General features: G+C 63.9%; 52 protein-coding genes and 1 tRNA gene. 22 read left to right on the forward strand and 31 right to left on the reverse strand.

What is annotated here, in order from left to right; translation table 11 throughout:
* Positions 1-180: 180 nt before the first annotated feature.
* Positions 181-257: transfer RNA gene (locus PCJ49_RS19455), tRNA-Met, on the forward strand.
* 283 nt (positions 258-540) lie between these two features.
* Here PCJ49_RS19455 and PCJ49_RS19460 read toward each other — a convergent pair.
* The gene (locus PCJ49_RS19460) at positions 541-1,779 is read right to left on the reverse strand and encodes a class I SAM-dependent rRNA methyltransferase (RefSeq protein ID WP_089290624.1); all 1,239 of its coding nucleotides are present in this window, start codon (positions 1,777-1,779) and stop codon (positions 541-543) included.
* A 63-nt stretch (positions 1,780-1,842) separates the two neighbouring features.
* Complete coding sequence (locus tag PCJ49_RS19465; protein ID WP_269912398.1) at positions 1,843-2,298, reverse strand: hypothetical protein; 456 nt, start codon at positions 2,296-2,298, stop codon at positions 1,843-1,845.
* Positions 2,299-2,693: 395 nt separating this feature from the next.
* Between PCJ49_RS19465 and PCJ49_RS19470 the strand changes: the two genes are divergently transcribed.
* Positions 2,694-3,359 (forward strand): helix-turn-helix domain-containing protein, encoded by a 666-nt coding sequence (locus tag PCJ49_RS19470; protein WP_269912570.1) that lies wholly within the window; start codon positions 2,694-2,696, stop codon positions 3,357-3,359.
* A gap of 15 nt (positions 3,360-3,374) precedes the next feature.
* On the forward strand, positions 3,375-3,803 hold the full coding sequence (locus tag PCJ49_RS19475; protein WP_269912399.1) for a flagellar basal body rod C-terminal domain-containing protein: 429 nt from the start codon (positions 3,375-3,377) through the stop codon (positions 3,801-3,803).
* A 12-nt stretch (positions 3,804-3,815) separates the two neighbouring features.
* Here the strand turns inward: PCJ49_RS19475 and PCJ49_RS19480 are convergent, their stop codons facing one another.
* From PCJ49_RS19480 to PCJ49_RS19490, 3 genes are all read right to left on the reverse strand, one after another.
* On the reverse strand, positions 3,816-5,510 hold the full coding sequence (locus PCJ49_RS19480) for an iron ABC transporter permease (protein ID WP_269912400.1): 1,695 nt from the start codon (positions 5,508-5,510) through the stop codon (positions 3,816-3,818).
* An 82-nt stretch (positions 5,511-5,592) separates the two neighbouring features.
* The gene (locus tag PCJ49_RS19485) at positions 5,593-6,186 is read right to left on the reverse strand and encodes a CoA pyrophosphatase (protein WP_269912401.1); all 594 of its coding nucleotides are present in this window, start codon (positions 6,184-6,186) and stop codon (positions 5,593-5,595) included.
* A gap of 26 nt (positions 6,187-6,212) precedes the next feature.
* Entirely contained in the window at positions 6,213-6,800 is a 588-nt protein-coding gene (locus PCJ49_RS19490) for a DUF1285 domain-containing protein (RefSeq protein WP_269912402.1), read from the reverse strand.
* 149 nt (positions 6,801-6,949) lie between these two features.
* On the opposite strand from PCJ49_RS19490, the gene PCJ49_RS19495 reads away from it, so the two are divergent.
* The 4 genes from PCJ49_RS19495 to PCJ49_RS19510 are packed head-to-tail and all read left to right on the forward strand — an operon-like array spanning position 6,950 to position 13,755.
* Positions 6,950-7,966 carry a MoxR family ATPase gene (locus PCJ49_RS19495; protein WP_269912403.1) on the forward strand — a complete coding sequence of 339 codons (1,017 nt, stop codon included), beginning with the start codon at positions 6,950-6,952 and terminating at the stop codon, positions 7,964-7,966.
* An 11-nt stretch (positions 7,967-7,977) separates the two neighbouring features.
* A complete protein-coding gene (locus PCJ49_RS19500; protein ID WP_269912404.1) occupies positions 7,978-8,892 on the forward strand; it encodes a DUF58 domain-containing protein in 915 nt (304 codons plus the stop codon).
* A gap of 4 nt (positions 8,893-8,896) precedes the next feature.
* Entirely contained in the window at positions 8,897-11,665 is a 2,769-nt protein-coding gene (locus PCJ49_RS19505; RefSeq protein WP_269912405.1) for a DUF4159 domain-containing protein, read from the forward strand.
* Entirely contained in the window at positions 11,662-13,755 is a 2,094-nt protein-coding gene (locus PCJ49_RS19510; protein WP_269912406.1) for a hypothetical protein, read from the forward strand. The genes PCJ49_RS19505 and PCJ49_RS19510 overlap by 4 nt, the downstream gene beginning before the upstream one ends.
* A 74-nt stretch (positions 13,756-13,829) precedes the next feature.
* Here PCJ49_RS19510 and hppD read toward each other — a convergent pair whose 3' ends face one another.
* Positions 13,830-14,948, reverse strand: coding sequence for a 4-hydroxyphenylpyruvate dioxygenase (gene hppD / locus PCJ49_RS19515; protein WP_269912407.1), 1,119 nt, complete (start codon positions 14,946-14,948; stop codon positions 13,830-13,832).
* 140 nt (positions 14,949-15,088) lie between these two features.
* On the opposite strand from hppD, the gene PCJ49_RS19520 reads away from it, so the two are divergent.
* Positions 15,089-15,571, forward strand: coding sequence for an Lrp/AsnC family transcriptional regulator (locus PCJ49_RS19520; protein WP_089290253.1), 483 nt, complete (start codon positions 15,089-15,091; stop codon positions 15,569-15,571).
* Between the two features lie 204 nt (positions 15,572-15,775).
* Here the strand turns inward: PCJ49_RS19520 and PCJ49_RS19525 are convergent, their stop codons facing one another.
* On the reverse strand, positions 15,776-16,993 hold the full coding sequence (locus PCJ49_RS19525) for an argininosuccinate synthase (protein WP_269912408.1): 1,218 nt from the start codon (positions 16,991-16,993) through the stop codon (positions 15,776-15,778).
* A gap of 196 nt (positions 16,994-17,189) precedes the next feature.
* Between PCJ49_RS19525 and PCJ49_RS19530 the strand changes: the two genes are divergently transcribed.
* Both PCJ49_RS19530 and PCJ49_RS19535 read left to right on the forward strand, forming a co-directional pair.
* Positions 17,190-17,477 carry a hypothetical protein gene (locus PCJ49_RS19530; protein WP_269912409.1) on the forward strand — a complete coding sequence of 96 codons (288 nt, stop codon included), beginning with the start codon at positions 17,190-17,192 and terminating at the stop codon, positions 17,475-17,477.
* Between the two features lie 97 nt (positions 17,478-17,574).
* Positions 17,575-18,600, forward strand: a complete 1,026-nt coding sequence (locus PCJ49_RS19535) for a DUF4118 domain-containing protein (RefSeq protein WP_269912410.1) — start codon at positions 17,575-17,577, stop codon at positions 18,598-18,600.
* A 4-nt stretch (positions 18,601-18,604) separates the two neighbouring features.
* On the opposite strand, the gene PCJ49_RS19540 is transcribed toward PCJ49_RS19535, so the two are convergent.
* From PCJ49_RS19540 to PCJ49_RS19565, 6 genes are all read right to left on the reverse strand, one after another.
* Positions 18,605-19,372, reverse strand: a complete 768-nt coding sequence (locus PCJ49_RS19540) for a glycerophosphodiester phosphodiesterase (protein ID WP_269912411.1) — start codon at positions 19,370-19,372, stop codon at positions 18,605-18,607.
* A 5-nt stretch (positions 19,373-19,377) separates the two neighbouring features.
* Complete coding sequence (locus tag PCJ49_RS19545; RefSeq protein WP_269912412.1) at positions 19,378-19,620, reverse strand: hypothetical protein; 243 nt, start codon at positions 19,618-19,620, stop codon at positions 19,378-19,380.
* A gap of 3 nt (positions 19,621-19,623) precedes the next feature.
* Complete coding sequence (locus PCJ49_RS19550; protein WP_269912413.1) at positions 19,624-19,908, reverse strand: hypothetical protein; 285 nt, start codon at positions 19,906-19,908, stop codon at positions 19,624-19,626.
* A gap of 140 nt (positions 19,909-20,048) precedes the next feature.
* Positions 20,049-21,350, reverse strand: a complete 1,302-nt coding sequence (locus PCJ49_RS19555; protein WP_269912414.1) for a hypothetical protein — start codon at positions 21,348-21,350, stop codon at positions 20,049-20,051.
* 363 nt (positions 21,351-21,713) lie between these two features.
* Complete coding sequence (gene phhA, locus PCJ49_RS19560; RefSeq protein WP_089288824.1) at positions 21,714-22,595, reverse strand: phenylalanine 4-monooxygenase; 882 nt, start codon at positions 22,593-22,595, stop codon at positions 21,714-21,716.
* Positions 22,596-22,793: 198 nt separating this feature from the next.
* Positions 22,794-24,653, reverse strand: a complete 1,860-nt coding sequence (locus tag PCJ49_RS19565; protein WP_269912415.1) for a DUF885 domain-containing protein — start codon at positions 24,651-24,653, stop codon at positions 22,794-22,796.
* Between the two features lie 557 nt (positions 24,654-25,210).
* On the opposite strand from PCJ49_RS19565, the gene PCJ49_RS19570 reads away from it, so the two are divergent.
* Positions 25,211-25,840 carry an outer membrane beta-barrel protein gene (locus tag PCJ49_RS19570; protein ID WP_269912416.1) on the forward strand — a complete coding sequence of 210 codons (630 nt, stop codon included), beginning with the start codon at positions 25,211-25,213 and terminating at the stop codon, positions 25,838-25,840.
* Between the two features lie 159 nt (positions 25,841-25,999).
* On the opposite strand, the gene PCJ49_RS19575 is transcribed toward PCJ49_RS19570, so the two are convergent.
* Positions 26,000-27,490 (reverse strand): acetyl-CoA hydrolase/transferase family protein, encoded by a 1,491-nt coding sequence (locus tag PCJ49_RS19575; protein ID WP_269912417.1) that lies wholly within the window; start codon positions 27,488-27,490, stop codon positions 26,000-26,002.
* A 597-nt stretch (positions 27,491-28,087) separates the two neighbouring features.
* On the opposite strand from PCJ49_RS19575, the gene PCJ49_RS19580 reads away from it, so the two are divergent.
* The 3 genes from PCJ49_RS19580 to PCJ49_RS19590 all read left to right on the forward strand — a co-directional run bounded on the left by PCJ49_RS19580 (position 28,088) and on the right by PCJ49_RS19590 (position 33,118).
* Positions 28,088-29,674, forward strand: coding sequence for a peptide ABC transporter substrate-binding protein (locus PCJ49_RS19580; protein ID WP_269912418.1), 1,587 nt, complete (start codon positions 28,088-28,090; stop codon positions 29,672-29,674).
* Between the two features lie 134 nt (positions 29,675-29,808).
* Entirely contained in the window at positions 29,809-31,413 is a 1,605-nt protein-coding gene (locus tag PCJ49_RS19585) for a peptide ABC transporter substrate-binding protein (RefSeq protein WP_269912419.1), read from the forward strand.
* A 91-nt stretch (positions 31,414-31,504) separates the two neighbouring features.
* Positions 31,505-33,118: a peptide ABC transporter substrate-binding protein gene (locus PCJ49_RS19590; protein ID WP_269912420.1), complete on the forward strand. Its 1,614-nt coding sequence runs from the start codon at positions 31,505-31,507 to the stop codon at positions 33,116-33,118.
* 187 nt (positions 33,119-33,305) lie between these two features.
* On the opposite strand, the gene PCJ49_RS19595 is transcribed toward PCJ49_RS19590, so the two are convergent.
* Positions 33,306-33,701: a rhodanese-like domain-containing protein gene (locus tag PCJ49_RS19595; RefSeq protein ID WP_089288603.1), complete on the reverse strand. Its 396-nt coding sequence runs from the start codon at positions 33,699-33,701 to the stop codon at positions 33,306-33,308.
* A gap of 215 nt (positions 33,702-33,916) precedes the next feature.
* Here PCJ49_RS19595 and PCJ49_RS19600 point away from each other — a divergent pair, with 215 nt between their 5' ends.
* Positions 33,917-34,324, forward strand: coding sequence for a DUF2442 domain-containing protein (locus PCJ49_RS19600; protein WP_153202559.1), 408 nt, complete (start codon positions 33,917-33,919; stop codon positions 34,322-34,324).
* Between the two features lie 74 nt (positions 34,325-34,398).
* Positions 34,399-35,382: a transcriptional regulator FtrA gene (gene ftrA / locus PCJ49_RS19605; protein ID WP_269912421.1), complete on the forward strand. Its 984-nt coding sequence runs from the start codon at positions 34,399-34,401 to the stop codon at positions 35,380-35,382.
* A gap of 24 nt (positions 35,383-35,406) precedes the next feature.
* On the opposite strand, the gene PCJ49_RS19610 is transcribed toward ftrA, so the two are convergent.
* Positions 35,407-35,892 (reverse strand): Lrp/AsnC family transcriptional regulator, encoded by a 486-nt coding sequence (locus PCJ49_RS19610; RefSeq protein ID WP_269912422.1) that lies wholly within the window; start codon positions 35,890-35,892, stop codon positions 35,407-35,409.
* A 137-nt stretch (positions 35,893-36,029) separates the two neighbouring features.
* Here PCJ49_RS19610 and PCJ49_RS19615 point away from each other — a divergent pair, with 137 nt between their 5' ends.
* The 3 genes from PCJ49_RS19615 (at position 36,030) to polA (ending at position 39,849) form a co-directional block, all read left to right on the forward strand.
* Positions 36,030-36,383 carry a hypothetical protein gene (locus PCJ49_RS19615; RefSeq protein ID WP_269912423.1) on the forward strand — a complete coding sequence of 118 codons (354 nt, stop codon included), beginning with the start codon at positions 36,030-36,032 and terminating at the stop codon, positions 36,381-36,383.
* Positions 36,384-36,388: 5 nt separating this feature from the next.
* Complete coding sequence (locus PCJ49_RS19620) at positions 36,389-36,721, forward strand: hypothetical protein (RefSeq protein ID WP_269912424.1); 333 nt, start codon at positions 36,389-36,391, stop codon at positions 36,719-36,721.
* Between the two features lie 200 nt (positions 36,722-36,921).
* Entirely contained in the window at positions 36,922-39,849 is a 2,928-nt protein-coding gene (gene polA / locus PCJ49_RS19625; RefSeq protein ID WP_269912425.1) for a DNA polymerase I, read from the forward strand.
* Between the two features lie 16 nt (positions 39,850-39,865).
* Here polA and PCJ49_RS19630 read toward each other — a convergent pair whose 3' ends face one another.
* The 8 genes from PCJ49_RS19630 to sucC all read right to left on the reverse strand — a co-directional run bounded on the left by PCJ49_RS19630 (position 39,866) and on the right by sucC (position 48,284).
* Entirely contained in the window at positions 39,866-40,726 is an 861-nt protein-coding gene (locus PCJ49_RS19630; protein ID WP_269912426.1) for a restriction endonuclease, read from the reverse strand.
* 307 nt (positions 40,727-41,033) lie between these two features.
* Positions 41,034-42,728 carry a 30S ribosomal protein S1 gene (gene rpsA / locus PCJ49_RS19635; protein ID WP_269912427.1) on the reverse strand — a complete coding sequence of 565 codons (1,695 nt, stop codon included), beginning with the start codon at positions 42,726-42,728 and terminating at the stop codon, positions 41,034-41,036.
* Between the two features lie 396 nt (positions 42,729-43,124).
* Positions 43,125-43,796, reverse strand: a complete 672-nt coding sequence (locus PCJ49_RS19640; protein WP_269912428.1) for a class I SAM-dependent methyltransferase — start codon at positions 43,794-43,796, stop codon at positions 43,125-43,127.
* 6 nt (positions 43,797-43,802) lie between these two features.
* Entirely contained in the window at positions 43,803-44,507 is a 705-nt protein-coding gene (locus PCJ49_RS19645) for a hypothetical protein (protein WP_269912429.1), read from the reverse strand.
* Between the two features lie 230 nt (positions 44,508-44,737).
* Positions 44,738-45,394, reverse strand: coding sequence for a (d)CMP kinase (cmk, locus tag PCJ49_RS19650; RefSeq protein ID WP_269912430.1), 657 nt, complete (start codon positions 45,392-45,394; stop codon positions 44,738-44,740).
* Positions 45,395-45,570: 176 nt separating this feature from the next.
* Positions 45,571-46,038: a DUF2059 domain-containing protein gene (locus PCJ49_RS19655; RefSeq protein WP_269912431.1), complete on the reverse strand. Its 468-nt coding sequence runs from the start codon at positions 46,036-46,038 to the stop codon at positions 45,571-45,573.
* A gap of 175 nt (positions 46,039-46,213) precedes the next feature.
* On the reverse strand, positions 46,214-47,086 hold the full coding sequence (gene sucD / locus PCJ49_RS19660) for a succinate--CoA ligase subunit alpha (protein ID WP_089288609.1): 873 nt from the start codon (positions 47,084-47,086) through the stop codon (positions 46,214-46,216).
* Position 47,087: 1 nt separating this feature from the next.
* Positions 47,088-48,284 (reverse strand): ADP-forming succinate--CoA ligase subunit beta, encoded by a 1,197-nt coding sequence (gene sucC / locus PCJ49_RS19665; RefSeq protein ID WP_269912432.1) that lies wholly within the window; start codon positions 48,282-48,284, stop codon positions 47,088-47,090.
* A 394-nt stretch (positions 48,285-48,678) separates the two neighbouring features.
* Between sucC and PCJ49_RS19670 the strand changes: the two genes are divergently transcribed.
* Complete coding sequence (locus PCJ49_RS19670) at positions 48,679-49,293, forward strand: YceI family protein (protein ID WP_269912433.1); 615 nt, start codon at positions 48,679-48,681, stop codon at positions 49,291-49,293.
* Between the two features lie 124 nt (positions 49,294-49,417).
* Here the strand turns inward: PCJ49_RS19670 and PCJ49_RS19675 are convergent, their stop codons facing one another.
* The 6 genes from PCJ49_RS19675 to PCJ49_RS19700 form a co-directional block, all read right to left on the reverse strand.
* The gene (locus PCJ49_RS19675; RefSeq protein WP_269912434.1) at positions 49,418-50,050 is read right to left on the reverse strand and encodes a histidine phosphatase family protein; all 633 of its coding nucleotides are present in this window, start codon (positions 50,048-50,050) and stop codon (positions 49,418-49,420) included.
* Positions 50,047-50,946 (reverse strand): oxygen-dependent coproporphyrinogen oxidase, encoded by a 900-nt coding sequence (gene hemF / locus PCJ49_RS19680; RefSeq protein ID WP_269912435.1) that lies wholly within the window; start codon positions 50,944-50,946, stop codon positions 50,047-50,049. Before hemF ends, PCJ49_RS19675 begins: the two co-directional genes overlap by 4 nt.
* Before the next feature lie 39 nt (positions 50,947-50,985).
* Complete coding sequence (locus PCJ49_RS19685) at positions 50,986-51,456, reverse strand: TrmH family RNA methyltransferase (protein ID WP_269912436.1); 471 nt, start codon at positions 51,454-51,456, stop codon at positions 50,986-50,988.
* Positions 51,457-51,496: 40 nt separating this feature from the next.
* Positions 51,497-51,736 carry a hypothetical protein gene (locus PCJ49_RS19690; RefSeq protein WP_269912437.1) on the reverse strand — a complete coding sequence of 80 codons (240 nt, stop codon included), beginning with the start codon at positions 51,734-51,736 and terminating at the stop codon, positions 51,497-51,499.
* Positions 51,737-52,080: 344 nt separating this feature from the next.
* On the reverse strand, positions 52,081-52,326 hold the full coding sequence (locus tag PCJ49_RS19695) for a hypothetical protein (protein ID WP_269912438.1): 246 nt from the start codon (positions 52,324-52,326) through the stop codon (positions 52,081-52,083).
* A gap of 165 nt (positions 52,327-52,491) precedes the next feature.
* Positions 52,492-53,295 carry a hypothetical protein gene (locus tag PCJ49_RS19700; protein WP_269912439.1) on the reverse strand — a complete coding sequence of 268 codons (804 nt, stop codon included), beginning with the start codon at positions 53,293-53,295 and terminating at the stop codon, positions 52,492-52,494.
* Positions 53,296-53,346: 51 nt separating this feature from the next.
* Here PCJ49_RS19700 and PCJ49_RS19705 point away from each other — a divergent pair, with 51 nt between their 5' ends.
* On the forward strand, positions 53,347-54,246 hold the full coding sequence (locus tag PCJ49_RS19705; protein WP_269912440.1) for an SDR family oxidoreductase: 900 nt from the start codon (positions 53,347-53,349) through the stop codon (positions 54,244-54,246).
* Positions 54,247-54,273: 27 nt separating this feature from the next.
* On the opposite strand, the gene PCJ49_RS19710 is transcribed toward PCJ49_RS19705, so the two are convergent.
* The gene (locus tag PCJ49_RS19710; protein ID WP_269912441.1) at positions 54,274-55,068 is read right to left on the reverse strand and encodes a helix-turn-helix transcriptional regulator; all 795 of its coding nucleotides are present in this window, start codon (positions 55,066-55,068) and stop codon (positions 54,274-54,276) included.
* Between the two features lie 96 nt (positions 55,069-55,164).
* Between PCJ49_RS19710 and PCJ49_RS19715 the strand changes: the two genes are divergently transcribed.
* Complete coding sequence (locus PCJ49_RS19715) at positions 55,165-55,935, forward strand: class I SAM-dependent methyltransferase (protein ID WP_269912442.1); 771 nt, start codon at positions 55,165-55,167, stop codon at positions 55,933-55,935.
* The last annotated feature ends 31 nt before the right edge of the window (positions 55,936-55,966 follow it).

The following is a 55,966-nucleotide window of genomic DNA, read 5'->3' on the forward strand; positions in this document are numbered from 1 at the left end:
ATCCCATCCCGAACTCGGCCGTGAAACCCCTCTGCGCCAATGGTACTTTGTCTTAAGGCACGGGAGAGTAGGTCACCGCCAGGTCCGCTCGTAACAGGTAACAACACTTCACGAAATCCAAAACCGAACGCCGCCCCATAAAGGCGGCGTTACCGTTTGGGGGAAAACAACCCCCTCTGACGCGGGGTGGAGCAGCCCGGTAGCTCGTCAGGCTCATAACCTGAAGGTCACAGGTTCAAATCCTGTCCCCGCATCCATAAACCCCTGAAGGACAATGTCTTTCAGGGGTTTTTGCTGTCCGCTTCAAATGACCTGCTCCCTGGAAATGTGCCCGGTGTAAAGTAGAGTCCTTCCCATGCGAGGAGGGCTGTCAGATGAAGAAGAGCCGTTTCAGCGCAGAGCAGATCATCGGGATCCTGCGGGAGCAGGAGGCTGGGCATAAGACGGCGGAGATTTTTGCGTATATGACTCAGCCATGCCCTGCGTGAATTCCCGAGACGGGCCCCGTCCGCGGGGCCTGTCTCCCTGCCCCTTCAGCGCTTAATCCAGCGCGAAGACCATGGCCTTCAGATACTGGGTTTCCGGCAGCAGCGGATGCACCGGATGGTCGGGACCGGCGCCGGCAAAGCGCAGGATGCGGCCCTGGCGGCCGGCCTCGCCCAGGCCGCGCGCCACCTCCTGGTGGAACAAGGGCGGTTCCATGTTGTGGGAGCAGGATGCCACCAGCAACATGCCGCCCGGTGCCACCAGCCGCGCGGCGGCCTTGGTCATGCGGCGATAGGCGCGGCTGCCCACGGCCAGATCCTTGCGGGATTTCACAAAGGCCGGCGGGTCGGCGATCACCACCTCGAACGTACGGCCCTCCGTCACCCACTGATCCATCAGGTTGAAGGCATCGCCCTTGGCCGTGTCCACCCGGTCGGCCACGCCATTGGCCTCTGCCGCCTTGGCCGCGATGGACAGCGACAGGGCCGAGCGGTCGACCAGGGTGACATGGGACGCACCGCGCTTGGCCGCCAGCACGCCGAACCCGCCGGCATAGGTATAGAAATCGACGACCGACTTGCCCTTGCACAGGTTGGCGATGAAGGCGCGGTTGTCGCGCTGGTCAAAGAACCAGCCGGTCTTCTGGCCTTCCGACAGGTCGGCGAAGAAGGTGGCGCCGTTTTCTTCCAGCGGGATCAGCCCCTCGATGCTGCCCTTGGCGACGCGCACCTCCTCCGGCAGACCTTCATAGGTGCGGGCGGCACTGTCATTGCGCAGCACGATGGCGCGCGGGTTCAGCACCTCGTCCAGGGCTGCCAGGATCATCGGGATGCGGCGATCCATGGCCACCGTATTGGCCTGCACCACCACCACATCGCCATAGCGGTCGATGATCAGCGCCGGCAGCCCGTCGCTTTCGGCATGGATCAGGCGATAGAAGGGCCGGTCGAACAGCCGGTCACGGATTTCCACGGCGCGGCGGATGCGGTTCACGAAGAAGCCGGTATCAACCACCGTGGCGGCATCGCGCGACAGAAAGCGTGAGGCGATCAGCGTATGCGGGTTGAAGGTGGCAATGCCCAGCGTCGTACCGCCGGCATCGGTGACACGCACGATGGAACCGGCCGGCAGCGCCTTGGTCGCCTTGTCCATATCCACTTCGTTGGAATAGACCCAGGGATGGCCATGCTGGGCGCGCTTGTGCCGGCCCGCCTGCAGGCGGATCACCGGCAGGGCGGCAGGTTTGGCAACAGGGGTGGTGTCGGGGGCCGTCGCGGCAGCATTCTCAGTCATGGGGCGGAAAATACAATGCCGCCCCAGTCCCGCCAAGGGCGGCACCCGTTCAGGCATTGCGCGTCAGACCAGCACGCGGCACAGGCGCAGATCTTCCCGATGATGGCCATGGCTGATGGCGCGTTCCAGGGCACGTGAGGGGGCCGCCGGCCCATCGGCCTGCGGCAGGTGCAGATGCACGGCCCCGCAAGCCCGGTCCAGCGCCTCCCGGTCCATGTCGGCCAGCAGCAGGTCGATCGCCACTTCCGGTTCGAACAGGTCCATCGCCAGGAACATGTCCACCTGCAGCACGGTGCCGTGCTTGGGACTCGGCATCGCCTGGAAGGCATAAAGCCCGTGGATATAGCCATGATCCACCTGGGCCACGCGGATGCCGCCATCGGTCGCCGCGATCATGCGTGCGGCATAATCGCGCCATTCCTCCCGGCTGATGCCGGATTTCCCCGCCTGGATCAGCGGATAGACCTGATCGATGCGGCGCCGGTCCAGGGGCGTAACGGTGAAACGGTCGGACATCATGGGGGTCGAATTCTTCGTCTGGAGGAACGGGACAGCCACCGCCCCTGACGTAACCTGATGCCAGACCCGACCTGAAAAAGCTTTGATCCAGGTCAAGGCAGGGCCATGATACGTAAGTATATCTGTTCACGGCTGAACGGTTGTGGAATCGTTTCAATTGGTGGCAATATGGTCCACCAGACCACGGCGGTTGAACAGCAGGCCGCGGCCCGGATTGGAAGCGTTATCATCGCTGACCCGGGGCTGCGCAGCCTGCGTTGTTCATTGGGTTGCCGGGGTATATCAGGATGGGGGGTGGCTTTATGGAACCAGCGACGGGTGCGCACGCGGCATTGGCCCTAATCCCTGCCAACAATGCGGCAGGTACGGATATCAACCCCTGTAGCGCCTGCCCGGTGCGCTCGCTTTCCGTCTGCTCCGCGCTGGAGCAGGAGGAATTGCGGCGCCTGGCCGAAATCCTGGTTAATATGAAGGTTGAACCCGGCCACACCATGTTCTCGGAAGGGGACAAGGCCGACATGCTGTTCAACGTCACGTCGGGCACGATGAAGCTGTACAAGCTGCTGCCCGACGGGCGGCGGCAGATCACCGGTTTCCTGCTGGCCGGGGATTTCATGGGCCTGTCGGTCAATGACACCTATGCCTATTCGGCCGAAGCGGTGACCCAGGCCACGCTTTGCCGCTTCCCGCGCCGCCGGCTGGAGGCGCTGCTGGAAGATTATCCCAAGATGCAGCGCCGCCTGTTCGCCATGGCCTCGAACGAGCTGGCTGCCGCGCAGGATCAGATGCTGCTGCTGGGCCGCAAGAATGCCAAGGAGCGAATCGCCTCCTTCCTGCTGCTGCTCTCCCAGCGCGCGGTGCGGCGTGGCTTCAAGGACAATCCGGTGCATGTACCGATGAGCCGTTCGGATATAGCCGACTATCTCGGCTTGACGACGGAAACCGTCAGCCGCACCTTTACCCAATTGAAGACCAGCCGCGTCATCGCCCTGATGGAAGGCGGCAAGGTCAAGATCAATGACCGCGACGCGTTGCAGGATCTGGCCGACGGCGCGGCCTGATCGGGAGCAGGGGCAATGGCTGGCATCAATGGACTTGGCAGCAGTTTGACCAGCGCGCTTTCCGGCGCGCTGGCGCAGACGCAGCGCCTGTCCAATTCGGCCGGCAATGTCGCCAATGCCCGCAGCACCGGGGCCATTCCCGGTGCCGATGGCACGGTGCCGGCGGGCAAGAATGCGGCCTATGCCCCCAGCGCCACCGATACGGTGGCGGCCGATGGCGGTGGCACGCGGGCCGTGTCCCGCCCCGTCACCCCCGCCTATATCCCGGAATATCAGCCGGACAGCCCGCAGGCCGACGGCAATGGCTTGGTCGCCGCGCCCAATGTGGACCCGGTGACCGAAACCACCAGTCAGATCAGCGCCCTGTCCGCCTATAAGGCCAATCTGGCCGTCATCCGCACCCAGGATGATATGCAGCGCGAAGCCATCAACACGCTGGCGTGATGCCCGCCTGTCTTACGATGGTTCACTGCTGGAGCCGGGCCGGCTTTTGGTGATGGCGCGCGACAGCAGCACCACCGGGATGATGCCGACCAGCACGATGATCAGGGCGGCGGTGCTGGCCTCCCCCAGCCGTTCATCACTGGCCAGCGTATAGACGCGCACGGCCAGCGTGTCGAAATTGAACGGCCGCACGATCATGGTGGCTGGCAATTCCTTCATCACATCGACAAAGACCAGCAGGCCCGCCGTCAGCAGGCTGCCCTTCATGATGGGCATATGCACGCGGGCCAGCGTGCCGCCCGGCGTGCGGCCCAGCACGCGGGCGGCCTGATCCAGGCTGGGGCGGATCTTGCCCAGGCTGGCCTCCACCGTGTTGAAGGACACGGCCAGGAAGCGCACCAGATAGGCATAGATCAGCGCCGTCACCGTGCCGGAGAGCAGCAGCCCGGTGGACAGGCCGAACTGGGCGCGCATGAAGCCATCCAGCGCATTATCCAGTCGTGCCGCCGGGATCAGGATGCCGACCGCGATCACCGATCCGGGCACGGCATAGCCCATGGCGGCCACCCGTGCCGCCCCCTTCAGCCAGGGCGTGGGCTGCAGCCGCAGCCCATAGGCCATCAGGCTGGCCAGACCCACCGCCAGCAAGGCGGTGATGCCGGCCAGCGTAAAGGAATTGCCCGCCAGATTCATGAAACTGGGGCCGAACAGGGAATCCCCCTCTGTCACCGCCATCCGGGTCAGCACCATCAGCGGAATGATGAAACCCAGTGCCAACGGCAGCAGGCAGGCCAGCAGCGCCAGGCCCCCGCGCAGACCGCGCAGCCGGTAACTGGGCAGGGCCCGGTACCGCCCGGTGGAATGGAAATAGCGTGCCCGGCCCCGGCTGTAGCGTTCCATCACCACCAGCGCCATGACGAACAGCATCAGCACAGAGGCCAGCTGGGCTGCGGCCACCGGTTCGCCCAGGGCGAACCAAGTGCGGTAGATGCCGGTGGTGAAGGTATCGACGGCGAAATATTGCATGGTGCCGAAATCGGCCAGCACTTCCATCATCGACAAGGCAAGGCCAGCGGCGATGGCGGGGCGGGCCAGCGGCAGCGCGACACGGGCAAAGCTGCGCCACGGCCCCGCCCCCAGCGTGCGCGCCACCTCCAGCACACAGACCGACTGTTCCAGAAAAGCGGCACGGGCCAGCAGATAGACATAGGGGTACAGCACAAAGGACAGCACCGCCACCGCCCCGCCCAGGGAACGGATATTGGGGAACCAGTAATCATGCCGGGTCCAGCCGAACAGATCGCGCAGGGCCGTCTGCACCGGGCCGATGAACTGCAGCAGGTCGGTATAGACATAGGCCATAACATAGGCCGGCATGGCCATGGGCAGCAGTAGCGCCCATTCCAGCCAGCGCTGGCCGGGAAAACGGCACATGGTGACCAGCCAGGCCGTGCCCACCCCGATCACCAGCACCCCACCGGCCGTGCCCAGCGCCAGGGTCAGCGTGTTAGCCAGATAGGTTCCCAGCACCGTGCCGGCCAGATGTTCCCACACGCCATGGCTGGGCAGGAAGACGCGGCTGCCGACAATCAGCACCGGCAGGGCCACCAGCAGGGCGATCAGGCTCAGCGTGACGGCCCAGCCGGATGGCAGGCGTAGCAGGGGCAGACGGGCGGCGGCGGGACGGGGCAGGGATTGGTCGCTCATGCCCCCCTTGTCCCACTCTTGCGAACCGGTCGCAATGGCTTTTGGGGGGACGATCTCGCTTTGCGTCCGTTCGGTCGCCCCCTTACCCCTCCACCGCCTCCGCCAGCACCTCACACAGGTTCACCAGCATCCCCGCCGTGGCCCCCCAGATATAGCGCTCGCCATAGGGGAAGGCCCAGAAATGGCGGATGGTGCCCTTGAACTCCCGCCCCTCCCGCTTGCGGTTGGCCGGGTTCAGGATGAAGGAGAGCGGCACCTCGAACACCGTATCCACCTCATAGGGATCGGGGTTCAGGATGAAGGGCGGGCGTACCAGCCCCACCACCGGCACCACGCGATAACCGGTGCGGGTGATATAGGTGTCCAGATTGCCCAGCAGCTCAATATGGTGGCGGGGCAGGCCGATCTCCTCCTCCGTCTCCCGCAGGGCGGTGGCCTGGGGATCTTCATCCTCCGGCTCCACCCCGCCGCCGGGAAAGCTGATCTGGCCGGCATGGCTGGCCAGATGGGCGGTGCGCTGGGTGAACAGGATGGTAAAACCATCCGGCCGGTCGACCAGCGGCACCAGCACGGCAGCCTCGCGCAGTTCCCCCGGAATCAACAGGCCGGGATTGCCATCGCCATCGCCGCGCACATCAATCAGGCGTGATGGTTGATGCCGGCGGCGCTGGAACACCGACCGGATGTCATTTTCGCCGATGCTCAGCCCTCCGGCATCGGCCCCAGTGGAAAGAACTCCCCCTTGCTCCATAACCCGATTTCGACCCCGCGCTCTGTCTCAACCGTTTCGGCCCGTTCGACCAGCTCATAGAAGACCGCACGGTTGATGCGTGCTTCCAAGGGCGTCGTCTCAGGCCCACGGATCAGGATATAGGGGTTCGGCTCCCCTGTCGCGGGGTCCGTTGACACCCGGATGGGATGATCCTTTCCGGCAGTCACCTCCTCATCCAGATTGGTGCGGAAAACCAGTGTCTGATCACGGCCCTGGCCGGTGGCCTCCACCGCCACTGCGACAAAGGGCGCATCCTCCACCAGGATGCGCCCGCGCTCCGCCGGGGTGATCAGCCAGAAATCACCGGCCTCATCCCGCCGCAGCACGGTGGAAAACAGTTTCACCATCGCTGGGCGGCCGATGGGGCTGCCGTGATAGTACCAGGTGCCGTCACGGGCGATGCGGATATCATAGGCCTCATCTTCCGCACTGGGGCCCTTGCGGGCACCAGCCAGCAGGCCGGCGGCCTGATCGGCAGAAACGGGGGACTTTGCCTTATTCTGCTTGCTTTCCGGCATGGCGGCATCAAACCATGTGGTAGAGGATGGGCAGGCGATGGCCTGCCCTATTGATAACATAGTCGTGACGGCTTGGTTCTGGTACCCACTGCACTTAAGTGGATTAAAGGGCCGCCGGCCTGCCGCCCCATTTCCGGTTTCAAGGGAAGATGATGGTAGACACCCTGGATTTCAGCCGTTCGACCGACCCCCAGACCCTGTTGCGGGAGGTGGAGGCGCTGGGCGTGAAGCTGGCGGCGGCGCGGGACGCCATCGGCCGGGTGATCTATGGCCAGCAGCAGGCGATTGACCTGTCGCTGGTCACGCTGCTGGCCGGCGGGCACCTGCTGTTGATCGGCGTGCCGGGCCTGGCCAAGACACGGCTGGTGGAAACGCTGGGCACGGTGATGGGGCTGGATGAACGCCGCATCCAATGCACGCCCGACCTGATGCCGGCCGATATTCTGGGCTCCGAAGTGCTGGAGGAAGGGCAGGATGGCCGGCGTTCCTTCCGCTTCATCCCCGGCCCGGTCTTCAGCCAGTTGCTGATGGCCGATGAAATCAACCGCGCCAGCCCGCGCACCCAGTCGGCCCTGCTGCAGGCGATGCAGGAAGGGCGCGTCTCCGTGGCTGGGCATTACCACCCGCTGCCCCGCCCCTTCCATGTGCTGGCCACCCAGAACCCGCTGGAACAGGAAGGGACATACCCGCTGCCCGAGGCGCAGCTGGACCGGTTCCTGATTCAGGTGGATGTGGATTACCCGGACCGTGAGGCCGAACGCCGCATGATGATCGCCACCACCGGTGCCGATACCGCCACTGCCCCCACCGTGCTGACCCCGACGGACCTGATGGCGGCGCAGGCCCTGGTGCGCCGCATCCCGGTGGGCGACAGCGTGGTCGATGGCATTCTGGACATGGTGCGCAATGCCCGCCCGGCGGATAGCAGCCTGGCCGCCGTGCGCCAGCATGTGGCCTGGGGCCCTGGCCCCCGCGCCTCGCAATCCCTGATGCTGGCCGCCCGCGCCCGTGCCTTGCTGGAGGGGCGGCTGACGCCCTCGCTGGATGATGTGGTGGAACTGGCGGGGCCGGTGCTGCGCCACCGCATGGCGCTGAATTTCTCCGCCCGTGCCGACGGGGTGACGCTGGACGATGTGATCGGCCAGCTTTGCGCGCCTCTGCGCTGACGGTGGTTTCCATGGCCCCCCGCCTGCCCCATGATCCCAGCGCCCAGGCGCTGCGTGCGCAACACCGGGCCGAGGATCTGGCGCTGGCCCTGCCGCCCCTGCTGGTGGCCGCCGAACGGGTGGCAGCCAGCGTGGCCCAGGGGGCGCATGGCCGCCGCCGCGTCGGCACGGGTGAGACCTTCTGGCAATTCCGCCGCTATCAGCCGGGCGATGCGCTGACGCGGGTGGATTGGCGGCAATCCGCCAAGACCGCCCATATTTTCGTGCGGGAGAATGAGTGGGAGGCGGCGCAGACCGTCTGGCTGTGGCGCGATGACAGCCCGTCCATGCATTGGCGTTCCACCAAGGCCCTGCCCACCAAGCGGGAACGGGCCGACCTGCTGGCGCTCGCCCTGTCGGTGCTGCTGGTGCGCGGCGGGGAACGGGTTTCGCTGGCCGGCAGCGATGTGCCGGCCTCTGCTGCGCGCAGCATCACGCCCCGGCTGGCCTTGTGGCTGACGGGGCAGAGCGCGTACCATCAGGGCAGCGGCCTGCCGCCCGATGAACCTTTGCCGCGCCATGCCCGCGCCGTGCTGATCGGCGATCTGCTGGCCCCGCTGGACCCGGTGCGGGCAGCCGTTTCGCGGCTGGCCGGGCGGGGTGTGCGTGGCCATCTGGTGCAGGTGCTGGACCCGGCGGAAGAAACCCTGCCCTTTGACGGGCGGGTGGAATTCCGCGGCCTGGAAGGCGAAGGTCGCCTGCTGGTGCCCAATGTGCAGGCCGTGCGCGAGGCCTATCGCGAAAAGCTGGCGGCCCAGCGCGACGGGCTGGCCGCCATTGCCCGGGCCGCCGGCTGGACGCTGACCCTGCACCGTACCGACAAGCCGCCGCAGACGGCCCTGTTGTCGCTCTGGTCGTCGCTGTCGGCGGCGACGGGGCTGGATTGAACCCATGCTGAGTTTCGGAACGCTCGCCTTTGCCGCCCCCTGGCTGCTGGTTCTGCTGGCGGGCTTGCCGCTGCTGTACTGGCTGCTGCGCGTCACCCCGCCCAACCCGCGGTCGGTCAGCTTCCCGGCCCTGCGCCTGCTGCTGGACCTGTCCGCGCGGGAGGAAACGCCGGCGCGCACACCGCTCTGGCTGCTGATCCTGCGGCTGGTGCTGGCGGCGCTGGTGATCCTGGCGCTGGCCCGCCCGCTGCTGAACCCTGCCGCTGATCTGCCGGGCGGCGGGCCATTATTGCTGGTGGTGGATGATGGCTGGGCGGCGGCGCGCGACTGGCCGGCGCGGCAACAGGGCATGGAACGATTGCTGGCCCAGGCCGACCGCCAGGGCCGCAGCGTGGCGATCCTGACCACCGCCCAAGCCGCCAATGGCGATGCCCCTGCCCTGCGCGGGCCGATGGCGGTGGGCGATGCCCGCGCGCTGGCCCAATCGCTGCGGCCCAGCCCCTGGGCCACCGACCGCGCGGCCGCCACCAAGGCGCTGGATGCATTCCGCCCCGATGGGTCGCCCTATATCGCTTATCTCAGCGATGGCATTGCCGCATCGGGTAATGATACGGCCACGGCGGGGCTGATCGCCCGGCTGCGCCAGTTTGGTGCCATGTCGGTGCTGGCGGATGGGGCCGAACGCCCGGCCCTGCTGCTGCGCCCGCCGCAGGATGATGGCACCGGGCTGGTGGTGACGGTGGAACGCTCCCAGGCCGACCTGCCGCAACCGGCCCTGCTGCGCGCGCTGGGCGAGGATGGGCGTCTGCTGGGCAGCTTTGATATCGTGCTGGCAGCAGGCGAACTGCGCCGCCAAGTGAAGCTGGATCTGCCCACCGAACTGCGCAACCAGCTTTCCAGCCTGCGGCTGGAGGGCCAGGAAACGGCGGGGGCCGTGGTGCTGCTGGATGAACGCTGGCGCCGCCGCCCGGTGGGGCTGGTGTCGGGCAATGCGGCGGGGGAAACGCCGCTGCTCTCCGATCTCTATTATCTGGACAAGGCGCTGTCTCCCTTTGCGGAGGTGCGGCGCGGCGATATTGGCAAGCTGCTGGACCGCGATCTGGCGGTGTTGATCCTGGCCGATGTCGGTAACCTGTCAGAGGCCGAATCGGCCCGGCTGGACGCCTGGATGCAGCAAGGCGGCGTGCTGCTGCGCTTTGCCGGCCCACGTCTGGCGCAAAATGCCGACCGGCTGGTGCCCGTCTTCCTGCGCGCTGGCGACCGCGCCCTTGGGGGGGCCCTGTCGTGGGAGGAGCCGGCGCGGCTGGCCCCCTTTGCGGAAGACAGCCCCTTTGCCGGCCTGCCCGTGCCCGATGATGTGACGGTGAAGCGCCAGGTGCTGGCCGAGCCCTCCGTCGATCTGGCCGGGCGCACCTGGGCTCGGCTGGCCGATGGCACGCCGCTGGTGACGGGGGAACGCAAGGGCCGGGGGGCGCTGGTGCTGGTGCATACCAGTGCCGGGCCGGAATGGTCCAATCTGGCGCTGTCCGGTCTTTATGTCGATATGCTGCGCCGGCTGGTGGCACTGTCGGCCGGGGTGGCCGGTGGGGAACAGGTGGGCACCCTGCCGCCGCGGCAGATGCTGGATGGTTTCGGCCATCTGACCCCGCCGCCGGCCACCGCCTTCCCCATTGCTGCCAAGGCGCTGGCGGCGGCGCCTGCGGGTGGCTTGCCCGGCCCGGCCCATCCGCCCGGTTTTTATGGCACCGCCGATGCCCGGCAGGTGTTGAACCTGTCGCCCGCCGTGCCGGCGCTGACCGCCATCGACCCGCTGCTGGCGGGGCTGCCGCGCACGCTGTACGCTGGCGGGGGTGAGAGAGATTTGATGCCGACCCTGCTGACCCTGGCGCTGATCCTGGGCCTGATCGACCTGCTGGCCGGCCTGTGGCTGCGCGGGCTGCTGCGGCCCCCGTCCAGCCTGCGCCGCGCCGCCCCGCTGGCCTTGCTGCTGCTGGGCGTGTCGCTGGCGCTGCCGGTGCCGCCGGCGGATGCCCAGCCGTCCGTTCGTCCCGCCAGCACCCCGGATGAAAAGGCGGTACAGGCCGCCAATGCCAATTGGCTGGCCTATGTCCGCACCGGTGACAATCTGGTGGATAATACCAGCCGCGCCGGGCTGGAAGGGCTGGCCCGCGCGCTGGATGAGCGCACGGCGATTGAGGTGGCGGGGGCCATGCCGCTCGACCTGGAAACGGATGAGCTGGCCTTCTACACCCTGATCTATTGGCCGCTGACCGACGGGCAGACCAGCCTGTCCGACCCGGTGCGGGAAAAGCTGAACCGTTATATGCGCCAGGGCGGCATGGTGCTGGTGGATACGCGCGCCGGCAATGGTGGCAATGGCGCCGGGCCGGGTGGCCCGGCGCTGGAAGCCCTGCTGAAGGGGCTGGATATCCCGCCGCTGGCCCCGGTGGGGCCGGAGCATGTGCTGACCCGCGCCTTTTATTTGCTGAATGATTTTCCGGGCCGCTATGCCGGTGGGGAACTCTGGGCGGAGGCGCAGGAAGACCAGATGAATGACGGGGTGTCCGGCATCATCATCGGTGCCAATGACTGGGCATCGGCCTGGGCGGTGGATGAAGGCGGGCGACCGCTGAACGCCATGGCCTCGGGTTCCGAACGGCAGCGGGAAATGGCCATCCGCACCGGCATCAATTTCGTGATGTATGCCATGACCGGCAATTACAAGGCCGATCAGGTGCATGTGCCGGCGATCCTGGAAAGGCTGGGGCAATGAACGGCACCGCCATCGCGCTTGATCCGCTGATCCCGCTGGGCCTGCTGCTGGCCCTGGCCACCATCGCCCTGATCCTGTCCGCCTATGCGCTGTGGCGGCGGGCGCGGGGGGCCTGGTTGCGGCTGGGCGGTTTCGCCATCATCCTGCTGGCCCTGCTGAACCCCGCCTGGGTGGAGGAAAAGCGGGAGCCGATCAAGGATGTCGCCGTCATCGTGCTGGACCAGTCGCCCAGCCAGAAGATCGGCGACCGCATGGCGCGCGGGGAAAAGGCCCTGGCAGACTTACAGCAGCGCCTGGAACGCTATAGCGACCTGGATGTGCGCGTGGTGCGCAGCCAGTCCGCCGATGGGCCGGACGGGGCCGCCGTGGATGAAACCAGGCTGATGGAGGCGATGACCCGCGCCGTGGCCGATGTGCCGCGCCGCCGCATCGCCGGGGCCGTGCTGATCACCGACGGGCAGGTGCATGATGTGGCCACATCCCTGCCGGGGCTGGCCGGCTTCGGCCCCGTGCATACGCTGCTGACGGGGCAGAAGGATGAAGGCGACCGCCGCCTGACCATCGTGCAGGCCCCCAGCTTCGGCATTGTCGGCAAGGATGTTTCCGTCACCATCCGGGTGGATGATCTGCCGGGCGGCGGTGACGGGGCGGCCACCGTGCAGTTGCGCCGCGATGGGCAGCCGACAGAGGAACTGACCGTGCCGGTGGGGCAGGAGGTGTCGCTGACCCTGCCGCTGTCGCATGGCGGGGTGAATGTCTTTGAACTGACGGTGGCGGCGGGGCCGCAGGAACTGACCCTGGCCAATAACAAGGCGGCCATCGTGGTGAACGGCGTGCGCGACCGGCTGCGCGTGCTGCTGGTCTCCGGTGAGCCCCATGCCGGGGAGCGCACCTGGCGTAACCTGCTGAAGGCCGATCCCTCGGTCGATCTGGTGCATTTCACCATTCTGCGCCCGCCGGAAAAGAATGATGGCACCCCCATCCGCGAATTGTCGCTGATCGCCTTCCCGATCCGCGAGCTGTTTGAGATGAAGCTGTCGGAATTCGACCTGATCATCTTCGACCGCTATAAAAAGCGCGGTGTGATCAACAACATGTATCTGGCGAATATCGCCGAATATGTGGAAAAGGGCGGGGCCTTCCTGGAAGCCAGCGGCCCGACCTTTGCGACACCATTGTCGCTCTATCGTTCGCCGCTGGGCACCGTGCTGCCGGGGGAACCGACGGGGCAGGTGATTGAAAAACCCTTCACGCCCAGCGTCACCGACCTGGGCCGCCGCCATCCGGTGACGGCCGGGCTGACCGATGCGGCGGACGGGGTGGGGCAGTGGGGCCGCTGGTTCCGCCAGATCGACGTGACCGCCGACCGGGGGTCGACGGTGATGGCCGGGGCCGATGGCCGCCCGCTGCTGATCCTGGACCGGGTGGGGCAGGGGCGGGTGGCGCAGCTGGCGTCGGATCAGATCTGGCTCTGGTCACGCGGTTATGAAGGCGGCGGGCCCCAGGCCGAGTTGCTGCGCCGGCTGGCCCATTGGCTGATGAAAGAGCCGGAGCTGGAAGAAAACGACCTGCGCACCGCCGTGGATGGCAGCCGTATCACCATCACCCGCCGTTCGCTGGAACCGGACACGCGACCGGTGCGCGTCACCTCGCCTTCCGATGTGGAGCGAGAGGTTGAGATGCGCGAGACCGGTGACGGGCTGGCCAGTGGCAGCCTGGCCGCCACGGAACCCGGCATCTGGCGGGTGACGGATGGGGAGCGCACGGCGCTGGCCGTGGTTGGCACCCTGAATCCACCCGAACTGGCCGATATGCGCAGCACCACGGAAAAGCTGGCCCCGGTGGCCAAGGCCACGGGCGGCGGTTTCTTCTGGCTGGCGCCTGATGGCGGGGCGGGAGAAATCCCCAGCGTGCGCCGCACCCGGCCCGACCGCGATCAGGCCGGATCGGGCTGGCTGGGCCTGCGCGCCAATGGGGATTATACGGTGACCGGCGTCACCCAGGTGCCGCTGCTGCCCGGCCTGCTGGTGCTGGCCGGCGTGCTGGGCCTGCTGCTGGCGGCGTGGCGGCGCGAAGGGCGGGGCGGCTAAGCCGCTTGTCCGATGGTTAAAGCAAAGGCCCGGTGGCTGGCTGCCACCGGGCCTTTTGCGTTCAACCGACCTGCTTATTCCGCCTTCAGCACACCGCGTTCCAACTGGTCGCGTTCGATGCTCTCAAACAGGGCGCGGAAATTGCCCTCACCAAAGCCGTCATCGCCCTTGCGCTGGATGATCTCAAAGAAGATCGGGCCGATCACCGTGGCGGTGAAGATCTGCAACAGCAGCCCGCCACCCGGCGCGCCATCCAGCAGGATGCCGCGCTGGCGCAATTCTTCCGTCGGCTGGCCATGGCCGGGCAGTCGTTCTGCCAGCATGTCGTAATAGGCGGCCGGCGGCGGGGTCATGAACGTGATGCCGTTCGCCTTCAGCGCATCATAGGTCTTGATGATATCGTCGGTGGCCAGGGCGATATGCTGGATGCCTTCGCCCTTATATTCACGCAGATATTCCTCGATCTGGTCGACGCGGCCTTCCACGCCGGCACTTTCATTGATCGGGATGCGGATCTTGCCGCAGGGTGCGGTCAGCGCCCGGCTTTTCAGGCCGGTCAGCTTGCCTTCGATGTCGAAATAGCGAATCTGCTGGAAATTGAAGAGCTTGTTGTAGAAATCGAACCAATGGTCCATGCGGCCGCGATGGACATTGTGGGTCAGGTGGTCCACCAGCGTCAGGCCACAGCCGGTGGGGTGCTGTTCGGCCCCCTCTACCGGCACGAAGTCGATATCATAGATCGATGCCGGGCTTTGATACCGGTCCACCAGATAGATCAGGCTGCCGCCGATGCCTTCGATAGCGGGGATGTTCAGCTCCATCGGGCCGATGGCGCCCTTCACCTCCCGCGCGCCCAGTTCCAGGGCGCGGCGATGGGCGAAGGCGGCATCCTTGACCCGGAAAGCCATGGCGCAGGCGCTGGGCCCATGGGCGCGGGCAAATTGCTGGGCCAGGCTTTCCGGCTCCCCATTGACGATGAAATTGATATCGCCCTGGCGGAACAGGCTGACCTTCTTGGACCGGTGGGTGGCCACCTTGGTGAAGCCCAGCGTAACGAACAGCGCCTCCAGCGCCGCGACATCGGGGGCGGTATATTCCACAAACTCAAACCCGTCGGTGCCCATGGGGTTGTCCCACAGGTTACCCACCAGCTTGCCATTCTCCACCCGCGCATTCATGCCGCCATCCACCATCGCCGCCTCCCCTATCTGGTTCGCTCCTGGAATTGTTTCAGATGATACGATAAGTCGCGGGGCATGTCCTTGCGAAGTGTGGGCGGAAAGGCGCATTCTGCGGTGACAAATTGCGCGAAAACTTTCAAATGGGGCGGAAGATGAAGGAAAGCGGATTAGACGCGGCAGATATTCGCATACTTGCTGCGTTGCAGCGCAATGGCCGGCTTTCCAATGTCGATCTGGCCGAACAGGTGGGCCTGTCCCCCAGCCCCTGCCTGCGCCGGGTGCGCGATCTGGAGGAAAAGGGCTTCATCCAGGGCTATACCGCCATCCTGGACCGGCGGAAGCTGGGCATGGGGGTGGTGGCCTTTGTGGAGGTGAAGATCGACCAGAATGCCGAAGGGGACGCCGATTTCCGGCGCGGCATCCTGCTGCTGCCGGAGGTGGTGTCCTGCTTCGTGATGACGGGGACGATGGATTACCTGCTGCAGGTGGTGGTGGAGGATCTGGACGCGTTCGCCGATCTCTCCATGCGCAAGCTTTTGTCGATCAAGGGGGTGAAGGAGGTGAAATCCAGCTTCGTGCTGGACGTGGTGAAGCATTCCACCAACCTGCCCCTGCCGCGCCCCGGTGTGGGGTGAAAGCTGGGTTAAGGGTATTAACTATCAATAGGTTAAATTGATCGCGGTATCGCCGCATGTTGCGGCAAATGCCTTCCGTTGACACCAAAGCGACGCAAGCAAAAATCACCCAAAACAAAACCGCCCGCCTCCGGTGATGGAAGGCGGGCGGTTCCATGACAAGTGAACAGCCCCCCGCCAGCCGGCGGGGGGTAAGTCAACAGATCACAGATCCTTGGCGATCTTGTTCAGGCGCAGGCGCAGCGCGTTCAGCTTGATGAAGCCTTCGGCGTCCTTCTGGTTATAGACGCTGTCGGCCTCAAACGTCACATAATCCAGCCGGTACAGGCTGTTGGGGCTCTGGCGGCCGACAACGCGGGCGCTGCCCTTGAACAGCTTCAGCCGGACCACGCCATTGACGCGTTCCTGCGTCTTGTCGATCAGGGCCTGCAGGGCTTCGCGTTCCGGGCTGAACCAGAAGCCGTTATAGATCAGCTTGGCATAGCGGGGCATCACCTCGTCCTTCAGGTGCATGGCCTCGCGGTCCAGGGTGATGCTTTCCATGCCGCGATGGGCGATGGACAGCAGGGTGCCGCCCGGCGTCTCATACACGCCACGGGACTTCATGCCGACAAAGCGGTTTTCCACCAGATCCAGGCGGCCGATGCCATGCTTGCCGGCCAGACGGTTCAGTTCCGTCAACAGGTTGGCCGGCGACAGCTTCACGCCATTCACGGCGACGGCATCGCCCTTCACATATTCGATCTCGACATATTCCGCTTCATCCGGGGCCTTTTCCGGGGCCACGGTGCGGGTGAACATGTCCTCGTCCGGTTCCACCCACGGGTTTTCCAGCGCCTTGCCTTCATAGGAAATGTGCAGCAGGTTGGCGTCGGTGGAATAGGGGGCCTCGCCGCGCTTGTCCTTGGCGATGGGAATCTGGTGCTTTTCGGCAAATTCCAGCAGCTGGGTGCGGCTGTTCAGATCCCATTCGCGCCAGGGCGCGATCACGGTCACATCCGGCTTCAGGGCGTAATAGCCCAGCTCAAACCGGACCTGATCATTGCCCTTGCCGGTGGCGCCGTGGGACACGGCATCGGCACCGACCTGATTGGCGATTTCAATCTGGCGCTTGGCGATCAGCGGGCGGGCGATGGAGGTGCCCAGCAGATAGGTGCCTTCATACAGCGTGTTGGCCCGGAACATCGGGAACACGAAATCCCGCACGAATTCTTCGCGCAGATCGTCGATGAAGATGTTTTCCGGCTTCACGCCCAGCAGCTCGGCCTTCTTGCGGGCAGGCTCCAGCTCCTCCCCCTGGCCGAGATCGGCGGTGAAGGTGACCACCTCGCAACGGTAGGTCTCCTGCAGCCATTTCAGGATCACCGAGGTATCGAGGCCGCCGGAATAGGCGAGCACGACTTTCTTCACGCCGCTCTTCATGGGAAATATCCGCCACGGTTTTATGTTGAACCGGGCACGGACGTTAGCGACAGCCCGGCCCGCTGTCCAGTTCCGCCCCTTGGCCACAGGGTACTTGCAACCCAGCTTTTCCAAAAGGGCTGGCGAGGCGGCGGCTTCGTGCTACCAAGAAGCCAATCTCGACTCGATATAATGACGACCTGGGGAGTGATGGTTGATGAGCGGTGGCGCGAAGATCGTGATTGCCTGCCTGCTGGCCTTACTGGTGCTGGCCGTGGCCACGGGTGTGCTGGCCTGGGGGCAGGTGGATGACGGGCAGCCGATCAGCCTGCATGGCATCATCGCCCTGGTGCTGGGCGGCCTGGGCTCCCTGGTGGTGGGGGGCGGGCTGATGGCCCTGGTCTTCTTCTCCAACCGTTCCGGCCATGATCAGGCGGTGCATGAGGAGACGCGGCGCGCCATGGGGGAAAAACCCGATACAAACGATTATATCTCCAAGACGTGATTTATCACAGCCCGCGCCTGCCCCATATTGGTATGGACAAAAAGAGGTACCTCCCTGGCTTAACCATCTTATTTGAGAAAAGGTCCGGCCCCGCCCCATGGCCCTGATCAGCAAAGCCTTACAGCTTATCGACGAAGAACAGCGGTCGCCGCTGTACCGCTATGGCTTCGCGGTCATCAGCGTGGTGATTGCCACGCTGTTGCGGCATTGGGCAGACCCGTTCATGCCGGCGGGCTATCCATTCCTGACCTATTTCCCCACGGTCATCCTCACCGCCCTGGTGGCGGGCCTGTGGCCGGGGATTGCTGCCTCCCTTCTCTCCGGGCTGGCCGCTTGGTATTTCTTCATGCCGCCCTTCCGGGCCTTCACCCTGGACGGACCCAACGCTTTTGCCTTGGGCTTCTTCTTCCTGGTGGTGGCCATTGATATCGCCATCATCCATCTGATCCGGCTGGCCCTGGCCCAGCTGCGGCGCGAACGGGAGCGGGCGCTGCGGGCGGAGGAGACGGCCCTGGACCATGCCCGCCAGCGGGAGGTGCTGTTTGCCGAGCTGCAGCACCGTGTCTCCAACAATCTGCAGCTTGTCTCTGCCCTGCTGGCCCTGCAACGGGCGGACATCACGGATGAGGGCGCGCGGCGGGTGCTGGCCGATGCGGCGGCCCGGCTGGCCCTGATCGGCCGCATCCACCGCCGCCTGCATGATCCCAACAGCAGCCAGAGCGATCTCCCCCTGTTCCTGCGTGAACTGGCCGACGATCTGCTGGCCGCCGCCGGGGTGGAGGGCGTGAATTGTCAGGTCAGCGCGCCGTCGCTGCCGCTTTTGTCGGAAAAGATGGTGCCGCTGGCCCTGATCGTGGCCGAACTGGTCAGCAATGCCATGGAACATGGCTTCAAGGGATGCGATGGCGGCCGGATTGATCTGGTGGTGACGCCGGCAGAGGGCGACCGGCTCTGCCTGATTATCAGCGATGATGGCGTCGGCCTGCCGCCCAGCTTCGATCTGGCCCACACGCAGAGCCTGGGGCTGCGGCTGGTGAAATTGCTGGCCCAGCAGATCGACGCCCGGTTTGAAATGCGCAGCGGGCGGGGCACGGAAGCCCGGCTGGTGTTTAATCCGGGTTGAGGGGTTATCCCCGCCATTGCCCCCGGCGCTGCAGCACATCGCGCAACAGGGTGGGACGGTCACTGATCAGCCCGTCCACCCCGATATCCAGCAGATATTCCATCTCCGCCGCCTCATCCACCGTCCAGACATGCACGGGCAGCCCGTGGCGATGGGCGTTGCGGATAAAGGCGGGGGTAACGATGGGCAGGCCATGATGGCGGCGGGGTACCTGCAGGCAGTCACTGCCCGGCCGCCCCAACGGCAGGCCATGCGCGCCGAACCAGATGCGCGCCACCTGGGCCGGGCCGGCGCTGGAACAGAGGTCCGGCCCCAGCGCCCGCCGCAGCCGGGCCAGCCGCGCCCCGGAAAAGGAACCGACGCAGACCCGACCCAGTGCGCCATGCCGGCGCAGCATGTCGGGCAAAGCCAGGGCAGCCCGGTCGCTCTTGGGATCGATGTTCAGGTGCAGGTCCGGCCAGCGTTCCAGCACCTCTTCCAGCAGGGGGATCGGTTCCTGCCCGGCAATGCGGGCCTGGGCGATGGCGGACCAGGGCAGTGCATCCACCCGGCCTTTTCCGTCGGTCAACCGGTCCAGCACCTCATCATGGAAAACGATCAGCCTGCCATCTTCGGTCAATTGCACATCGGTTTCGATATAGCGGAAGCCCAGATCGATGGCGCGGGCAAAGGCGGCAAGGCTGTTTTCCGGCGCTTCCAGCCCGCCGCCGCGATGCGCAAAGGCAATAGGGCCGTCATGATCCAGATAGGGATGTCGCCCGGCCTGCCGCATCGGTATCAACCCACCGGCGGCTTCTGGTCCAGCCGGGGCCAGCGGGACAGGGCCATATACCACAGGCCCGCCGTCAGCAGCGGAAACCAGAGGAAGACCACCAGGGCCCAGAGCGGGTTGCGCCCGATCTTGCCCAGCGCAATCCCGGCCATGCAGATGGTCCAGGTGATGGACAGCACCACGATCAGCGTGGCCAGCCAGCCGGGCAGAAACAGGAACAGTTCCACACTGTCGCCAAAAACCGGCATGGCTCATTTCCCCTTCTGGGCGGCAGCGGCGTCGCGGGCGCGGCGCAGCCTTTCACGCGGATGCAGCTTTTCCGGCCGTGGCGGCAGGGTGGGCCAGGGCTTGAAGGCTAGCAGGCTGGTGAAAATGGGCCAGCCCAGCACCGGCAGCGCCAGCCAGATCACCCAGCCGCGCGGCAGCCCGGCCCGGCCCAGCAGCCGGATTGCCGGCCAGACGGCCAACGCCGCCAGCCCGAAATGCACCAGCAGCGTCCATTGCCATCCGTTCACACCGACCCCGCCTGCTTTCATTCAATATCCGGTTGGGGACATAGCATGTCTGCCGGGCGCGTCAACCGGGCATAAAAAAGCCCGGCCTTCAGAAAGGCCGGGCGAAGGGAGAAATCCGGTGCGGCTGTCGCAAGACCACCCCGGATTCCAGCAGAGCTTTTTCAGAAGCGAACGCGCGCACCGGTCATGACAGCCAAGGCGTCGTAATAGGAGACGTTGGGCCGGTCATACTGATGGTTGCGCACACCGGCATAAAGGTCGGTGGACAGGGCATCGATCACCTGCACCACATAGGCGCCATAGGCTTTGCCCTTGGCACCGCGCACGGCGAAATCATCCTGGGTGAAATAATCCACCGAGAAGGCGGTATTGCCCAGATCGTTCAGCTTGGCGAGATAACCCACCTTGCCGTACCAGAAATTGGTGTCGAACCCGGCCTTCTGTTCCCGTGTGCCGGCGGCGAAGGTCACGTTGAAGCCGTTTTCCAGCCGGGCGGAGACGGAGCCGTTATACTGGTTGCCGAAATCGAAGCCGGCGACATCGCGGCTGTCGGAATTGGCATAGGCGACGGCGCCGGCCACCGTGGTGGTGCCGATCTTGCCATTATAGCGCAGCGCCGCATCCATCGCCCCACCCTGGGTGACGCTGGTGGAACCGACAAAGCCGCCGGCGAAGGTGGGGGTGTCATAGCGCACGCGGTCTTCGCGGTGCAGGCCGTCCAGATCGTTGAACAGGCTGTTGACGGTGCCGACGGTGGCCTTGGTCCCCTTGGCGCGGATGCCGATACCGCCGAAGGTGGCGCCGACATCGGCATAACCGCCCAGATTGGCCGTGCCGGACAGATCGATTTCCGACGTGATGTTGGAAGCGGTATCGCCCTGGCCCACCCACAGGCGGCCGAAGCGGGTGCTTTCAATGAATAATTCCAGCTTGCGTTCACTGAAGGCGAAGGCGCCGCTGTCGGTGTAAAGCCCGGTGGAACGGCTGTTGGCGGAAATCGCCTCCAGCTCGATATCGGTGCCGGCACTCCATTCATCATTCAGCTTCGCCACGCCGGTGAAGCGGATACGGGTGGAAGCGCCGTTATTGTCGGAGAAGATGAAATCGTTGGCCACGCCATCATCGGCATAGGTCACCATGCGGTTGACCCAGCCGGTCAGCGTCAGCTTCAGCTTGCTGTTGCCGGACTGCACGATCTGCGGCGCCTTGAAGGCGCTGGCGGAGACCAGCGGCACATCCTTGGGCGCTGCGGGGGCAGCGCTGGCCGAACCGGCACCAGCAGCAGGAGCGGCGGCAGGGGCGGCCTTTTCCAGCTTTTCAATGCGGGACAGCAATTCCTTCACCTGGGCCTTCAGCGCGTCCACCTCCCCGGTTTGCTGGGCAAAGGCGGGGGAAGCGGCCGACATGGCCACCAGGGCAGCACCAGCAAACAAAGCTTTGGTGGCAGCAGACTTCAACTTCATCGTGTATCCTCCCAGGATGTTGCCCTATCTGAGCACTTCGTTTCTTACAGCAAAATGACAGTAATGTTACATGTCACAAGCATGAGATTTGTTGATTTGCCCCTTTGCAAATCACTGTGACATCACCGCAACAGAGCCGCCATTGTGCGATATATCGGGAAAATGGCTGGAGAGAGCGTTTGAATTTTTGATTATGAGATCCAGCAATGATTATTTTGAAATATCTTTAACAGTTCGATAACCCCGACCTTTGGCGGGGGCGGGGAGACAAGGGAAGGATACAAAAAAAGCATACAAAAAGGGGTGCCACAGCGGGCACCCCTTGATCGGAAAGCGACGCGTAAAAGGGTGCGATGTCCGGGCCTATGGCCGCCGCACCGGGGCGAACAGCCGATCTCCAGGCGCTGTCTCAGCCGGGTCCAGCGCCGGCAGGGCCTGCACCTTGGCGAACAGGGCCGTCAGATCGCCCGCCGTGGCGTCGAACAGCTGGTCATAGCTGTCGAGCACGAAATAGGTCTGTTGATAATCATCAATACGATAACGGGTGCGCATCACCCGTTCCAGGTTGAAACCCACCCGGTGCGGCTGCGGGCTGTCCAGGCAATAGCGGGTTTCCCCGTGGGAGGAAAGCATCCCCGCCCCATAGGCACGCAGGCCCTGGGATGTATTGATCAGGCCGAATTCCACCATGTACCAGTAAAGCCTTGCCAGCGGTTCCAGCCCCCCGGCGGCAATGGCCAGTGCCCCGTGCCGGCCATAGGCCTGCAGGTAATCGGCGAAAACCGGATGGGTCAGCAGCGGTACATGGCCGAAAAAATCATGGAACACATCCGGTTCCACCAGATAATCCATCTCCGCCGGCTGACGCAGCCAGTTGGTGACGGGAAAGCGCCGGTTGGCCAGATGGTCGAAGAACTCCTTCTCCGGGATCAGGCCCGGCACGGCCAGCAGCCGCCAGCCGGTGGCCCGGTCCAGCAGGTCGGAGGTGCGGCGGAAATCGGGAATGGCATCGCGCGCATCCAGCCGGGCCAGCCCGGCGGTGAATTCCGGCGCGGCATAATCGGCCAGCAGGGCCGCCTGCCGGTCATAGAGCGCCCGCCACAGCGCATGGTCGGCGGCGCTGTAATGGTCCCAGCCCTGATCGATGCTGTAATCATCCGCCACCTGGCGGTAATCGCCGCGCAGGCGGCTGGCGGTCTTGCCGCTGGCGGCCACGGCGCTGGCAAAGTCGGTTTCGTCGCGCATGGGTTCCTCCCTTGCCCCCTCTCTGTCGGTTGGGGCCTTTGCGCAATTTTACCGCTGCCGGGCGGGCATTTCCTTGCGGATGGGGGTGTATCGATATGGCATAGGGCAATATCGGCACCGATTCATTGCCCGCCCGCGCCATTTCCTGCCAAGCGCCTGTACCAAGGGGCGTGGAGCATACAGCCGCCCGGCGCAGGCTCAGCCCCGCCGTCCCTCGATCCAGCCATCCACCACCTGTTCCAGCACGCCCAGCGGCACCGAGCCATTGGCCAGGATCGTATCGTGGAAGCCCCGGATATCGAAGGCGTGGCCCAGCTCCTTCTTCGCCTTTTCGCGCAATTCCAGCAATTTACGCAGGCCCAGATAATAGGCGCAGGCCTGACCGGGATAGACGATGTAGCGATCCACCTCCCGCGCAGCCACCTCGGCGGTAAAGGCGGAATTGCTGGTGAAATAATCGATGGCCTGCTGGCGCGACCATTTCTTCACATGGATGCCGGTATCCAGCACCAGCCGGATGGCCCGCCAGAGTTCGAAGCTGAGGCGTCCGAAATCGGCATAGGCATCTTCGTAAAAGCCCAGCTCTTTGGGCAGCCGCTCCGAATAAAGCCCCCAGCCTTCCACATAGGCCGTGTGGGTCTGGTGGCGGCGGAATTCCGGCAGGCCAGTCATTTCCTGCGCCAGGGCCATCTGCATATGGTGGCCGGGCAGCCCTTCATGGAAGGCCAGCACCTCCATCTGCCAGATCGGCATTTCCTTCATGTTGGAGAGGTTGACGTAATAGATGCCGGGGCGGGAGCCGTCACTGGCCGGCGGGGAATAGCGGGCAATGGTCTCGCTGCCCTCCCGGTACAGCTCAAACCGCCGCACCTCCAGGGGCGCCTTGGGCTTCAGGGTGAACTGGCCCTCCAGCACCCCTTTCACCTTGTCCAGAATCAAGCGCGCGCCGGCCAGATAGCCGGCGCGGCCATCTTCATCATTGGGAAAATAGAACTGGGGATCGCTGCGCAGGAACTGGTTGAAGGCGATCAGATCGCCACTGAAGCCGGCGCGCGTCTTCACCGCCACCATCTCTTCCTGCAGGCGCCGCACCTCCTGCAGGCCCAGCGCATGGACCATTTCCGGTTCCAGGTCCAGGGTCGTATGGCGTTTCAGGCACCAGCGGTAATAATCCGGCCCCTGTGGCAGCTTCCACACCCCGTCCCGGTCATCGGCCTGTTCCAGCTGATGGGTCAGTGCCGCCGACAGCCGCGTCCAGGCCGGTGTGAAACCTTCCCGCAATGCCTGGGTGGCGGCGGCGACCAGCGTTTCCTGTTCTGCCGGGGGCAGGCTGGTGCGCCCCAGCCGGTTGCGGAAGCCGGACAACAGCCCCGAGTCGACGTCACTTTCCGGCTCGAACGGGCGGCCGATCAGCACATTGCGCACGGCCTGCAGGCTTTTCTCCACCGAAAAGCGCGGTGGGATGATGCCCTGTGCCGCCCGCCGCTCCAGCGTGCTGATCAGCTGATCCACCGGCTGGGCGATGCCGCGCACCCGCCCGATCCAGGCCTGGGCATCGGCCGCATCGCGCAGCGGGTGATAGGTGGAAAGAAGATCAATGATCTCCCCATGGCGGCCATTGAAATGGTCGGCCGCATAGCTGTTGCCGCGCCAGCGCGCCTCACCCAGCCTTTCCTCGGCCTGATATTCCCACAGAAGCTTATTCAGCCGCCCGGCGGGGGACAGGCTGGCAACGGGGAAATCCCGCCGCAGCTGGGCCAGATTCTCGGCCAGCCTGGCATCCTCGGCCGCCAGGGCTGCCTCTGACAGATCATCCCAACCGCTCTGATCACCGGGCAGACCCAGCCAGGTCCGCAATTCCGGGGAACGGTCGGCCTGGGCGGCAAAGGTCTCGGCAAAAAACCGGTTCAGCGCCGCATCGCCCCCGGCACCGGCCGCCTGCCCCGGCATCCCGCCCAGCAGCCCCCAGCCCAGCAAAGCACCACCGGCCGATATCAGGGCCCGCCGCCCGATTACAGGCGGTGCGGCGGGGTGTTGCGGGCGGTGAGGCGGGTTCATGCGCGACGTCCCTTGCAGCCAACATCCCGGACAGCCAGCGCCCGGCCGCCCGGCACAAACTTTAGGCACGGGGACAGCGGCGCGGCAAGTCGCACATTGGCAAAGCTTCACTCCAGCGGGCATTCGCAATGCCCCTTGGGGGCCGGCGACTGCCGGTCCGCGCCGCGTGGCGCGCAAGCAAAGGCGACAGATGCCGCCGTCTCATCGGTCGAAAATTTTGACCGATGGTATGAAACCCCCCGACAGCCATGATCCATGGCTGTCGGGGTGATCGCGTCCTGCCCCCGCCTGGGGTTTCAATTATGGCAATTCAAGGTGCTGTCCATCTGTGCGGTGCAATGGCCCCATCACCCGCGCTCATGGCTGATGTGATGTGACGCACATCGAACACCGTTCACACCCGGCTATACCAATCACACCACACGGCGCCACGGCGATCGATTAATCATCGGGCCGGCGACGTGAATGGAAGACCAAAGAAGAAGGTGGTCCTGATCTGCGTGTTGATTTCACGCCACAGGCAGACTCTGCCTTCAGGGAACCTTGAGGAGATGAAAATGTCGCGTTTTGCTTATGCTGTGCTTGGTGGTGTTGCCCTGATGACCGTTGCAGCGGCCCCGTCCTTTGCCCAGTCCCCCTTTGACGGCCCCTATGTCGGCGTCTATACGGGCTATACCAACAGCAGCGACACCACCCGCGCCCCCGGTGCCAAGGCCGATCTGAACCTGGATGGCTGGACCTATGGTGGCTTTTTCGGTTACGGCAAGACCTTCAATCGCTTCTATGTCGGTGGTGAAGGCGAACTGGGCGGCCTGGAACTGAGCGACAAGACCAAGCTGGTCGGCGGTCGCGTCACCGGCCTGGATGGTAACGAGACCTATGGCATCTCTGCCCGCGCCGGCTATCTGGTGACCAATGACGCCTTGATTTACGGCCGCGTTGGCTGGCAGCGCACCAATTACGAGGTGACGTCTGCCTTGGCCGGCAGCAGCTTCAGCAAGAGCGATACCCTGAACGGGGTGCGCGTTGGTGGCGGTGTGGAATATGCGGTGACCGATAATATTCTGGCCCGTCTGGAATATAACTACACCGACTACAAGGCTTTGAAGTATACCGCTGGTGGCACTGCCTACAGCCTGCAGCCGGATGACAGCCAGATCCGCGTGGGCGTGGCATATCGCTTCTGATGTTTCCAGGAACAGGGATGCGGGCGTTTCCGCCCGTATCCAGTTCTCCTCGAATGGTGTGATCCGGCCCTCCCTCTCCCCCATTGGGGCCGGTCCCCCCCTCCAGTCACACCATTCGCGGCGGCCCCGGCGTATCCCACACGCCGGGGCCTTTTATTTTTACCCCTTCATGCTGCCCGTCTGCTGCCGGCGGACATGCCAGGAAAACGCTTCTTCCAGCAGGTGCGGGGTATGGCCGCCGCGCGCCTTGGCCCGATTGAAGTAATCGGAAAGCTGGTCGCGGTAGCTGGGATGGACGCAGTTGGCGATGACCACGCCTGCGCGTTCGCGCGGGGCCAACCCGCGCAGATCGGCCAGCCCCACCTCTGTCACCAGAATATCCACATCATGTTCGGTATGGTCGACATGGCTGACCATGGGCACGACGGATGAAATCGCCCCGCCCTTGGCCAGGGATTTGGTGACGAAGATCGACAGATAGGCGTTGCGGGCGAAATCCCCCGAACCGCCAATGCCGTTCATCATCATGGTGCCGTCGACATGGGTGGAATTGACATTGCCGTAAATGTCGAACTCCAGCGCCGTATTGATGCCGATGACGCCCAGACGCCGGATCACCTCCGGATGGTTGGAAATTTCCTGCGGCCGCAGCACCAGCCGGTTGCGGTACTGCGCGATGCGGGAGAAGACCCGCCCGCCGCATTCGGCCGAGAGCGTGACCGACGAACCGGACGCGAAATTCAGCTTACCGGCATCGAACAGGTCAAAGGTGCTGTCCTGCAACACCTCGCTATACATGCGCAGATCATGGAAGGGGCTGTCGATCAGCCCATGCAGCACGGCATTGGCGATGGAACCGATACCCGCTTGCAGCGGGTTCAGCGTCATGTCCAGCCGGCCGCGCGCCACCTCATGCTTGAAGAAATCGATCAGGTGGCCGGCAATGGCGCGGGTGCCATCGTCCGGCGGTTCCACATTGGCAGCACTGTCCTGCTTATGCGTCACCACGATGGCGGCGATCTTGGCCGGATCGATGGGGATATAGGGCGTGCCCGCCCGGCTGTCGCAGGAGACCACGGGGATCGGCGTGCGCGACGGCCGCTTGGTCGGGATATAGATATCGTGCAGCCCCTCCAGCTCCAGCGGCTGCGACAGGTTCAGCTCCACAATCACCTTTTCCGCCAGAATGGCGAAGCTGGCCGTATTGCCGACCGAGGTGGTGGGCACGATGCCGCCATCGGCAGTGATGGCGGTTGCCTCCACGATCGCATAATCGATCGGCCCCATCTGGCCGGAACGGAGCTGCTCCACCGTTTCGGACAGGTGCTGATCGATGAACATCACCTCCCCCCGGTTGATGGCGGCGCGCAGGGTGGGGTCGGACTGGAAGGGCAGGCGGCGGGCCAGCACGCCGGCCTCCGTCAGGATCTTGTCGATATTGTTGCCCAGCGAGGCGCCCGTCATCAAGGTGATGCGGATCGGTTCCTTGGCTGCGCGTTCGGCAATGGCAATGGGCAGGGCCTTGGCATCACCGGCGCGGGTGAACCCGCTCATCCCGATGGTCATGCCATCCTTGATCAGCAGGGCGGCCTCTTCGGGGGTGACGATCTTATCCAGCAGGGACTGACGGCGAATCCGGTCGGCGTACATTTTCTACCTTCTTGGGGTTTTTCCAGCGTTGCTTGCCGCATCTTCAACCGGTGGCATTGGCAGCCACCTTTCCTGTTGAATATGCGCATGGGTGTCGGCCTGCGGCAATGGACCGCGCCCTGTAACAATTTGCCGCATTGAAGAATTGAGTCAAATTGATAGATGAATTCGCTATATTTGATTTTGTTGGGAAATTATTATTTATTAAATTTTGCGGATGTTTCGTCTGAGATAAAACGGATTGTTTTTCAATGTGGGCCGTTTGGTGATTTTTATACTTTGATTCTTTTGAAACGAAACGGAGGTGTCCGTGTCTGTCCTGAAAGTTTTCTTTGATTTCAATTTCACCGTCACCCCGGCGAAGGCCGGGGTCCAGGTTCGTAGAGCGAAACGCCCTTTGAGTCTGGACCCCGGCCTTCGCCGGGGTGACGGCGTGAAAGAAGTAAAATATTGATAAAAAAGAAAAAATTCTCAGACGGACACTCAGCTTTCCGCCCCCACGCGTTCACCCTTGGGCTTCCCCCATCCCGCCCTTGCGGCATCCCGCCGCTTTGCCCACAATCCGGGCCGGCCCAACGCCCTTCAAGGATCACCGGCATGATGAAGCGCCTGTTCGCTGCCCTGTTCTTCTGTTTGCTGTTGCCGGGGCTGGCGGGGGCGGAAACGGTGCTGCGGCGGGGCAATGGGGCGGAGCCGGAAACGCTGGACCCGCATCAGGCGACCGGCCTGCCGGAAGCCATGATCTTCTACGATATCTATGAAGGGCTGCTGTCCCGTGGGCCGGATGGCAAGCCGCAGCCGGCCATCGCCGACCGCTGGGAGATCAGCCCGGATGGGCTGCAGGTGACCTTCCATCTGCGTGATGGGGCCAAATGGTCCGATGGCAGCCCGATCACGGCCGGCGATGTCGTCTTCTCCTTCCGCCGGCTGGCCAACCCGGCGACCAGCCGGAACAATAATTTCGTCTGGCCGATCAAGAATGCCCGCGCGCTCAGCACCGGCACGCTGACGGATATGACGGCCTTGGGCGTGGCGGCGCTGGATGCGCAAACCGTGCGCTTCACGCTGGAGGAGCCAACCCCCTATTTCATCTCCCTGCTCTCTTACCCCATGCTGGTGATCCTGCCGGAATCCCGGGTGACAGCGCTGGGGCGGGATTTCTTCAAGCCCGGTAACCTTGTCTCCGCCGGCGGTTACCGGCTGGTGGAACAGGTGCCGCAAGGCCATGTGAAGCTGGAACGCAACCCGTTCCACCGCGATGCCGCCAAAGCCTTCTTCGATACGGTCTATTTCTACCCAACGGAGAATCAGGAAACGGAGCTGAAGCGCTTCCGCGCCGGGGAGCTGGACGCCAGCTATACGCTGCCACCCGCGCAAATCCCCTGGGCCAAGGCCAACCTGCCCGATGCGCTGCGCCTGTCGCCGCAATTGGGCACCTATTTCCTGGCCTTCAACACGGAAAAGGAGCCCTGGAAATCCAAGCCCGACCTGCGCCGGGCCCTGTCCATGGTGATCGACCGGGAGGTCTTGACCGAACGGATCAGCCAGGGCGGGGAGATGCCCAGCCTTTCCTTTGTGCCGCCGACGGTGACGGGCTATCAACCGGCCCGGCCGGCATGGGCCGACTGGCCGATGGAACGCCGGGTGGCCGAGGCACAGGCGCTGCTGGCCAAGGCCGGATATCCGGGCGGGCAGGGGCTGACCCTGGATATCCTGTTCAACACCGCCGATAACCATCGCCGCATCGCCGTGGCGGTGGCTGGCATGGTGCAGCAGCGGCTGGGGGTGAAATCCAGCCTGACCAACCAGGAATGGAAGGTGTTTCTGGATACAAGGCGCACGCATAATTTCCCGGGTCTGGCCCGGCACGGCATCATCGGCGCCTATGATGATCCCTATGCCTTCCTGCAATTCCTGCGCACGGAGATGGGGCCGGAAAATCCCGCCGCCTACAGCAATCCTGCCTATGACCGGCTGATGGCGGCCAGCGTGCTGGAACGCGATCCCGCCAAGCGGCTGGAGATTCTGCATCAGGCAGAGGTGCTGGCGGCCGCCGATGCGCCCATCATCCCGCTTTTCACCTATGCGCGGGTGCGGCTGGTCTCCCCCCGGCTGGCGGGCTGGCAGCCCAATCCGGTGGATTGCAATCCCAGCCGCTTCCTGTCTCCCGTCGCGGCGCGCTGAAAAATGCCGTTCGGCTGAGGAAAGCGCGCTGCCGACACTGGACAGTCCGGGTGATTGACCGCACATAAACCCCCACTCCCACCCCGTCGGACATGGGTGCTGGGGGCCGCAGTTGGATGCCCTGGAGAATAACAATGCGCCTTTCCCGCCGTCTGGCGACGGCCTTCGTCGCCCTGACCCTTGCTACCGGTTTTTCCGCCAGCGCCGCCTGGGCGGACATGGTGTTGAACCGGGGCAATCAGGCCGAGCCGACCTCACTCGACCCGCAAAAGGGCACCGATGTGCAATCGGCCCGGATCGGGTACGACCTGTTCGAAGGGCTGTTGACCTTCGGCCCCGATGGCAAGGCCATTCCCGGTGCGGCGGAGAAATGGACCATCAGCGACGATGGGCTGACCTATACCTTCACCCTGCGCGCCGATGGCAAATGGTCGGACGGCACGCCGGTGACGGCGGCGGATTTTGTCTTTGCCTGGCAACGGCTGGTCGATCCCAAGACGGCCTCTGACTATGCTTATTTCCTCTGGCCGGTGAAGAACGGGGAGGCGATCAGCAATGGCAAGCAGCCGGTGTCGGCGCTGGGCGTGCAGGCGGTGGATGCCCGCACCTTCAAGGTGACGCTGGAACGGTCGACCGGCTATTTCCTGGGCTCCCTGCTGCACCGCATGACCTACCCGATCTCCAAGGCCAATGTGGAGAAGTTCGGGGCGGATTTCGTCAAGCCCGGCAACCTCGTCTCCAACGGCGCCTACAAGCTGGACGCCTATATGCCGCAATCCTTCGTGAAGGCGGTGAAGAACCCGCATTTCCGCGAGGCGGCATCGGTGAAGATCGATACCGTGGTCTTCCACCATTCCGACAGCCCGGAAACGGAACTGCGGCGTTTCCGCGCCGGTGAACTGGATATTGTGCAGATGGCACCGGTGACGCAGATCGACTGGCTGCGCCAGAACATGCCGGAAACCATCATGTTCTATCCCGTGCTGGGCACCCAGTATCTGGGCATCAATATGACGAAGGAACCGTTCAAGTCCAATCCTAAGCTGCGGGAAGCGCTTTATCTGGCCATCGACCGGCAGATCATTGTGGAGAAGATCACCAAGGCCGGCGACGTGCCGGCCTGGACGCTGACCTCCCCCGGCATTGACGGCTATACGCTGCCGCTGCCGGCCCTGGCCAAGGCGACCCAGGCCGAACGCGATGCCCAGGCCAAGCGTCTGATCGAGGAAGCCGGCTATGGCAAGGGCGGCAAGCCGCTGGAAGTGGAAATCCTGCACAATACCAATGAGAGCACCCGCAAGATCATGGTGGCCGTCGCCTCCATGTGGCAGAGCAAGCTGGGCGCCAAGGTCAACCTGAACAATCAGGAATGGAAGATCGTGTTGCAGAATGCAGGCGAGAAATCCTATGCCGGCACGGCCGTGCTGGGCTGGCTCGCCGATTTCCCCGATCCCTATACTTTCCTGAAGCTTCTGCGCTCCGATGTGGGCAAGATGAACCGGTCGGGCTATGACAATGCCGTGTTCGACCAGAAGTTGGATGCCGCCAATGCCAATACCGATCCGGCCCAGCGCATGAAGCTGCTGGCCGAAGCGGAGGCTGCCATGTTGGCCGATACGCCCATCATCCCCATCTATCACCAGGCCTATCGCAATCTGGTCAGCCCGCGGGTGAAGGGCTGGGGGCCGACGCCGATGGGCGTGCAGCCGTCGCGCTATCTGGAAGTCGCCGCCAAGTGACAAAGCAGGGGGCGGTGCCCGCCACCGCCCCCAATCAACCCATCAGCAGCAATTCAGCAGCAATCCGACCTTTGAACAGGAGCGTTCCCGCATGTCGTTTGTGACACGGCACCTGCGCCGTCTGACCATGGCCCTGATGCTGGCCAGTGCCAGCCTGACCGCCGCCACGGCCCCCGCCTGGGCGGAAAAGGTGCTGCACCGGGGCAATGGCGCGGAGCCGGAAACGCTGGACCCGGCCAAGTCCAGCGGGGTGCCGGATAGCTGGATTCAATATGACCTGTTTGAAGGATTGCTGATCCCCGATGGCAGCGACAAGCTGATCCCCGGTGCGGCGGAGAAATGGGACATTTCGCCGGACGGGCTGGTTTATACTTTCCATCTGCGCCGCAACGCCAAATGGTCGGACGGCACGCCGGTGACGGCGGCTGACTGGGTCTTCTCCTGGAAGCGTCTGGTCGATCCCAAGAACGGGGCCAAGTATGGCTATTTCCTCTGGGTGGTGAAGAATGCCCAGGCCATCAATCTGGGCAAGCTGCCGGTGGACCAGATGGGCGTGCGGGCGCTGGATGATTATACGTTCCAGGTAACGCTGGAACGGCCCACGCCTTACTTCCTGTCCATGCTGCACCACCATTCCACCTACGCCCTGTCCAAGACGAATGTGGAAAAGTTCGGCGCCGATTTCATCAAGCCCGGCAATCTGGTGACCAATGGCGTCTATAAGCTGGCAGAGGCAGTGCCGCAGAGCCATGTCAAGCTGGTGAAGAACACTTATCACCCCGATGCGGCCAAGACCCCCATCGATACGGTGATGTTCTATCCGACAGAGAACCTGGATGCGGAGCTGAAGCGCTATCGCGCCGGTGAACTCCACATCACCTATGAGGTGCCGGTGACGCAGATGCAGTGGCTGCGGGCCAATATGGCCAGCGAGCTGCGGCTGGCCCCCTATTTCGGCACTTATTTCTTTGCTGCCAACCTGACCAAGGAACCGTGGAAGTCCAACAAGGATCTGCGGCTGGCGCTCAACCTTGCCATCGACCGCAATATTCTGGTGGAAAAGATCAACCAGCGCGGGGAGTTGCCGGCTTACAGCTTCGTGCCGCCGGGTGTGGCAGGCTATACCCAGCAGGTGCCCGATTATGCCAGCTGGACCCAGGCCCAGCGGGAGGCCAAGGCCAAGGAACTGATGCAGAAGGCCGGCTATGGGCCGGGTGGCAAGCCGCTGGAAATCGAAATCCTCTACAACACCCACGAAAACCACCGCAAACTGGCCATCGCCGTGGCCTCCATGTGGCAGCAGAAGCTGGGGGTGAAGACGACGCTGAATAATCAGGAATGGAAAGTGTTCCTGAACACGCGTGACGAGAAGAAATTCAAGGACGTGGTCCGCCATGGCTGGATTGGCGATTATATCGATGCGGCCAGCTTCCTGGATCTGGCACGCAGCGACATTGGCAAGCAGAACCCGTCCGGCTACAGCAACCCCGCCTATGACAAGCTGCTGGATCAGGCCACCGCTGCCCCGACGGCAGAGCAGCGGGCCGAGCTGATGCAGCAGGCTGAACGCCTGATGGTGGATGACGTAGCCGTCTTCCCGCTGCATTTCTACAGCTCCAAGCACATGGTCAGCCCCAAGCTGATCGGCTGGAAGGATAATCTGCTGGACAGCCACCCCAGCCGCTTCCTGGATGTGAAGGAATAAGGGCTGACACTCGTTGCTGTTCTCAAGGCCGGCGGAAGCGATTCCGCCGGCCTTTTTCATTTATACCAATCTCCCTCAGTCGCCGGGCGCTGCCATCCGGCAGCTTGGCTTGCGCGCCCATGAGGGCGCGGGCCGGCCGTCGCCGGCCTCCAACCCGCCTAAAGGTCAACCTTTAGGCGGGTTGGTATTATTCCCCGGTGGCCAGATCGAACCCTTCATCGATCCAGCCGGTGATGCCGCCGGCCATGATCTTCACCGGCCGGCCCAGTTGCGCCAGCCGCAGGGCCCCACGCGCCGCCCCGTTGCAATGCGGGCCGGCGCAATAGGTGACGAACAGCGTCTCTGCCGGCCATTCCGCCAGACGCCGTTCGGTGATCTTGCCATGGGGCAGGTTGATGGCGCCCGGCACATGGCCACGGGCAAACAGCGCCGGCCCCCGCACATCCAGCAGCACGAAATCCGGGCCACGTGACAGGGCGTCATGCACATCCCAGCAATCGGTCTCAAAGCTGAATTCGGCGGCAAAATGCGCCACGGCCAGATCGGACGGGGCGGCGGGGATTTCGGTGACAGCACTCATCATCAGGGCTCCCTTGGTTACGCGATGGAGCTTCCCGCTTTGCCGGAAGGCGGCCAAGTGGCAGGATTGCCAATGATGATTAATATCCCGCCAAACCCATCCCCTGCATACCCCTGTGCTGCGGGGATATGACGGCTTCACCCGTACAGAACTACAGCGCATCCTGACGGAACTGGCCGGCATGGTGCTGGCAATGTGCAGACAATGGGAGGGCATTCATGGAACTGACTGAACAGGAATTGTCCGCTGCCCGCCAGCACATGGAAGAACTGCGGCGGCATGGCCATGTCACCGGTGCCAAGTTTGTGCGTCGGACGGCCCGTATCGTGGTTGATCTCAGCACCGGTGTCCAGGTGGCCTTCCCGCCGGATCTTGTGGAAGGCTTGGCGGGTGCCGCCCCCGACGAACTGGCTGACATAGAAATCAGCCCTGCAGGTCTCGGCCTGCATTGGCCAAAGCTTGATGCCGATATCTATGTTCCGGCCCTGTTGCAGGGTATTTTCGGTTCCAAGCAATGGATGGCCGCCAACCTTGGCTCGTCTGGCGGAAAGGCGCGCTCGCCGGCAAAGGCAGCGGCTTCCCGTGAGAATGGCCGCAAGGGTGGACGGCCGCCAAAGGTGGCGTGAAGGGACAAGCACCGCCCTGCTTGCTGGAGCTTGCCCCTTGCCGTTGAATGATGTCCGCTGGCAGAATTGCCGCCATGGACAATATTCCGCCAAACCCCGCCGGTCCCCTCGTCGTAGCCCTGGCTTATGACGGGCTCTGCACCTTTGAATTTGCCATCACGGCGGAGATTTTCGGCCTTGCCCGGCCGGAGTTGGGGCCGGGCTGGTATCGGTTCGCGGCCGCCGCTATCGAACCAGGGCCGTTGCGCGCGCAGGGCGGCCTGCGCCTTACCGTGGATGGCGGGTTGGACCTGCTGGATCAGGCCGACCTGATCATCGTACCCGGCTGGAAGGGGGCCGGTGTGCCGGTGCCGCCTTTCCTGATCGACCGTTTGCGTGCGGCGCATGATCGTGGCGCTCGGCTGGCCTCCATCTGCTCCGGCGCCTTTGTCCTGGCGGCCACCGGTCTGCTGGACGGCAAAAGGCTGGCCACGCACTGGCGCTATGCTGAGGCCATGGCCCAGGCCTATCCGTTGGTGCAACTGGATGCCGATGTGCTTTATGTGCAGGAAGGCCGCCTCTTCACCTCGGCCGGCAGTGCGGCGGGGATTGATCTGATGCTGCACATTATCCGCAGTGATTTCGGCCATAATGCCGCCAACAGCGTGGCCCGCCGGCTGGTGGTGCCCGCCCATCGCAGTGGCGGACAGGCGCAGTTCGTCCCCCGCCCGGTGCCGCGCCAGCCGCAAAGCCGCCTCAGCCCCCTGCTGGACCGGATACGTGCCGACCCGCAACAGGTCTGGACGGTGGCAGCCATGGCCCGCGCCGCCGCCATGAGCGAGCGCACCTTCCTGCGCCGCTTTCAGGAAGCGACGGGCCACACGCCCGGCGACTGGCTTGCCCTGGTGCGGGTGGAACTGGCCAAGACCCTGCTGGAAACGACAAGCCTGCCGGTGGAGGAGGTGGCGCGGCTGGCCGGCTTCGGCGCCCCGCCCACCCTGCGCCATCATTTCAGCCGCGCCACCGGCCTGTCCCCGCGCGATTACCGGGACCGGTTCGGCGCCGGGGCCTCTCCCTGAGGTCACTCTCCCCAAAACTCACGATCAAGGGAGATTGGCCTGACCCGGCAAAGGCAGTTCCGTCGTCTCCTTGACGGTGGAGACGACGATCATGCTGTTCAATTCCCGCACGCCCGGCAGTTTGGACAGTTTCTCGAAGAAAAGCTGTTCATAGGCTTCAATATCCTTGGTGACGATGCGCAGCAGGAAATCCACCTGACCCATCAGCACGAAACATTCCTGCACCTCCGGGATGCGGCGGATGGAGGCGCGGAAATCATCCAGCATGTCACCGCTATGCGCCTCCAGCTTCACCTGGCTGAAGATCATGACATTCAGTCCCACCGCCTTGCGGTCCAGCAGCGCCACCCGGCCCTTGATCACCCCATCTTCCTGCAGCCGCTGGATGCGCCGCCAGCAGGGGCTCTGGCTCAACCCCACCTGATCGGCGATTTCCGCCGCCGTTGCCGATCCGTCCTTCTGCAACAGGCCCAGGATTCGCCAATCCAAGCCATCCAGCTCTTTATGCATAAAAATTCCCCATCATGTGCAAAGTTGGCAAAACTCATGCACAGATTATTCCCTGAGAAGGAAACTTGCAAAGAAATGCCCCGGCATCTCCGCTACCTTATCGACATTGTTCATCACGCTCTACCGGGGCCGCCACGATGTCTTCCGCCTATGAAAATCACGCCAGCCTGACCGTTTACCGCGACCAGCCGACGGGGGCCCGCATTGCCCTGGCGGTGCATCGCGCGGCCAATGGCGCGATTACGCCGGTGCCGTGGCAGCACCTGCAGGGTGTTGATCTGGGTGAAGCGGTGGATGCCGCCCTGCGCGCCTCGCGTTCCACCCGCGCCTTCGCCATGCTGGTGACGGATGAGGAGGCGGGCCTGAATGAAGACCCGGTCAGCGTGCTGTCGCGCTGTCTGGCCCGTGCCGATCATGACCGGCTGTCCGTCGGCCCGGAAATGCGCGGCGCCAGCAAAACCGTCCCCGCCCATTTCGTCGCTGCCGAGTGAGATCAATGCCCGCCCCCACCCTGACCCCGCCGCCGCAGGAACAGCGCCCCACCGATCCGGGCCGCACCGCCTGTTTTGCCGTGCTGGCGGAACCGGACCCGGCCTCGCTGCCGCGCGTGCTGGAACTGTTCGCCAAGCGCGGGCTGGTGCCCTCCTCGGTCCAGTCCCGCCTGTTTGAGCCGGATGAGACGCTGCATGTCGATGTGCAGGTGCCCACGCTGACGCGCGACGAATCGGATTATATCGCCCGCTGCCTGCGGGCCATTCCGCTGGTGCGGCAAGTGCTGACGTCGGAACGTCACCGCGCGCTGGCCGAACCGCAGGCGCTCATTGCGTGACACCAAGGGTCATGGACTGACCCTTGGAGGCCAGCGACCGCTGGCCCGGCGCTCGTGCGCCGCAAGCCAAGGCGGCGGATGCCGCCGCCCGGCGATTGAGGGAAAACGTACAGCTCCGCCGCCCCGCTGAACAGTGGACAGGGGCGGCGGCATGGGCCATGTTCCGCGCGTGAACGCACCCGGAACGACAGGCCATCCCCATGCCCACCGATACCCCAGCCGCTGACCCCGCTGCCCTGCCGGCCGCCGATGGCAGCCCGCTTTATCTGGTGGATGGGTCTGGCTTCATCTTCCGCGCCTATCACGCCCTGCCGCCGCTGAACCGGCCCGATGGCACGCCGGTGAATGCCGTGATGGGCTTCACCAATATGCTGATGAAGCTGCTGGCGGAACTGAAGGCCGAGGCCGTGGCCATCATCTTTGATGCCAAGCGGCTGAATTTCCGCAATGAATTCTACCCCGACTATAAGGCCCACCGCCCGGAGCCGCCGGAAGATTTGCGCCCGCAATTCGCCCTGATCCGCGAAGCGGTGGACGCCTTCAACCTGCCCGGCATTGAACTGGAAGGGTACGAGGCCGACGACCTGATCGCGACATATGCCCGCCAGGCCCGCGCCCAGGGCCGCCCCGTCACCATCGTGTCGTCTGATAAAGACTTGATGCAGCTGGTGCGCGATGGCGTGCGCCTGCTGGACCCGATGAAAAACCGGCTGATCGGCCCGGATGAGGTGTTTGAGAAATTCGGCGTCACCCCCGACAAGGTGGTGGATGTGCAGGCGCTGGCCGGCGACAGCGTGGATAATGTGCCGGGCGTGCCCGGCATCGGCATCAAGACGGCGGCCCAACTGATCACCGATTATGGCGATCTGGAAACCCTGCTGGAACGGGCGGGGGAGATCAAACAGGCGGGCCGCCGCCAAAAGCTGATCGAAAATGCCGACCTGGCCCGCATTTCCAAGCGGCTGGTGAAGCTGGAAGAAAATGCCCCCGTGCCGGTGCCGGTGGAAGAACTGGTGGTGCGGGAGCCGGACAGCGCCCGCCTGCTGGAATGGCTGGGCGTGCAGGGTTTCCGTTCCATCATCGCCAAGGTGAAGGCGGAACTGGCCGCCGATGGCACGCTGGCCGATGGGGCCGTGGCCCGCGCCATTGCCGCCGGCGGATCGGAACAGCCGCGCCGCGACCTGCGCGCCGCGCTGGATGGCCGATCCTACGCGCCCACCCCCGCCACCGCCCCGGCAGAGGTACGGGCCGATGCCCATATCCCCCGCCCCGGTGCCGTGGAACATCTGCTGGTGGTGGAAGAGGCTGACCTGGAAGCCTGGGTGACGGAAGGGCTGGCGGCTGGTATCGTCGCCGTGGATACGGAGACGGATGGGCTGACGCCGACCCGCTGCAATCTGGTGGGCATCTCGCTTTCCACAAGGCCGGGCCGCGCCTGCTATATCCCCATCGCCCATATTGATCCCTCCACGCCCAAGGGCGATCAGGGGGGCTTGGATTTCGGCACCGCCCCGCCGCCGCCCAAGCAGATCGCCCTGGACCGGGCCATGGCGATCCTGCGCCCGCTGCTGGAACATCCAGGCGTGCTGAAGGTCGGCCATAATATCAAGTTCGACTGGCAGATGTTCGCCAAGCATGGCGTCAATGTCGCCCCCATCGACGATACGATGCTGCTTTCCTACGTCATTGGCGGCGGCAAGCATGGCCATGGCATGGATGAGCTGGCGCAGCGCCATCTGGGCCATAGCTGCATTTCCTATGATGAGGTGACGGGCACCGGCAAGGCGCGCATCACCTTTGACCGGGTGCCGCTGGACAAGGCCACGGCCTATGCCGCGGAGGATGCCGACATCACCCTGCGCCTGTGGCATGTGCTGAAACATGACGTGCTGGCCGACCGCATGGTGACGGTGTACGAGACGATTGAGCGTCCGCTGGTGCCCGTGGTGGCACAGATGGAAAGCGACGGCGTGCTGATCGACCGCGCCGTGCTGCGCGAATTGTCGGGCGATTTCGCCAAGCGCATGGTGGAACTGGAAGCGGAAATCCACGCCCTGGCCGGCCGCAGCTTCAATGTCGGCAGCCCCAAGCAGTTGGGCGAGATTCTGTTTGATGAGATGAAGCTGACGGGTGCGAAGAAAAGCGCCAAGACCGGCGCCTATTCCACCGACAGTTCAGTGCTGGAAGAACTGGCCGACCAGGGCGTGCCGATCGCCCAGAAGGTGTTGGACTGGCGCCAGTTCGCCAAGCTGAAATCCACCTATACCGACACGCTGGCCGACCAGATCGACGCCAAGACGGGCCGGGTCCATACCAGTTTCGCGCTGGCCATCACCTCCACCGGTCGGCTGTCCTCCACCGATCCCAATTTGCAGAACATCCCCATCCGCACGGAGGAAGGGCGCAAGATCCGCCGCGCCTTCGTGGCGGCACCGGGCCATGTGATGCTGTCAGTGGATTACAGCCAGATCGAATTGCGGCTGGTGGCGGAAATGGCCGGCATCCCGGCCCTGCAACAGGCCTTCCGCGACGGCATCGACATTCACGCCATGACGGCCAGCCAGGTGTTCGGCGTGCCGCTGGCCGAAATGACGTCTGAAATCCGCCGTCGCGCCAAGGCGATCAATTTCGGCATCATCTATGGCATTTCCAGCTTCGGCCTGTCGCGCCAGTTGGGAATCTCACCGGGCGAAGCAGGGGCCTTCATCAAGGCTTATTTTGAGCGGTTCCCGGAATTGCAGACCTATATGGACAAGACCAAGGCGGAAGCGCACGCCCAGGGCTATGTCACCACCCTGCTGGGCCGCAAATGCTGGATTCCCGGCATTCAGGAAAAGGGCGCGCGGCGTTCCTATGCCGAACGCCAGGCCATCAACGCCCCCATCCAGGGCACGGCCGCCGACATCATCAAACGCGCCATGATCCGCCTGCCCGCCGCCCTGGCGGCTGCCGGGCTGAAGGCGCGGATGCTGTTGCAGGTACATGACGAACTGTTGTTCGAGGTGCCGGAAGCGGAGATCACCGCCACGGCGGCCCTGGTGAAACAGGTGATGGAAACCGCCACCGATATCGGCGTGCCCCTGGTGGCCGAAGCCGGGCATGGTGCTTCATGGGCGGAGGCGCATTGAGGGGGGATCGCCCCCCTCAAAGGGCCGTAAACCAGCCACCATCCACCGTCACCTCTTCCACCATGCGGGTGACGACACCTAGCTTCAAATCCTTCAGCAACTGGCACAGCAACTCGCCGTCGATCAGGTCGATGGCGGGGGCACCGGGGCGGATGGCTTCATCCTTGGCGGCCTGGGTGAAGGTGCCGGTGGTGATGATCAGGCCCTTATCCGCGCGGCCAACCATGGCCCCGCGAAAATCCCGCACCACCGAGGCACCGACGGACCCCTGATAGCGCTTGCACTGGAACGCCACCTGAAAGGTGACAAGGTTGACGCGCAGCACACCCTGCCCGTCAATGCCGCCATCCCCCGTCTTGCCAGTGACTTCCACCTTTACAAAGCCGGCTTCCCGCAACAGGCGCTGTGACAGGCGCTCAAACGCATCCGGCGTGATATTTTGTAGAGTACGAAGTAATATCTCCCGCCAGTCCAAAGATTCTGGTTCAAAATCATCCACCTCTGCATCGATCTCAGTTTTTGATGCAGATTTCGCATTAATACCTGCTCTAACTAATGCCGGTACTTTTGCAAGTTGTTCATCGGTGATTTTTTCACCCTCGTCAGTGAGGGTCCATACCCCCCGGGCGCTGTTGGTTATCAACCCGGATTTTGCTAGGTAGGTTTTTGTCCAACCCAACCGATAAGATAGTCGTGTAGTTCGGCTGTCCTTTCTGGTTAAATTTTGGATATTTTCTGGAATGTTTTCTTTTTTTATTATTTTTTCGATCAATTCATCATTGCTTGCCGATCCACCCAAATCACGCAGAGATTCAATTACAGGCCTAAGCAAGCAACGCAGTAAGGGGACGCCATGATTATCCGTATCCAATTTCATTATCATACCATTCCTTTTCTGAATTTAATTGGAGGCAAAAGAAATATGAATGAAATGACTTTAAGGCACCTCACACCCTAGCAGAAAATTTCCAACAGCAAAATTTTGCACAGCAGAGCACCAGAGCGGGCTGTGGTTGCGATTAAAGGCAGCCCCCTACAGCTCTATACCTGAAGAGTAACGTCCCCCCCTTTTGAATTACAACCCATTACGATTGCGTCCGCACAGCAAAAAGGCCGCCGGGTTGCCCCGGCGGCCTTTTCACGTCTCAAACAACCTGAACAGATCAGGCTGATCCGTTGCCGGATCAGTCGTTCTGCTGGCGGCGCTTCAGAGCGGCACCCAGGATGTCGCCCAGCGAGGCGCCCGAGTCGGACGAGCCGAATTCGGCCATCGCGGACTTCTCTTCCTCGACTTCCTTGGCCTTGATCGACAGGCCGATCTTGCGGGAACCGCGATCGACCTGGGTGACCTTGGCATCGACCTTTTCGCCAACGGCGAAGCGGTCGGGGCGCTGCTCGGAACGCTCACGGCTCAGGTCGGACTTGCGGATGAAGCCGGTGAAGCCTTCACCAACCTCAACCTCGATCCCGCCTTCGGTGATCTGGGTCACGGTGCAGGTGACGACATCGCCCTTCTTGACGCCAGCGGCTGCGCTCTCGAACGGATCGGAAGCGAGCTGCTTGATGCCGAGGGAGATGCGTTCCTTCTCAACGTCAACGTCCAGGACCTTGACCTTGACCTGATCGCCCTTCTTGTATTCCTGGATCGCCTGCTCGCCGGGGGTGTTCCAGTCCAGATCGGACAGGTGCACCATACCGTCGATGTCGCCCGGCAGACCAACGAACAGACCGAATTCGGTGATGTTCTTGACCTCGCCTTCCAGCTCGGTGCCGCCCGGGAACTTCTCGACGAAGGCTTCCCAGGGGTTCTGCATGGTCTGCTTCAGGCCCAGGGAGATACGGCGCTTCACCGGATCCACGTCCAGCACCATCACTTCCACTTCCTGCGAGGTGGAAACGATCTTGCCCGGATGGACGTTCTTCTTGGTCCAGCTCATCTCGGAGACGTGCACCAGACCTTCGATCCCCGGCTCCAGCTCCACAAAGGCGCCGTAGTCGGTGATGTTGGTGACGCGACCCTTGAACTTGGCCTGCGGCGGGTACTTGGCTTCCACGCCTTCCCACGGATCGGCTTCCAGCTGCTTCATGCCGAGGCTGATGCGCTGGGTCTCGGAGTTGAAGCGGATGACCTGGACCGTAACGGTCTGGCCGATCTGCAGGGCTTCCGACGGGTGGTTGATACGGCGCCAAGCGATGTCGGTGACGTGCAGCAGGCCGTCAACGCCGCCCAGATCAACGAACGCACCGTAATCGGTGATGTTCTTGACCACGCCCTGCAGGATCTGGCCTTCCTTGAGGGAGGCGACCAGCTCGGAGCGGGCTTCCGCACGGCTTTCTTCCAGCACGGCGCGGCGGGAAACGACGATGTTGCCGCGCGAGCGGTCCATCTTCAGGATCTGGAACGGCTGCGGCGTGCCCATCAGCGGGGAGATGTCGCGAACCGGACGGATATCGACCTGGCTGCCCGGCAGGAAGGCCACGGCGCCATTGAGATCGACGGTGAAGCCACCCTTGACGCGACCGAAAATGATGCCGGTGACGCGGCTCTGGTCGGTGAAGGACTTCTCCAGCAGGGTCCAGGCTTCCTCGCGCTTGGCCTTCTCACGCGACAGAACGGCTTCGCCGTTCTTGTCTTCCATGCGCTCCAGATAGACCTCGACGGTGTCGCCGATCTTCAGCTCGACCGGCTGGCCCGGAACGGCAAATTCCTTGAGAGCAACGCGACCTTCAGACTTCAGGCCAACGTCGATCAGCACCATGTCGTTGTCGATATTGACGACACGACCCTTGACGACGGTGCCTTCCAGGCTGTCGGCGGAGCCGAACGATTCTTCCAGCAGGGCGGCGAAGCTTTCCTTCGCGGCGGAAACCTGTGCCATGTAAACTCCAATGGGCAGACTGTTTCGGGTTGATCCCAACGGCGCATCCACCCATCCCCGGCACGCCCGAACCGGTTCTGTGGCTTCACCACCGCCGCGCCGGGCACCATACCCGGCGGCTTTTTACAAAACCGGCCCGAAGGTCGGTCTTCTTTTCCCGAAGAGGGCGGCAGTGCGTGCCGCCCTTGATGAAAGCCCATGGCTACGCCACCATACCGGCGGCGAGGACGTTCAATAGCAGAACGCGAGCGGCACCAGCGGGGCTGTTTTCCAGCCCCCGGCAACGCATCGCGTCATGATCCTTCATGCCCTTCGGGGCAAGGCGGGCTATATAGCCGGAAACCGCCTTCGCCGCAACCGGTAGAGTCGACAGGTGCCCTGTCAGATCAGTGCGGGTCAGCCGTTGGGGACGGCCCGCACTACAAATTGGATGGGCAGGGCATCGTTGATGGCCATTTGCGGGTCTATCCCGCAGCCCTGGGCGATGGCGGTGATGGCCTGGTGCATATGGTCGGGCATGGGCTGGCCTGGCAAACGGGCGACGGCATATTCCACCCGATAACCGGCGGCGGCGAACATTTCCAGCATTGTGGTGCGGGTGAACCAGCGCAGATGCGTCCGATCCAGCAGGCCGGAATCGGCATAGCGGAACTGGCCCACGGCCAGCATCATCTGCACGCTCCAGTTCTGGGCATTAGGAATGCAGGTGATGACGCTGCCGCCGGGCGGCAGGATTTCCCGGATGCGGGCCAGCACGTCCCAGGGATTGCGCAGATGTTCCAGCACATCACCGAAAATCCAGGCCTGTGTGCCCTGGAAAGCCGGCACCTTGGCAAGGTCCATCTGTTCGATATCGCCGACCAGGGTTTCGCTGCAATGGGGGGCGGCGGTGGCGGCGTAATCAGCGTCGATTTCTACCCCCACATAATGGGCGCCCGGATTGGCCGCCCGATAGACAGCCGCCATGGCGCCCGAGCTGCAGCCGATCTCAACCAGCCGCGACAGGCCAGGGGGAATTGCGGCCAGCAGATCCTGGTTCACATTATGATGCATCGGCGTCTGCTGCATGGTGCTTCACTCCCCCCACTTGGCCAGGTAGTCACTATACCCTTTTAACCAGGCTTGGTTTTCGTAACTGCCCCCGCTGACATGCATGGCGGAGATCGGGGCGACCCCCATGCGAAGGCCCAGCTGTTCCGCCTGCCGGCAGAAATCCAGATCGTAAAAATGGAAAGGGAACCTGGGATCGAACCGCAAGCCGGAGCGGCGAAAGACGCCAACCCGGGCTGCCAGAAACAAGCCATCCATCAATTTGCATTCCTGTCCGGGCTTGCCATAGTAGCAAATCTGGTCATCAGGAAAGGTGGAACCCCACCCGACCGCGCCACACAGGTTCGCCTTGTCGTCGACGGCAAGGTCCGTCTCCCGGCGAATATGGCTCCAGGTTGGCTGGAAAGGGGTGCGGCGTATATTGCCGGCCAGGCCGACAATGTCAAAAATATTGGTCCAGTGGGCCAGAGTATCAGGCCAGAAAAAATCCAGAAGCGACACATCATCATGCACGAAGGCGAGGATCAGGTCATCATCCCCCTCTGCGAGGACACGCTCAATGCTCTCATTATACAATATTGGGAGGGCTGTTTTATTTTCTGAAAATAGAGACATCTCTACAGGGTAGAAGCGTCGCCATTCTGAAAGGGAGCGGCCCAGCAGGCTTTCAGTCTCGAACTGCTTACCTGTTGCGCGGGAGGCGCAGATCATGCGCACACGTGTCATCATGCCTCCTTCAAGGCGCGGAATCAGCAAAGCAACAAAATGAACGCGAGGGCACTGGCTGTCTCCCCAAGCTGCCAGGCAGGGACAAGACAGGCCATATCTTTATCGACAGATGGCTATCCTTCGCAATGGCTAATGATAGCGGCCTAACCATCCGAATATATTAGGCAGAATAAAACAGCGGGCGACCCGCTGCCGGGTCGCCCGCTGAAGATTTAAATCAGCGCCCGTGATTACAATTTGGCGCGGATCACATCCATGGCTGCCTGAAATGCCGCATCGGGGCCAAGCTCGGAATTATCCAGCACCACAGCATCCTCTGCCGGTACCAGCGGGGCAAAGGCGCGGGTGGTGTCGCGCTCGTCGCGCGCCCGCATGTCGGCCAGCACGGCGGCGAAATCCACACCGGCCGTGTCCCCGCCCAGTTCCCTGAACCGACGCTCTGCCCGCACCTCCACCGAGGCGGTGATGAACAGTTTCACCGGCGCGTTGGGGCAGATGACGGTGCCGATATCCCGCCCGTCCAGCACGGCACCCGCAGCGCCGCCCGGCGGGTTGGCGGCAAAACCACGTTGGAATTCCAGCAGGGCCTGCCGCACGCCGGGATAGGCCGAGACGATGGAGGCGGCCTGCGCCGTTTCATCCTGACGCAGGGCCGGGTCAGCCGTCAGTTCGGCAATGCGGTCGGCATCCAGCGCCTGCGCCGCTGCCATGGCGGCTTCGACATCGCGCACATCCTGGCCAGCGCGGATCATCGACAGGCCCACCGCCCGGTACAGCGCGCCGGTATCCAGCAGCGCATAGCCCATAGCCTGGGCGACACGGCGGGCCAGCGTGCCCTTGCCGCTGGCGGCGGGACCATCGATGGCGATGACAGGCTTGGTGGACATGGGCGTCAAGGCTCCCCGGAGCGGCAATGGAACAGGTGCGGCGGCACCCTTGCCCGCAGGGGCGCGAAGCGTCAAGCCACACAGCAGGATGGCCGCCATCCAAGGGCGGGGCCATCGTGCTTATCGGCTAACCGGAGAGCTTGTTCATTGACCTGGATCAGGCACACACGCGGGTTTCAGAGTTTCAAGCCGCGCTGCTTGGCGGCGGCGGTGAAATCTGCTCCTGCCTGCGCCATGATCTTGCTGGCCCAGGCCTGACCCAGGGCCATGGATTGCTGCATGATCTGCGGCATCTGCTGCAAGCTCTTGCGGCCCACCGGCGTGCGATAAAAGGTAATGATCTGGTCCATCTCATCGACCGTGAAATTGCTGGCGTACAGCGCCTCCATCCCCTGCATCAATTCCGGCAAGCCGTTCTTCAATGCCGGACGGATATGGTCTTGCACCAGGGTATGGATATCTTTCTCCCGGCCGGGATTCTGGGCCAGTGCCATCTTCTCGACCTGGCCCATAAGGCCATCCATGATTTGCTGGCTGATCGTCGCCATCCCCGTCGTTTCGATCAGCGCCCGCGCCTTTTCCAGGCGCTGGGCATTATCGTCCGGGGCCGCCATGGCCGGCTGGGCAGCCCATAGAAGCCCCATTACAGCCAGGAGAGCAAAACGAGACATCCGCATGTCGCTGTCCTATAGATAGTGATAGTGGCATGATATACTATTTTAGTGGTGGGTGCAGCAGAAACCGGCCAAAGAAAAACCCGCCGGGCTGCCCCAGCGGGTTCTCTTTACTCAACGAAGCTGCTCTGGTCTGGCCTTAAGCTCAGCCCAGCGCCTTCACCATGGTCGAGCCCAGGCTGGCCGGGCTTTCGGAGACATGGATACCGGCGGCGCGCATCGCTTCCACCTTGAACTCGGCGGTGTCGTTACCGCCGGAGATCACGGCACCGGCATGGCCCATGCGGCGGCCCGGCGGGGCGGTGCGACCGGCGATGAAGCCGACGACCGGCTTCTTCAGACCGGAAGCCTTGATGTACTCCGCACCATTCACCTCAGCGTCACCACCGATCTCACCGATCATGATGATGCCTTCGGTTTCCGGATCCTTGGCGAACATCTCCAGCGCGTCGACAAAGTTGGTGCCGTTGACCGGGTCACCGCCAATGCCGATGCAGGTGGTCTGGCCCAGGCCAGCCGCCGTGGTCTGCGCCACCGCTTCGTAGGTCAGCGTGCCGGAACGGGACACGATGCCGATCTTGCCACGACGATGGATGTGGCCCGGCATGATGCCGATCTTGCACTCGTCCGGGGTGATGACACCCGGGCAGTTCGGACCGACCAGACGGGTGGCACTGTTGGCCAGGGCGCGCTTGACGCGAACCATGTCCAGCACCGGGATGCCTTCGGTGATGCAAACCACCAGCGGCAGTTCGGCATCGATGGCTTCCAGGATGGCGTCGGCGGCGAACGGTGGCGGCACATAGATGACCGAGGCATTGGCGCCGGTCTTCGACACGGCATCGGCCACGGTGTCGAACACCGGCAGGTCCAGATGCTTGGAGCCGCCCTTACCGGGCGTCACGCCGCCGACCATCTTGGTGCCATAGGCGATGGCCTGTTCGGAATGGAAAGTCCCCTGCGCGCCGGTAAAGCCCTGGCAGATGACCTTGGTGTCTTTGTTAACGAGAACGGCCATGTTACGCGGCCTCCTTCACGGCCTTCACGATCTTCTCGGCGGCGTCGGCCAGATTGTCGGCCGACAGGATGGGCAGGCCGGATTCGGCCATGATCTTCTTGCCGAGATCGACGTTCGTGCCTTCCAGACGAACAACCAGCGGAACGTGCAGGCTGACTTCGCGGGCGGCGGCAACGACGCCTTCCGCAATCACGTCGCAGCGCATGATGCCGCCGAAGATGTTGACCAGGATGCCTTCGACATTCGGGTCGGACAGGATCAGCTTGAACGCCGTGGTGACGCGCTCCTTGGTGGCGCCGCCGCCAACGTCCAGGAAGTTCGCCGGCTCACCGCCATACAGCTTGATGATGTCCATGGTGGCCATGGCCAGACCGGCACCGTTCACCATGCAGCCGATATTGCCATCCAGCTTCACATAGTTCAGGCCGTGCTTGGTGGCCTCGGTCTCCGACGCCTCTTCCTCGTCCTCGTCGCGGAGTTCTTCCACGTCGGGGTGACGGTAAAGGGCGTTGTCGTCGAAGTTCACCTTGGCGTCGAGCGCGATGACCTCACCCGCACCGGTCACGACCAGCGGGTTGATCTCCACCATGCTCATGTCCAGGTCGATAAACGCCTTGTACATGGCGGTCATGAACTTGGCCGCGGCATTCACCTGCTTGCCTTCCAGGCCCAGGGCGAAGGCGACCTTGCGGGCGTGATAGCCCTGCAGGCCCTGCACCGGGTCGATGGCGACCTTGGTGATCTTCTCCGGGTGGCTGTGGGCCACTTCCTCGATCTCCATGCCGCCTTCGGTGGAAGCGACGATGGTGACGCGGGAAGAGCCACGGTCCAGCAGCATGGACAGGTACAGCTCGCGCTTGATGTCAGCGCCTTCCTCGATATAGAGGCGCTTGACTTCCTTGCCTTCCGCACCGGTCTGCTTGGTGACCAGCACCTGGTTCAGCATGGCTGCGGCATTGGTCTGCACGTCTTCCACGCTCTTGACGACGCGGACGCCGCCCTTGCCGTTCGGGTCGTTCTGGAAACGACCAGCGCCACGGCCACCGGCATGGATCTGCGACTTGACCACCCAGACGGGGCCGCCCAGCTCCTGCGCGACCTTGGCCGCTTCCTCGGGCGTGTAGGCAACGCCGCCGCGCGGAACCGCGACACCGTACTTCTTCAACAGGCCCTTGGCCTGGTACTCATGAATATTCATAGGTCAGCCGTCTTGCTCTGGATGGGAGACGGGCCGGCCGCGACGGGGTGTCAACGGACCGCGCGCAGGGTCCGTCCCCACGCGGGCGGCACTTTAGCACTATGCCAACCGGGATCAACCGTCCAAAGGTCCCTCCCATGCACATTGATTTGCGCGCTGCCGCACAGGGTGGCGATGACCCCACCCTTGGCGGCACAAGGCTGAGGGACAGCCCACCCCTTGACGGGCACGCATCTGCAGCAAGGGTGCCATGTAACGGCGGCGTGGCCACTACAGCGGGGCGATTGTTGCACTGGGCGAAACATTGCGTCCCAAATATGCCGGATAGTGGCAAAGCGGATTCTGGGTCATGCTGGCCCCCATGTTGAACCCCACCAAGACGGAGTTGCACCCCATGTCCCGTACCCTTATCGCCGGTCTGTTCGGCGCCGCCCTGCTGCTGACCGCCGGCCAGGGCATTGCCCAGGATCTGACGCAGGATCCGGCGGCCGTGAAGTCCGGCACCTATGCGGTGGAGCCGACCCACACCAAGGTTGTCTTCGCCATCAATCACCTGGGCTATTCCACCTATTACGGCACGTTCCCCAAGGCTGAGGGCACGCTGGTGCTGGACGCCGCCAACCCGGCCAAGTCGGTGCTGGATGTGACGGTGGATGTCACCGCCATCTCCACCGACCTGAAGGAGCTGAACGAGCATCTGCTAGGCCCCGACTTCTTTGACGGCGCCAAGTTCCCCAAGGCCACCTTCAAGAGCACCAAGGTGGAACTGACCGGCAAGAACAAGGCCAAGGTGACCGGCAACCTGACCCTGAAGGGCGTGACCAAGCCGGTGACCCTGGATGTCACCTTCAACCAGGCCGGCCCGAACTTCATCAACAAGGTCTACAGCGTCGGGTTTGACGCCACGACCACCATCAAGCGTTCCGATTTCGGCGTCAGCGCCTATGTCCCCGCCGTGGGCGACGAGGTGACGCTGCGCATCGGTTCGGAACTGCAGCTGAAGAAGTAAGCCTCCCCGCGCGTACTTGACATTCGCGCCCGGCGCGTGAAGGCCATGATCAGAACTGATCGGTTCTGATCATGGCAACCGAGTCTAAGGGGTGAGGGGGATGGCCCGACTGGGCCGCCCCCTTTTATCCCAGTTCCTCCACGCCCTTTGGCGTCAGGCGCCAGACGCGATCCTGCGGCACGGCAAGGCGCACGGCGCGTTCCGGGGACAGGCCGGCATAATGGCCGCGCAAAATCCGCCCGCTCATCCCATGTGAAATGGCGATGGTGGGGCGGTCGATCTCCGCCAGAAAGGCGAACAGGCGGGCCTGCACCTGCTCATAGCGCTCCCCCGCCGGGGCGCGGAACTGCCAGCCATGCGGGCCATGGGCCGACAGCCAGGGGTTGCCGCGGTAAATCTCATCCCGCGTCATGCCTTCCCAGCGGCCGAAGCTGACTTCGGCGATGCGGGCATCCTGTTGGATGGGCAGGTCCAGATGGCGGTTGATGATGCGGGCTGTTTCCATCGTCCGCCCCAAGGGCGAGGCAACCAGCCTCACCGTCTCCCGCCAGTCGGGGATGGCCTCCACCAGCCGGCGCAGGATGCTGCCCACATGGTCGGCCTGGGCGCGGCCCCGCGTGGTCAGGTTGCTGTCCAGCTGGCCCTGGCAGCGGGCGGCGACATTCCATTCCGTCTGGCCATGGCGGACCAGCAGCAACGGATGGGACGGCAGGGCAGGGGCGGCTTCTGCCGCCTGATCATTCAACGCAATGCTCACGGCCACTTCACTTCCGGCGGCAGGCTCATCAGGATGGCTTCGATATTGCCGCCGGTTTTCAGGCCGAACAGCGTGCCGCGATCATGGATCAGGTTGAATTCGACATAGCGGCCGCGGCGGATCAGCTGATGCTCGCGCTGGGCGTCGTTCCACATGGCCTGCATCCGGCGGGCAACGATGCGGGGATAGGTCTCCAGAAAGGCCAGCCCGACGGCGCGGGTAAAGGCGAAATCCGCCGCCCAGTCGCCCGTATCCAGATTGTCATAGAAAATGCCGCCGGCCCCACGCGGTTCCCCGCGATGGGGCAGGAAGAAGTAACGGTCGCACCATTCCTTGAAACGGGGATAATAATCATCCCCATGCGCGTCACAGGCGGCCTTCAGGGCGGCATGGAAATCGGCAGCATCCTCGGCCGTTTCCACCGAATCCAGGAACATCGGCGTCAGATCGGCCCCACCGCCGAACCAGCCCTGGCCGGTCACCAGCATCCGTGTATTCATATGCACGGCCGGCACCAGCGGGCTGCGCATATGGGCCACCAGGCTGATGCCGCTGGCCCAGAATTCCCCCGTCTCCCCCGCACCGGGGATATTGGCGCGGAATTCAGGCGAGAAGGTGCCGTGAACGGTGGAGACATTCACCCCCACCTTTTCAAACACCCGGCCCTTCATCAGGCCCATCACCCCGCCGCCGCCGTCGCCACCATCATGGTTGGGGCGCGACCAGGGCTTGCGTTCAAACCGACCAGCGGGCAGGTCGGCATGGGGGCCGCCCGTCAGCTCATCCTCCAGCTTTTCAAACGCAGCACAGATCCGGTCGCGCAATTCCTCAAACCAGGCGCGGGCCTGGGCCTTGCGCTGGGCAACAATCTCTGGCGGGGGCAAGGGCGTAGGCATGGCGGCGGTCCGGTGTTGGCGGGAAGGCGATAGCAGGATTTAGGCAGAAATCGCAGCGGTTGCGATAGGATAAAGTGAAGTCTGGCGCAAAGCCTCCCCCACCACGATGGCCGCCGCCACTGCCACATTAAGCGAGCGTGCCCCCTGACGCATCGGCACCAGCACGCGGGCATCGGCGGCGTGATGCACATGATCGGGCACGCCGCAGCTTTCCTGGCCCAGCAGCAGAATGTCATCCGGCTGGAAGGTGAAATCCACATGCGGCACGGCGGCGCGCGTGGTCAGCAGCACCAGCCGGCCCTGGCGGGTCTGGTTGAAGCGTTCCCAGCTGCTGTGGCGGGTGATATCGGCGTGATCGGCATAATCCATCACGCTGCGGCGCAGGCGACGGTCATCCAGGATGAAGCCGCAAGGCTCAATAATATCGATCCCCACATCCAGGCAGGCGCCCAGACGGATCAGGGTGCCGGCATTCTGCGGAATGTCCGGCTGGTAAAGGGCTAGTCTCAACGTAAAATCTCAAACGCACCGGGCGGGAAGGGGGGCAGGATCAGGTCAGCACATCCAGGAACATGCCCCGGCGATACCGGGCCGGCAGGCGCAGAATGCCATCGACCAGCAAGGCGGCCAGTTCCTTGGGATTGGGCCAGCGATTGCCGGGACGGCCCAGCGGAATGCCCCGGCCGGATACGCCGGGCACGGCAGTCGGACCGGTGCGGCGCCCGCCGCTTTCCGCCACCGAACCGCCAACCACACTGCCTGTCGATGAACCAACCCGCGAATCGACCATGGGCACGCCCCCTTGTTGATCAGCCCATCATACCATCGGTCGAAATTATTGACCGATGGTGCGGCGGCGACTGCCGCCGCGCCGCTCATGCGGCGTAGCCAAGCCAGCGGATGCTGGCGCCGGCGATTGAGGGGCACGAAAGCGTGACCTTCGGTCATGATTTCATGCCGCTGGTATCATAAGCATTTCCGCCCTTGTCGCCTAGGTGGTGCGGTGGGGCGCAGAAGAATAGCGGGCAAAATAAAACAGGGGCCACCCGGTGACGGATGGCCCCTGTCGACGACGCTATCGGTAACCTTTGGGGCGCTGGGATAGGCAGACCGATAACGCCGATTCCGTTCAAATCAGGCCCGATCCGCCGTGCCCAGGGTCTTGGCTGTCATCTCGGCCTTGATGGTGCCATCGTCCGGGGTGGCACTGGCATTGCCGGCCAGCAGCTTATGCGCGCTGAAGCCCTGGCCGCCCTGGTTGGGTCGGGCATGGCCGGCTGCCAGGGCGCAGGCTAGCATCAGGGCCAGCGTGGCCAGCAACAGCAGGATGGCCGACAATTTCTGACGCGTGGGGTCGTTGCGACGGGCAAGAACATGCATCGGTCGATCCTCCTGTTGGGCGGGGCGGCGGGGGCCGGGGCGCTGACAGGGATCAGGAAACAATCTGCACTTGGTCGCATTTGGCCCGGATCAGGGCATTTTCGCGGCAGATGAAGAAAAGGTTAAGGCGGGGCCGGTTGACCGGAAACCGCCTTCAGATCGGCATTATTGCTTCTGTTTCTTTTCCTGTGCCCGCGCCTTGTCCTTGGCCTCTGTTTCCAGCCGGGTCAGGCTGTTCAGGTTTTCCGTGGCGCTGGCGGCGGCGGCGGTGCCGGGGGCGACACGGCGGGCCTTTTCCCAATCTTCCTTGGCTTTGGTGCCAATCCCAGCATCGGCATAAAGATTGCCGCGCAGCAACAGCGCCTCCCCGTTCTGTGGGGATAGTTTCAGGGCCATTTCCACATCGCCCTTGGCCTTGCTGTCCAGTGCCAGCACATGGTGCGCCTGGGCGCGCAGCAGCCAGGCTTCGGCCATTTTCGGGGCCTTTTCGATCACCTTGTCCAGATCGGCGATGGCATCCCAATAGCGTTCCTGCCCGGCGCGGAAAATGGCGCGATCCATCAGGATCTGCACATTGTCCGGCAGCAGGGCCAGCGCCTGGGCATAGGCGGCATCGGCCTGATCGGGCTTCTTGGCATTGGTCCAGGACAGGGCGGCGCGGGCCCAGAGATCGGCACGGGCAGGGCGCGGCTCCTGCGTCAGTTCCTTTGCCGAGGCCTCCAGCGCCGGGGCGGCCAGCGCCCAGTCCGCCCGCAGCATCAGGGCCAGGGCCTGGCACAGCCGTGCATCGGCCGCCCCGCCCTGGCGTTCCCACAGCTTCGCCTCCTCAAAGGCGAAATCGGGCAGCGCCTCGGCACGGGCCAGACAGGCGGCGCGGTTGGCAAAAACGGCTGGCTGCGCCAGGGCCGGCAGGGCGGCCGTGAGGCAAAGCCCCGCAAGGGCGGCGGCAAGGGTGGGCTTTCTCATCATGACGCGGTACAAATCCTCATCCCGTGCTGTCTGTCCAGTGGCAAAGATTTAATGTTGGCACCTTCCAACGATCCGGCCCCCGGCCGCCTGTTCATTTTCGGCTTCGGTTACAGCGCCGGCTGGCTGGCCGACCTGCTGCGGCCTCACGGCTGGCGGGTGGCCGGCACCACCCGCACGCCGGAAAAGGCGGCACGGATGCGTGCGGCCGGGGTGGAACCTTTCCTGTTCGGCCCTGACCAGCCGCTGGCTGATGCGACGGCGGCGCTGGGCGGGGCCACGCATATCCTCTCCTCCGTCCCGCCGGAGGTGGGCAGCGGCGATCCCGTGCTGGCCGCCCATGGTGCCGATATTGCCCGTATCGCCGGGCTGCGCTGGGCGGGCTATCTGTCCACCACCGGGGTTTACGGTGATACCGGTGGGGATTGGGTGGATGAAACATCGCCGTTGAAGGCCAGGGGCGAACGCGGCCTGCGCCGGGTGACGGCAGAGGCGGAATGGCTGTCGCTGTGGCGTGACCAGGGCGTGCCGGTGCAGATTTACCGCCTGCCCGGCATCTATGGGCCGGGGCGCAGCGCCATTGATGCGCTGCGGTCGGGCACGGCGCGGCGGGTGGACAAGCCGGGCCACCTGTTCGGGCGTATCCATGTGGCCGATATTGCCGGCGCGCTGGCGCTTTCCATGGCGAAGCCGGAGCCGGGCACGGTGCTGAATGTGGTGGATAACGAGCCGGCCAGCGGGGCCGATGTGGTGGAATATGCCGCCCGGCTGCTGGGGGTGGAACCGCCGCCGCTGATGCCGTTTACGCCCGGCGCCCTGTCGCCCATGGCGGCCAGCTTCTATGCCGATAACCGCAAGGTGCGTAATGACCGGCTGGTGCGGCACCTGGGCTATCGGCTGCTCTACCCCACCTATCGTGAAGGGCTGGCGGCGCAGCTGGCGGCGGAGGGGTAGCGGCCACCGTCTTGTACAGTGGGGAGGTTAAGCCGGATGCAGCACCACCAGCCGGTGGTCGGGGGCGGCATCCAGGGCGAAGGTCAGTTGCTGGAAGGTCAGCGGCCCTTGGGCTGGATGGTTGAAACGGCGTTCCCCACCTTCGCGGTCCAGCACGGTCTGGTCACGCCAGCCATCGGCGAAGGCAGCACTGCCGGCGCGCAGATCGGCCAGCAGGTCGATCAGTGCTTGATCCTCCAGATGGCGGCTGTAATCGGCGCGCAGTTCGGCCAGCACCCGGCGGGTGCGGTGGCGCCAATCCACCACCAGGGTGCGGGCCGCCGGGTCCAGAAACAAAAAGCGCAGCATATTGTGGGGGCCGGGCTGGTCCAGCCAGCCGGCGAACAGGGTTTCTGCCGCCTTGTTCCAGGCCAGCATCGCATAGCGATGATCCATGGCATAGGCAGGCACGGAAAGCGCCTGCACCGTCTGGCCCAACAGGGCCAGCATGGCCAGCGCCGGGTCCGCCCCCTGGCCCGCCTGCGGATCATGCCGCCCGGCCAGTTGGAACAGATAGGCGCGTTCGGCGCGCGACAGGCGCAACGCATCGGCCAGCCGGGCCAGCGCATGGGGGCTGGCCGCGACCTCCCGCCCCTGTTCCAGCCAGGTGAACCAGGTGGCGCTGATGCCAGCCAGCAGCGCCACCTCCTCCCGCCGCAGCCCGCGCGTGCGGCGGCGTCCGCCGATGGGTAGGCCCACGGCGGTGGGTTCCAGGCGGGTGCGGCAGTTGCGCAGGAAATCACCCAGCATCCGGCGCTGCAATTCGGGGCTCGTCACGCTCATGGGTGAAAATATACCAGGATAATTGCCCTTCTTGTACCTGGATAAAAAGGGCGTAGCCTGTCCCATCACCCCCGATCCTTGATGGAGCCCGCCGCCATGTCCAGCACCCCGCAACACCAGTCCATGGTGGCCGAAACATTCGGCAACCGGGCCGATGCCTATGTGAAATCCGCCGTTCATGCCGGCGGCCCCGACCTTGCTGCCCTGGTGGCGGCGTTGCAGGCCAAGGGGGCGGAAAACCTGCTGGATTTGGGCTGCGGTGGCGGCCATCTCAGCTTCCATGCTGCTCCGCTGGTGGGGCAGGTGGTCGCCTATGATCTCTCCACCGCCATGCTGTCGGCCGTGGAAAAGGCGGCGGCCCAACGCGGGTTGAGCAATATCGACACCCGGCAGGGCCCGGCAGAGGTTCTGCCCTTTGCCGATGCCAGCTTTGATGTGGTGGCCACCCGCTACAGCGCCCATCATTGGCGTGACGTGCCGGCCGCCCTGGCGGAAATGCGCCGGGTGGTGCGGCCGGGCGGGCGGGCCATTGTGATGGATGTCTTTGCCCCGGCAAACCCGTTGCTGGATACGCATCTGCAGACGCTGGAAATGCTGCGCGATCCCAGCCATGTGCGCGATTACAGCCTGGAAGAATGGCAGGCTATGCTGCGCCGGGCCGGTTTTCAGCCGCAGGCCCCGCAATCATTCCGCCTGCGGCTTGAATTCACCAGCTGGGTGGAACGGATCGGCACGCCGGCCGCCCATATCCCGGCGCTGCGTTCGCTGCTGTCCCATGCCCCGGCAGAGGTGAAGGACCATTTCGCCATCGAACCGGATGATAGTTTCACCATCGATACGATGTTCATCCTGGCCGATGCCCCCTGAGGGCTGAAAGGCGGTTTCCATCGGGGCTTGA

It is taken from the genome of Niveispirillum sp. BGYR6 (assembly GCF_027568365.1).
Lineage (GTDB): Bacteria > Pseudomonadota > Alphaproteobacteria > Azospirillales > Azospirillaceae > Niveispirillum.

What these genes read in the sequence shown, in the direction of transcription:
- PCJ49_RS19475 (WP_269912399.1), top strand. Translation starts at nt 3,375, where the DNA reads ATGGCTGGCATCAATGGACTTGGCAGCAGTTTGACCAGCGCGCTTTCC.
- PCJ49_RS19520 (WP_089290253.1), top strand. Translation starts at nt 15,089, where the DNA reads ATGAAGGAAAGCGGATTAGACGCGGCAGATATTCGCATACTTGCTGCG.
- PCJ49_RS19510 (WP_269912406.1), top strand. Translation starts at nt 11,662, where the DNA reads ATGAACGGCACCGCCATCGCGCTTGATCCGCTGATCCCGCTGGGCCTG.
- PCJ49_RS19495 (WP_269912403.1), top strand. Translation starts at nt 6,950, where the DNA reads ATGATGGTAGACACCCTGGATTTCAGCCGTTCGACCGACCCCCAGACC.
- phhA (WP_089288824.1), bottom strand. Translation starts at nt 22,595, where the DNA reads ATGCGCGACGAAACCGACTTTGCCAGCGCCGTGGCCGCCAGCGGCAAG.
- hppD (WP_269912407.1), bottom strand. Translation starts at nt 14,948, where the DNA reads ATGGTGGATGGCGGCATGAATGCGCGGGTGGAGAATGGCAAGCTGGTG.
- PCJ49_RS19600 (WP_153202559.1), top strand. Translation starts at nt 33,917, where the DNA reads ATGGAACTGACTGAACAGGAATTGTCCGCTGCCCGCCAGCACATGGAA.
- PCJ49_RS19565 (WP_269912415.1), bottom strand. Translation starts at nt 24,653, where the DNA reads ATGAACCCGCCTCACCGCCCGCAACACCCCGCCGCACCGCCTGTAATC.
- PCJ49_RS19480 (WP_269912400.1), bottom strand. Translation starts at nt 5,510, where the DNA reads ATGAGCGACCAATCCCTGCCCCGTCCCGCCGCCGCCCGTCTGCCCCTG.
- PCJ49_RS19630 (WP_269912426.1), bottom strand. Translation starts at nt 40,726, where the DNA reads ATGAAATTGGATACGGATAATCATGGCGTCCCCTTACTGCGTTGCTTG.
- ftrA (WP_269912421.1), top strand. Translation starts at nt 34,399, where the DNA reads ATGGACAATATTCCGCCAAACCCCGCCGGTCCCCTCGTCGTAGCCCTG.
- PCJ49_RS19460 (WP_089290624.1), bottom strand. Translation starts at nt 1,779, where the DNA reads ATGACTGAGAATGCTGCCGCGACGGCCCCCGACACCACCCCTGTTGCC.
- hemF (WP_269912435.1), bottom strand. Translation starts at nt 50,946, where the DNA reads ATGCCTACGCCCTTGCCCCCGCCAGAGATTGTTGCCCAGCGCAAGGCC.
- PCJ49_RS19615 (WP_269912423.1), top strand. Translation starts at nt 36,030, where the DNA reads ATGTCTTCCGCCTATGAAAATCACGCCAGCCTGACCGTTTACCGCGAC.
- polA (WP_269912425.1), top strand. Translation starts at nt 36,922, where the DNA reads ATGCCCACCGATACCCCAGCCGCTGACCCCGCTGCCCTGCCGGCCGCC.
- rpsA (WP_269912427.1), bottom strand. Translation starts at nt 42,728, where the DNA reads ATGGCACAGGTTTCCGCCGCGAAGGAAAGCTTCGCCGCCCTGCTGGAA.
- PCJ49_RS19655 (WP_269912431.1), bottom strand. Translation starts at nt 46,038, where the DNA reads ATGGGGCTTCTATGGGCTGCCCAGCCGGCCATGGCGGCCCCGGACGAT.
- PCJ49_RS19525 (WP_269912408.1), bottom strand. Translation starts at nt 16,993, where the DNA reads ATGAAGAGCGGCGTGAAGAAAGTCGTGCTCGCCTATTCCGGCGGCCTC.
- PCJ49_RS19465 (WP_269912398.1), bottom strand. Translation starts at nt 2,298, where the DNA reads ATGATGTCCGACCGTTTCACCGTTACGCCCCTGGACCGGCGCCGCATC.
- PCJ49_RS19555 (WP_269912414.1), bottom strand. Translation starts at nt 21,350, where the DNA reads ATGAAGTTGAAGTCTGCTGCCACCAAAGCTTTGTTTGCTGGTGCTGCC.
- PCJ49_RS19590 (WP_269912420.1), top strand. Translation starts at nt 31,505, where the DNA reads ATGTCGTTTGTGACACGGCACCTGCGCCGTCTGACCATGGCCCTGATG.
- PCJ49_RS19490 (WP_269912402.1), bottom strand. Translation starts at nt 6,800, where the DNA reads ATGCCGGAAAGCAAGCAGAATAAGGCAAAGTCCCCCGTTTCTGCCGAT.
- sucD (WP_089288609.1), bottom strand. Translation starts at nt 47,086, where the DNA reads ATGGCCGTTCTCGTTAACAAAGACACCAAGGTCATCTGCCAGGGCTTT.
- PCJ49_RS19620 (WP_269912424.1), top strand. Translation starts at nt 36,389, where the DNA reads ATGCCCGCCCCCACCCTGACCCCGCCGCCGCAGGAACAGCGCCCCACC.
- PCJ49_RS19610 (WP_269912422.1), bottom strand. Translation starts at nt 35,892, where the DNA reads ATGCATAAAGAGCTGGATGGCTTGGATTGGCGAATCCTGGGCCTGTTG.
- sucC (WP_269912432.1), bottom strand. Translation starts at nt 48,284, where the DNA reads ATGAATATTCATGAGTACCAGGCCAAGGGCCTGTTGAAGAAGTACGGT.
- PCJ49_RS19690 (WP_269912437.1), bottom strand. Translation starts at nt 51,736, where the DNA reads ATGGTCGATTCGCGGGTTGGTTCATCGACAGGCAGTGTGGTTGGCGGT.
- PCJ49_RS19640 (WP_269912428.1), bottom strand. Translation starts at nt 43,796, where the DNA reads ATGCAGCAGACGCCGATGCATCATAATGTGAACCAGGATCTGCTGGCC.
- PCJ49_RS19575 (WP_269912417.1), bottom strand. Translation starts at nt 27,490, where the DNA reads ATGTACGCCGACCGGATTCGCCGTCAGTCCCTGCTGGATAAGATCGTC.
- PCJ49_RS19535 (WP_269912410.1), top strand. Translation starts at nt 17,575, where the DNA reads ATGGCCCTGATCAGCAAAGCCTTACAGCTTATCGACGAAGAACAGCGG.
- PCJ49_RS19715 (WP_269912442.1), top strand. Translation starts at nt 55,165, where the DNA reads ATGTCCAGCACCCCGCAACACCAGTCCATGGTGGCCGAAACATTCGGC.
- PCJ49_RS19645 (WP_269912429.1), bottom strand. Translation starts at nt 44,507, where the DNA reads ATGATGACACGTGTGCGCATGATCTGCGCCTCCCGCGCAACAGGTAAG.
- cmk (WP_269912430.1), bottom strand. Translation starts at nt 45,394, where the DNA reads ATGTCCACCAAGCCTGTCATCGCCATCGATGGTCCCGCCGCCAGCGGC.
- PCJ49_RS19595 (WP_089288603.1), bottom strand. Translation starts at nt 33,701, where the DNA reads ATGATGAGTGCTGTCACCGAAATCCCCGCCGCCCCGTCCGATCTGGCC.
- PCJ49_RS19670 (WP_269912433.1), top strand. Translation starts at nt 48,679, where the DNA reads ATGTCCCGTACCCTTATCGCCGGTCTGTTCGGCGCCGCCCTGCTGCTG.
- PCJ49_RS19540 (WP_269912411.1), bottom strand. Translation starts at nt 19,372, where the DNA reads ATGCGGCAGGCCGGGCGACATCCCTATCTGGATCATGACGGCCCTATT.
- PCJ49_RS19710 (WP_269912441.1), bottom strand. Translation starts at nt 55,068, where the DNA reads ATGAGCGTGACGAGCCCCGAATTGCAGCGCCGGATGCTGGGTGATTTC.
- PCJ49_RS19585 (WP_269912419.1), top strand. Translation starts at nt 29,809, where the DNA reads ATGCGCCTTTCCCGCCGTCTGGCGACGGCCTTCGTCGCCCTGACCCTT.
- PCJ49_RS19580 (WP_269912418.1), top strand. Translation starts at nt 28,088, where the DNA reads ATGATGAAGCGCCTGTTCGCTGCCCTGTTCTTCTGTTTGCTGTTGCCG.
- PCJ49_RS19570 (WP_269912416.1), top strand. Translation starts at nt 25,211, where the DNA reads ATGTCGCGTTTTGCTTATGCTGTGCTTGGTGGTGTTGCCCTGATGACC.
- PCJ49_RS19695 (WP_269912438.1), bottom strand. Translation starts at nt 52,326, where the DNA reads ATGCATGTTCTTGCCCGTCGCAACGACCCCACGCGTCAGAAATTGTCG.
- PCJ49_RS19530 (WP_269912409.1), top strand. Translation starts at nt 17,190, where the DNA reads ATGAGCGGTGGCGCGAAGATCGTGATTGCCTGCCTGCTGGCCTTACTG.
- PCJ49_RS19550 (WP_269912413.1), bottom strand. Translation starts at nt 19,908, where the DNA reads ATGAAAGCAGGCGGGGTCGGTGTGAACGGATGGCAATGGACGCTGCTG.
- PCJ49_RS19705 (WP_269912440.1), top strand. Translation starts at nt 53,347, where the DNA reads ATGTTGGCACCTTCCAACGATCCGGCCCCCGGCCGCCTGTTCATTTTC.
- PCJ49_RS19700 (WP_269912439.1), bottom strand. Translation starts at nt 53,295, where the DNA reads ATGATGAGAAAGCCCACCCTTGCCGCCGCCCTTGCGGGGCTTTGCCTC.
- PCJ49_RS19505 (WP_269912405.1), top strand. Translation starts at nt 8,897, where the DNA reads ATGCTGAGTTTCGGAACGCTCGCCTTTGCCGCCCCCTGGCTGCTGGTT.
- PCJ49_RS19500 (WP_269912404.1), top strand. Translation starts at nt 7,978, where the DNA reads ATGGCCCCCCGCCTGCCCCATGATCCCAGCGCCCAGGCGCTGCGTGCG.
- PCJ49_RS19545 (WP_269912412.1), bottom strand. Translation starts at nt 19,620, where the DNA reads ATGCCGGTTTTTGGCGACAGTGTGGAACTGTTCCTGTTTCTGCCCGGC.